A 46661-nucleotide genomic window follows, 5' to 3' on the forward strand; every position below is an offset into this window, starting at 1 on the left:
GGGACCCGACCGAGCGCGGCCAGCTGCCGATCTATGCGGAGCTTCAGGTTCCGCTCGCCGCCGGCACCCACGATGCTCTCCTGGTCGAGATGCTCGACTGCGGCGCCGCCGTAGCGACCTCCTTCGTAGACTGGTTACACGACGAGGGCGCCCTGCTCTAAAGCGGGAACATGCCGACGCGGCCGTGGTATTCGTGGCCGAGTTGGTCGGTGTCGCTGCCGACGAAAAGGCCGCGCGGGGTCACCACGAACGTGCGTACGCCCACGCCGCGGGAGCGGGTCGGGTTCCACGCCAGTGCCCGCCCGGTGATCGGGCTGACCGCGCCGATGCCGGGCCGGGAGACCGCGCCCGGGCCCGGGCCCTTGGCGTCCGAGCCGTACGGGTTGTCCAGGTAGCGCTGGTGCCCGCCCAGGTAGACGGCCGCGCCGGTGACCGCCACGGCGTACAGCGAGTCGCCGCCGGTGTGCTGCACCCAGGTCGGGTTGTGCCGGCCCGGCCCGCCGGTCTCGAAGCGGGCCGCCGAGTCGCAGAGCCGGCTCGGCGAGGAGGCCCGCCCGGTCGCCGCCACCACGAAGTACGACCCGTCCGGGGAGAACTTCACCTGCCGCAGATAGGTGTCGAAACCCTTCATGCACTGCGGCACGTACGCGTCGGTATACCAACTGGTCAGCGCCGCGGTCGGGCCGGAGACGTCGAACATCGCGATCTGCGTGCGGTCGTAGCCGCCGGCTTTGAGCAGCGCCCCGATCGCGACCAGCTTGCTGCCGTCCGGGGAGATGTCGAAATGCTCGACCCGGGTACGGGCGAGGCCGGGGGCGGTCAGCTTGGCGTCGAAGCCGGTGTCCACCGCGCCGGTGACCGCGTTCATCCGGGCCAGCGCGTCCCGGTGCACCCCGTTGATCGCCGAGAAGGTGCCGCCGGCGTACACGAAATTGCCCTTGTTCTCCAGGGCCCGGACATCGCCCCAATTGATATCCGCGTTGAAGGTCGGCACCCGCTGGCCGGTCATCCACACCCGGGCGAGGCCGCGCTCGGGTGTGCCGTCCACGGTCTTGAACGCGCCGCCGAGGTAAACGGTGTCCCCGGCGCCCGCGGCGAGCGCGTAGACCGGGCCGTCCACCGCCGGCGCGAAGGGCTCGACCTCGCCGTTGGTCAGGTTGAACGCGAAGATGTTCTTCCGGGCGTAGGTGTTCCGGCGGGTGCTGTCGGCGACCCGGTTGAACGTCCCGCCGACCACCATCGTGTCGCCGACTACGGCCATGGTCCAGACCGTGCCGTCCAGCACGTGCGGCGTCCAGTCGACCGGGTCGGCCGAGACGATCGTGGCCTGGGCCAGATCGGCATGGGCCGGTTGAGCGCAGGCAACCGCGGCTACGACGATCAAGGCGGCGGCGAGCGGGCGACGGCGCATGCGGGACGCTCCAGGCGGAATGATCGACTAGTTGTCATCCCCCTCAACGAGCCACGCACGGTGTCGGAAACGTGCTACTCCATGCTGTTGACCATGAAATATGCCGCTCGCTCGAGATAGTCCCAGAGCGCCGTGTGGTGCGGCTCGGGCAGCCCCAGCGAGTCGACGGCCTCGCGCATGTGCGTCAGCCAGGCGTCCCGGGCGGCCGGGTCGACCTTGAACGGCGCGTGCCGCATCCGCAGGCGGGGGTGACCGCGGCTCGCCGAGTACGTGTTCGGCCCGCCCCAGTACTGCATCAGGAACAGGGTCAGCCGGTCGGCGGCCGGCCCCAGGTCCTCCTCCGGATACATCGGGCGGAGCAGCGGGTCGGCGGCGACGCCCTGGTAGAACCGGTCGACGAGCCGCCGGAAGGTGGGCTCGCCGCCGATCGCGTCGTAGAGGCTGACCTCGTCGGGAGCGGGTGCGGCGGTCACGACTCCATCCTGCCAGCCCACTCGGCGAGCGTCCGGTGCGGTCAGGGTGCCTCGGGTGTGACGCTCGTCGTGGCCGCGTGGTGCGGGTGGTACGTCGACAGCCTGGTCGCCGCGGTGGTCTCGCCCGGCGTGGTCGCCGCGTGGTGCGGCTGGTACGAGGTGATCGGGGCATGCGCCTCGACCGGCGACCCGGGTGCGGGCACGACCGGCGGCATGGTGGCCGCCGCGTACGCGATCGCCTCGTCGAACTCCTCCTTGGCCGGCCATCGGCTCACCAGCGCGACCAGCATGGCCGTCGAAACGAGGCCACAGATGCCCACCACCAGCGGCAGCCAGTAGCTGTTGGCCAGCAGCCCGGCGACCATCACGCCCGCGAACTGGCTCAACTGCATCCCGGTCTGCACCACGCCGTACGCCCGAGCGCGGTATCCGTGCGGGATCATCAGCACGAACTTGCCGTTCAGGGTCGGCGACAGCCCGCCCAGCGCCATCCCGGAGAGGGACGCCAGCAGCGCGACCGCGATCGGCGGCGGGTTGAGGATCATGGGCACCAGGGAGAGCCCGCACAGCACCGCGAACGGCTGGATCAGCCGGTCTCGCCGATCCGCGCTGACCAGCCGGGTGGTGAGCAGCCCACCGATCACGAAGCCGACCGGCACGGCCGCCATGATCAGACCCTGCTCGAGTCCGCGCGCGGTCGGATCGGTGTTGCCGAGCGCGGCCCAGGCGGCGGCGAGGCCCTCGGGCAGCACCACGATCATCGCGGCGAGGCAGATCAGGAGGAGGACCGAGCGCAGCACCCGCGTGCCGAAGACCAGCCGGAAGCCCTCCGCCGACTCCTGCAGCAGATGTTTGCGCTGCTCCTGGCTGCGGGGCGCCGGGCGGGGCCGGATGCCGAGGGCGATGAAGGTGGCGGAGAGGATGAAGCTGAGCACGTCGACGCCGAGCGCCACCCGGGGGCTGATCGCGGTGGCGATGGTGGCACCGACCAGATAGCCGAAGACCTGGGAGGCCTGGGTGGTGGTCTGGTTGATGGCGATCGCGGTGGGCAACTTCTCCCGGCCGACCAGATGCGGGAGCAGCGCCGAGCGGGCCGACTGGGTGGGCGGGGTGCCGAGGCTGGCCAGGAAGACCAGCACCACCATCACCCAGATCGGCAGGTGCGGCACGAGCAGCAGGGCGACCGGCACGATCCGGAACAGGTCGCAGGCGATCAGCACGCGGCGGTACGGGTATCGCTCGGCGAGCGCGGACAGTAGCGTCCCGCCGATGATCCAGGGGAGGAAGCTGACCGCGAAGGCGGCCGCGGACAGCAGCACCGAGTCGCTCTGCTCATAGACCAGCAGCGTGACGGCGGCCTTGGCCAGGTAGTCGCCGACCCAGTTCACGAGCAGTGACGCGTAGGCCGCGCGGTACTCGGGGAGGGCAAAGACGTCCCGGAAGGTGACGAGGCCGTTGCTTTCCGTAACTGCCTTGGCCGCGTCGGCCGTCCGGGCGGTTTCCTCGGACACCAGTCCTCCATCGATCTCGGCGTTCGCCGGGTCGCGACGATCGGCCGGGCACGCCCGCATGTGAGTCGGCGGGAACGTGATGCCGCATGTGCAGATGCTCTAGCGGATTCTGCCCGATCGTCCGAGTCGATGCTAGGGCGTACGAGCGGAATGTCGGCCTTTCGGTTGAGGTCGACCATCCCCCGTTAGAACTAACCCCAGCTCATTCGGCCCCACCGGGCTCCCGGCCGGTTTCCGAAGGTTGCACAAAAACCGGCGGCACCGCCGGGCGCGGAACCAATCGAGAGGCGGCGATGCGTTCGGAGAGTCCGGCCAGGTCCAGCGCCTCGGTGAGCGCGCGACGCAACTCCCGCTGGACGAGCGGCTGGGCCTCCGCGGTGGTCTTCGCGATGGTCCGGATGACCGCGCCGTCCACGGTCAGCTGGTCGACGCCGATCACGTCCGGCGGCTCGATGAACTCGTTCTGATGCTCGGGCGACGCGGCGACCGTCTCGGCGGCGCCCTTCAGCACGCCGATCGCCTCCTCCGAGTTGATGAAGCCGATCGGGATGTCGATCACCGCGAGGGCCCAGCCCTGGCTCTTGTTCCCAACCCGGACGATCTCGCCGTTGCGGATGTACCAGAGCACCCCACGCATGTCCCGGATCGTGGTGATCCGCAGCCCGACCGTCTCCACGACCCCGATCGCCTCGCCCAGGTCGACCGTGTCGCCGACCCCGTACTGGTCCTCGAGCAGCATGAACAGCCCGGCGATCAGATCCTTGACCAGGCTCTGCGCGCCGAAACCGAGGGCCACGCCGACGATGCCGGCGCTGGCCAGCAGCGGGCCGAGGTTGAAGCCGAGCTCGCCGAAGATCAGCAGCGCGGCCATCGTGAAGACCACGGCCGTGACGAAGCTGCGCAGCACCGAGCCGATCGCCTCGGCCCGCTGGCGCCGGCGCTCCGGAATGTACTGACCCTCCTCGGCCGTCGGCGCGGTCCGCTCCTTCAAGGGCTTGAGCAGGGCCGGCATCGAAGCTCTGGTGGTGCTGTTGGCCAATCGCTTGATCGCCCGGTGCAGCAGCCACCGGATCAGCAGCGCGGCCAGGATGATCCCGAGGATCCGCAGCGGCTTCACGATGATCCAGTAGCTGGAGTTGGCCAGCCACTGGTTGCCCGTCCACTCGAGGACCCGGCTGCACACCACGTCGGTGTTGCAGATCTTGGTCACGTCGATGGTCTTGTACACGTCGGGCGTCGGTGACGGCGTGGGCGAAGGGGCAAGAAGTAGCACGGAGAGCTACCGTACCGGGCGAACCTTGACCCGGCTTTCAGGCGTCACACAGCTCACAGACCTCAGACGTTTACCGTGCCGCCACGGATTACGCTCGCAATTTGGTCATTCATCAGGGACTATTGGCGCACGGACCACGGACACCGAAAGCACCGGGAGCGGTTGGCAGCACCTACCGGAGGGTGATCACGATGCCTGACATACGACCCACAGTTGGCTCATCCGCGTTAGTTCTCAACGCCACGTACGAGCCGCTGTGCGTCGTATCGGTGCGTCGGGCGACCATCCTCGTGCTGACCGCCAAGGCCGAGTGCGTCACCGACGGCGACGGCATCCTGCACAGCGCCCACCAACTCCTCCCGGTTCCCTCGGTGGTGCGCCTGACCCGGTACGTGAAGGTGCCGTACCGCACACACGTCGGCCTCTCCCGCCGCGCGATCTTCGCCCGGGACGGCGGTCGCTGCGCCTACTGCCGCGGGTCGGCCGAAACCATCGACCACGTGTTCCCGCGCAGCCGGGGCGGGCTGCACGCCTGGGAGAACGTGGTGGCCGCCTGCGCCAGGTGCAATCACAGCAAGGGCGACAAGACGCCGGCCGAGCTCGGGTGGCGGTTGCACGCGATACCGCAGGCACCACGTGGAGTGGCCTGGCGGGTGCTCGGGCACCGTACGCCAGACCCTCGTTGGGCAGACTGGCTCGACCTTCCGGCCGCCGCGGCAGAACCTGCCGAGGCGGCCTGATTTTTGCTGCGCTGGCTGGCTCTGGCTGGGCTGGTGGGTGCGGTCGATCGGATGAGTCGCGTGGGGGGACTGTCCCGTGCGGTTGGTTGGTGGTTGCGGTCGATCAGGTGAGTCGCGTGGGGGACTGTCCCGTGCGGCTGAGCTGGCTGGCGTCGCCTCCGGCGCCGCGGGCGATCGCCCCTTTGAGGCTGATGAGGAGAGGCCGGTTTTCGACACCGCAAACCCCGCGGTGCCGAAAACCGGCCTCTCCTCATCAGCGGGGCGATCGCGGGCCGTTGCGTGATACTGGGCACCCTGCAGATCGCGATTGGGTGAGCCGCCCCGCAGCGGGGCGCTACCTGGTGCTGATGAGTGAGGCGAAGACGACGATGTTGTCCTGGTAGCCGGTGCTGCCGCCGATCCAGGTGCCGCCGCAGGTCATCAGGCGCAGGGACGGGCGGCTGTAGTCGCCGTACACCCGGGCGATCGGCAGCTTGCCCTTGTTGAAGTGCTCCACCGAGTTCACCTCGAAGACCGCCACCGAGTTGTCGGCGCGGAGCACCTCCACCTTCTGCCCCGGCTTCAACTGGTCCAGGTGGTAGAAGACCGACGGCCCGGTCCTGGTGTCGGCGTGCCCCACGATCAGCGCGGGCCCGTACTGCCCGGGCGTCGGTCCGCCGTCGAACCAGCCGGCCTCGGCGTGCCGGCGCAGCGGCGGCACCCCGATCGACCCGTCCGCGGCCCGTCCGACGTCGAGGATCGGCGCCTCCACCTTGATCGATGGGATGGTCAGGCGCTCGGGCCGGCTCGGGTCGAGCACCGGGAACGACTTGGGCGGCGGCTCGTCGGCCGACTTGCGCTCGAACATGCTGGGCAGGTCGATGCTGGTGGCCGCCCCGATGCCCATCGCCAGCACGAACAGGCCGAGGAAGAGCAGCGCGAGCACGATCAGCCCGATCGGCCACGACCGCCGGCCGCGGGTGGGGCGCGGCGGCTCCTTGGGCAGGGGCCGGGGATGCGGCGCCCGAAAGGGATGACGACCGGGCGCGGGGGGAGTGGGCGGCAGCGGGCCCGTGATGGTGCCGGGCGGCGGCGCGACGATCTCGGCGGGTTGCTTGCGCACCACCGACTCGGGCATGCGCCGGCCGGTCACCGGCGTCGGTCGGCGAGCCACGGCGGCCTCAGCCGACGCGCCGGCGTCGCAGGGAGATGAGGCCGAGGGCCACGCCCGCCCCGAAGATCACGAGCCCGCTGCCGATCAGCATCGGCGCGTACCGCTCGGGGGCCATGCCGCCTCCGCCGGTGGCCGGGCCCTGCGCCGGCTCCACCTTCGCCACCACATGCAGGGTGGCGGAGGCGCTCTTGTTGTCCGGGCAGTGCAGGTCGATCTTGTAGTCGCCGGGCTTGGCGCCGCCCGGGATCGTCACGGTCGCGGTCAGCAGGCCGAACTCCGGATTCACCGCGACCGTGCCGAACAGGCCCGAGGAGACCGACGCCGGTTTGAGGTTGTCGGTGCAGGAGGCCCGCAGCCCGACCTGGTCGCCGGCCGGGACAGTGCTCGGGTTGACCTCCAGGTAGATCGCCGCGGCGCGGGCCGGCGCGGCGCCGAACAGCAGGACGAACAGGCCCATGACGAGCGCCGCCAGGGCGGCGGGGACAGACCGGCGCATGAGATCCCCCTCCTGCCGCCCGCGGACATCAGGATACGAACGGCGCGTGAGGGTGATTTTCGCATCTCCGCGCCATCTCCGCGTAGATCCCGACGGCGGGATACCGCATCTGCCCTGCCTGCCGTCCCGGACCGGACCGAGGGCCTACTTGACGACCCGACCGTCCGGGGCGTCCCGGTCTCCGCTACCGTGACTGTTGTTCGGATCAACTGAAACATTGCGCCTGGGGGCGTTGAGGTTGTCGATAACAAACACCGTATTGGTCTACGTGGTCATTCCGGCCGCCATCATCACCCTGGTGGTGACGCTCGTCTTCTCGGGCAGCGACCGCACCCGCCGGACCAAGCGCTACCGCCCGGGCCGGCCGTACGACTTCCAGCCGATCTGGTTCCTGTCCTCGCCGGAGCAGGTCAACGGCGTGACCGCGGCCGCCGACGACCACCACCGGCGAGCGATCGCGGCGCCGGTCCTCGAGGACAGCACCGGTCACCGGGTCCTCCCCGGCCCTGTAGGAGGCGCAAGTGACAGCTGGTGAACTGGGACACGCTGCCGAGCACGAGCAGCCGTTGACCACCCTCGACCACCCCGGCGGCGACACCGTCGTGGGGCAGCCCGCCACGGTCGCCGACGGTCCCTTCTCGACCCGTCAGCTGCTCCGGCTCGACGAGGCGCTGCGCTCCGCCGACCAGCAGACCGGCCTGACCTTCAGCGTCTACATCGGCGAACTGGACGCACCGACCCGCGAGTCCGCCGAGAAGCTGCACAAGCAGATCGACGACTCCGACCACGCGATCCTGATCGCGATCTCGCCGAACCAGCGCAAGCTGGAGATCGTCACCGGTAATGAGGCGCGCAAGCGCGTCACCGATCGGGACGCGAAGCTGGCGGGGCTGTCGATGGCGGCCGCGTTCGCCGGGGGTGACCTGGCGGGGGGCATTCTTTCCGGCATCGACCAGTTGGCCTCGCACGCCGGTCGGCGGTAGCTGGCCGGGTCGGTGGGTGCGGTCGGATGAGTCACGTGGGGTGACCGTCCCGTGCGGCCGGTGGGTGCGGTCGGCCGGATGAGTCACGTGGGGTGGCCGTGCCGTGCGGCCGGTGGGTGCGGTCGGGCAGATGAGTCGCGTGGGGGGACTGTCCCGTGCGGCTGAGCTGGCTGGCTCCGCTTCGCTCCGCGGGCGATCGCCCCTTTGAGGCTGATGACGAGAGGCCGCTTTTCGACACCGCAAACCCCGCGGTGGCGAAAAGCGGCCTCTCGTCATCAGCGGGGCGATCGCGGGCCGTTCCCGGTCGAGGGGCGCCCTGCAGATACCGGCGTCATCAGCGGGGCGATCGCGGGCCGTTCCCGGTCGAGGGGCGCCCTGCAGATGCCGGCGTTATCAGCGGGGCGATCGCGGGTCGTACCCGGACCGGGGGCGTCCTGCAGATACCGGTGTTATCGGTGGGGCGGTCGCGGGCCGTGCACGGACGGGTTGGGGGTTTTGGGGGTTTTGGCGGTTGGGGTTGTGGGGGGAGGGTGTTTTGGCATGTGCGAAATCGCGTGGAAATCGGGCGGCAACAACGCGGCGTGAGTAGGCTGGCAACCCGCGGTGATGGAGGTGGTTCGCTTGGTGATGTCGAGTCAGGTGGCCAGCACCCCGCCCCGGTGGAGCGCACCGGACGGCGAGTGGACCGAGCCCGATCTGCACCTGTTCCCGCCCGACGGCCATCGATACGAGATCGTCGACGGCTGCCTGCACGCGGCGCCCCCGCCCCCGGAATCGCATGAGGCCGTGGTCCGCGCCGTCGTGACCACGCTCCGCTCGGCGGCGCCGCCCGGCTGGTGGGTCTGCGCCCGGCTGGGGATCGAGATCGGCGTGAGCAACCTGGTGCCCGACGTCACCGTGTTGCGCCCGCGCTCCTCCGGCGCCGTCTGGAGCGACCCCGACGACGTGGCCCTGGTGGTCGAGGTGGAGACCCCGGCGACCCGCCGCTACGACCGCATCCTCAAGCCCTCGCTGTACGCGGAGGCCGGCATCCACGCGTTCTGGCGGATCGAGCCCGGCCACGCCACGCCGCTGCTGCGCACGTACATCCTCAGCGGCTCGCGCTATCGGTCCGAGCACAGCGTGGAGGGCGCCGAGCCGGTCAAGCTCGCCGCCCCCTATCCGATCCGCGTCGCCCCGGCTGCCTGGATCTAGCCGGCCGTGGCGGCCTGCGACCGCTTGATCTAGCCGGCCGTTGCGGCCTGTTCCGCGGCGGCCGCCACGTCGCGGGACCGCGCCTTCAGGGCCCGCACCACACCGTCGCGGCCTTCGGCGACCAACCGGCGCAGTGAGGCCGGCTGCCCTTCGCGGGCCAGCCAGGCGTCGGTCAGCGCGACCGTGTCCTCGTTGATCTGGTACGTCGGGTAGCCGAGCATCACGAACTCCTGCGCCGGCTCGCTGTCCGACCGGGCCCAGAGGTCGCCCACGACCTCGAAGAACTTCGCCGCGTACGGTGCGGTGAGCTCGACCTGCTTGGAGCTCTGGAAGCCGCTCAGCAGCGATCGGTTGAGCCAGTTCGGCACCCCGGCCTCGCTGGTCAGCTCGGCCCAGACCGCCGCCTTGTTCTCGGCCGTGGGGATCAGCGCGCGGGCGATCGCGGCCTCCCGCTCGCCGCTGGCCGTACGGTCGGTGGCCAGCTCGTCCTCGATCTCCTCCCGGGTGGCCGCGCCGAGCGAGGCCAGCGCCTGCAGCAGCTGCCAGCGCAGCTCGGTGTCGATCACCAGCCCGGCCGGGACGTTCGTGCCGGAGAGCCAGCCGCGCAGCTGGGCCTGCTCGTCGGGGGTGCGCGCGGCGGTGATGAAGGACCGCGCCCAGGACAGCTGCCAGCCGCTGCCCGGCTCGGCGGTGGCCAGCGCGCCCCGGGCCAGCTCGGCCAGTTTCGCCCAGCCGGTCGGCTGCCAGGCCGGGTCGGCGAACTGCGCGACCGCGCTGCCCGCCTGCCGTACCGTCCAGGTGGTGAGGTTGATGTCGGTCTCGCCCTGGATGCCGGAGCAGACCAGCGTCACGTAGTCGCGGGCGGCCAGCTCGGCGTCGCGCAGCATGTCCCACGCCGCGTTCCAGACCAGGGCCCGGGACAGCGACGACTCGAAGCCGGCGATGTGGTTGACCACCGTGGCCATCGAGCGCTCGTCGAGCCGCAGCTTCGTGTACGACAGGTCGTCGTCGTTGAGCAGCAGCACGTCCGCGGCCGGCACGCCGACCAGGGACGGGATCTCGGTGCGCTCGCCGGCGACGTCCAGCTCGAGCAGGTCACGGCGGACCAACCGGTCGCCTCGCAGGTCGTAGAGGCCGACACCGATGCGGTGGGTGCGCAGGGTCGGATAGTCGGCCGGCGCCTCCTGCTTGACCACCACGCTGGTGTACGACCCGTCCGCGCCGATTTCCAAGAGCGGGCGCAGCGTGTTGACCTGCGCGGTCTCCAGCCACTGGGCGGCGAACTTGCGCAGCTCCCGGCCGGACGCCGACTCCAGCTCGGTGAGCAGGTCGTCGAAGGTGGCGTTGCCCCACGCGTGCTTGTCGAAGTACGCGCGCAGGCCGGTGAGGAAGGAGTCCAGGCCCACGTAGGCGACCAGCTGCTTGATCACGCCGGCGCCCTTGGCGTACGTGATGCCGTCGAAGTTGACCTCGACGGCCTCGAGGTCGGGCATCTCGCAGTACACCGGATGGGTGGAGGACAGCTGGTCCTGGCGGTAGCCCCAGCTCTTGCGCACGGACAGGAACGTCGTCCAGGCATCGGTGAACCGGGTGGCCCGCGAGTTGCACCAGTGGCTGGCCCACTCGGCGAACGACTCGTTCAGCCACAGGTCGTTCCACCAGCGCATGGTGACCAGGTCGCCGAACCACATGTGGGCGAGCTCGTGCAGGATCGTGTTCGCCCGCTGCTCGTACTCGAAGTCGGTGACCTGCGACCGGAAGATGTAGTGCGCCTCGGCGTGCGTCACGCAGCCGAAGTTCTCCATCGCGCCGGCGTTGAAGTCGGGGACCCACAGCTGGTCGTACTTCGGCAGCGGGTAGCGCACCCCGAACTGCTCGTGGAAGAAGTCGAAGCCCTGGGTGGTGACCAGGTGCAGCTCGTCGGCGTCCATGTACTGCGCCATCGAGGCGCGGCAGAAGTACCCCATGTCGATGCCGTCGTGCGCGAAGCGGACCTCGTGGTACGGCCCCGCGCAGACCGCCGCGATGTACGTGCTCATCCGCGGCGACGTGCGGAAGTGCACGGTCTTGGCCCCCGCCCCGGCCGGCTCCTCCCGCTCGACCGGCATGTTCGAGACGACCTTCCAGTGCGTCGGCACCGTGACGTGCCAGGTGAACACGCTCTTCAGGTCGGGCTGGTCGAAGCAGGCGAAGACCCGCTGCGCGTCCGCGGTCTCGAACTGGCTGTAGAGGTAGATCTCCTTGTCCACCGGGTCGAGGCTGCGCTGCAGGCCCTGGCCGCTCGCCGAGTAGGCGAAGTCGGCCTCCACGACCAGCTCGTTGTCGGCGGCGAGGCCGGTCAGGGTGAGGCCCTTCTCGGCCGAGAACCCGTCGAGCGCCAGCGGCGTGCCGTTCAGCGTGGCGGAGCGCACCGAGACCGCGGCCGTCTCGATGAACGTCTCGGCGCCCGGCTCGGCGCAGCGGAACGTGACAACCGTGGTGGAGCGGAACGTGCCGTCGCCCGGATTGCCATGCCCGTCGGTCAGGTCCAGCGAGACGTCATATCCGGTCACCTCGAGCAGGCGGGCGCGATCGGCGGCCTCCACCTGGGTCAAGTTTCGAACTCCGGCCACAGCCACTCTCCTTAAGAGCGCACGAGCTATTCGCTGCCAGCCTAAGCGGCCGGGGCGTGGCTTACCTCACCCGGAGTACGTACGCCCGATTTCGCAGGCGAGAAAACGGAATCACACCACCGTCGCCGACTACCGGTCGTTGGATGGGGTAACGGACACCCCCATGAGCGAGCGGAGACGGACAGATGTCCGACAGGGAGACGATCGCCTCATCGACGATCGCGGTGCAGCGCGCCGACTGGGTGGGCCTGACGCCCGAAATGGCCGCTATGGTAGCTCCGCCGGTGATCGTCTCGGCGGCCCCGGTCGCCCGCCCCGTCGACCCCTGGCGGAAAGCGCAGTTAGCCAGGTCACGCGCGAACATGCCGGTGGGCCGGCACCGACGTCCGGCCAGGTAGGTTGCGCCCCATGACGGTCGTGCATCCGATCAGCCGGGCCTGGCTCACCACGGGAGTCACCGGCGCGCAGAACTACGACGAGTTCGCCGACGACGCCGAAATCACCGCCATCATCTCCGCCAACCCGCACAGCGCTCTCGCCGTCGAGATGCCGCACCTCGCGCCGGAGAGCGTGGGCAAGTCCTTCACCGACTCCCTCCCCGACGCGGTGGCCCGGCTCGCGCTGGAGCGTGCCGAGGGCAACTACGTCCCGGCCGAGCACGTCGTCGTGCTCTACCGGATCAGCGCGCCCGGCGAGCCGACCGCGTACGGCCTGTGGAGCACGGTCGATACCGACCAGATCTCCGCGAGCGCCGACGAGGCCGGGCTGGTCATCCGCAACGAGGAAGTCTTCATCGAGAAGGTGCGCGAGCGGGTCGCACTGGCCGGCGCGCTGGGGACGCTGCTGTCGCCCGTGCTCCTGCTGCAGACCGCCAAGGGCGACGAGCTGCACGCGGCCCTCGCCGCCGCCACCGAGTCGGCGGGCGAGCCGGCCGCGACCGACGTCGACCAGTCCGGCCGCACCCACGCCATCTGGCCGGTCGGCCCCGGCCCGCTGCAGGACGAGCTGACCGCGCTGGCCGGCGGCGGCGAGCTGGTGGTCGCCGACGGCAACCACCGCAGCCTGGCCGCGCAGACCGGTCGGCTGCCGCGGTTCCTCGCCGTGATCACCACGCCCGGCTCGGTCGCGATCCAGCCGTACAACCGGCTGGTCGGCGAGCTGCCGCTGCCGGTCGACGAGCTGCTGCGCCGGCTCGACGCGGCCGGCGCCACGGTCACCGAGCTGCCCCGGCCGGCCGGCATCCCGGCCAAGGGCACGGTGGAGCTCTACCTGGGCGGCCGCACCTTCGCGATCGGCCTGCCCGCCGACCCGAACCTGCCGACGGTGGAGAACCTCGACCACGCGCTGGTCGAGCGGGTCCTGCTCGGCGACGTGCTGGGCCTCGACCCGGGCGACAAGCGGATCTCCTACATCGGCGGCGACTACTCGGCGGCCTGGCTGCGCGGCGAGGTCGATGCCGGGCACGCCGAGCTGGCCGTGCTGATCGCCCCGGTCACCGTCGACGACTTCGTCAAGGTCAACCTGGAGCGGCAGAAGCTGCCTCGCAAGAGCACCTGGTTCACCCCCAAGGCGCGCGGCGGCCTCGTCCTGTCCCAGCTCGACTGATGCTCCATCCCCAGGTGACGGCGGCGGCCAGGATCCGCCGCCGGCCACCCGCGGCCATGCCCACCGACGACCCGTACGAGCAGCTGAAGTTCGCCCGGGCGGCGATGGAGGAGGCGGTCGACGAGGAGTGCGGCCCGGCGCTGCCGCTTCCGGTGGTCGTCGACGTCGACGCGGACGGCGTGCCCTGCCGCCTCTACGCGTCGCGGCCGGACGCCCCGCTCTTCGTCTACCTGCACGGCGGCGGCTGGTGCTACGGCAGCATCGAGACCGTCGACCGGGTCTGCCGCCGGATCGCCGACCGGTCCGGCTGCGCGGTGCTCTCGGTGGACTACCGGCTCGCGCCCGAGCATGTGTTTCCCGCCGCGCTCGACGACGTTTCGACCGTCATGTCCTATGTGCGTAAGGCCGAGCTGGGCGTCGATGTCTCCCGTCTGGCGATCGGCGGCGACAGCGCCGGCGCCCAACTGGCCACGATCACCGCGCGTCGGCAGCGGGACGCCGCCACCCCGCTAGACCACCAAATCCTGATTTATCCGGCGCTGGATCCGATGACCGCGGCCGCCTCCTACGACGAGCTGGGCTCCTACGGCCTCGACCGCGCCGCGATGAAGCTCGCCTGGGAGACCTTCATCCCCGACCCGAGGCAGTGCCTCACCCCCGACGCGGCCATCTTCGCCACGCCCGATCTGTCCGGCATGCCGTCCACGCTGATCATCACCGCCGAGTACGACGCCCTCCGCGACGAGGGTGCCGACTACGCCGACGCGTTGCTGACCGCCGGCGTCCCGGTGGTGCACACCCGCTACATGGGCGTCAACCACGGCTTCGCCCGCAAGCTCGCCCTGATCGACGCCGCCCGGGCCGCGACCGACCAGGTCGCGTTCTCGCTGCGCGCCGCTCTGCTGTTCTGAGGCGGCTCGGCGGCACTGCGAGCAAAAAGCCGAAGACCGTCTGAGAGACTGCGACCATGCGTGTCTACCTGGGTTCGGACCACGCCGGTTACGAACTGAAGATGCACCTCGTCAACCACCTGACCAAGCAGGGCCACGACGTCGTGGACGTGGGACCGCACGTCTACGACCCGGAGGACGACTACCCGGCCTTCTGCCTGCACACCGGCGCGAAGGTGGTCGCCGACGAGGGCTCCCTCGGCATCGTCATCGGCGGTTCCGGCAACGGCGAGCAGATCGCCGCCAACAAGATCGACGGCGTCCGGGCCGCCCTGGTCTGGCGTACCGAGATCGCCCAACTGGCCCGCCAGCACAACGACGCCAACGTCATCAGCCTCGGCGCCCGCGAGCACACCCTCGACGAGGCGACATCGTTCGTCGATGCGTTCCTGGCCACCCCGTTCAGCGGCAACCCGCGCCACGTCCGCCGCATCGCCCAGGTCTCCGACTACGAGCGGACGAGAAAGCTCCCCGACCTCCCCGCGTCCTGAGCGGGCTGTGGTTGCGCTTTCCGGGTTACTTACGCGCCCTTTACCGTACGAGTTCGGATAAGTCCCCGGTTTTGCGGATCGGCCGGGTGGTGGGTCACCCCCCGTCACCCGGCTGCCGGGTTGTCCTGCATGGCAGGGCAGCCGCCGCCCGCCTCGTACCCATAATCCGATTTATGTCCCGACACCCGAAATCTCGCCGCGAGGCCCTGACCGCTTGCCTGGGGCGGTTGTCAGCGGTTGCGGGGGAGTTCCTCGCGGGGGACCCAGTTGCGCCGGACGATCGTCAGGTTGCGCTCGGCGTCGGCCAGTTGCTCGTCGGTGGGCCGGGCCGCGTCTCGCGCGCGCAGGGCGGCACCCACGCCCACCTGCGACGATCCCGAGCCGACCAGGCCGCGCAGGCCGCGCTCGGTCTCGCGGTCGTCGCCCGCCCCGCCCGGCCCGCCGCCGTTGCCGCCGCGCCGGGGCTGCGCCGGGCGAAGACCGCGATCGGCCGGCTGCTCACCGACCTCAGCGATCGCCCCGGTCGCTCCCGTGGTCGCCGCCCCGGTCGCTCCCGTGGTCGCCGCCCCGGTCGCTCCCGTGGTCGCCGCCCCGGTCGCTCCCGTGGTCGCCGTGCCGGGCGTCCCCGCTGTTGCCGTGCCGGGCGTCCCGGTGGTCGCCGTGCCGGGCGTCCCCGTGGTCGCCGTGCCGGGCGTCCCGGTGGTCGCCGTGCCGGGCGTCCCCGTGGTCGCCGTGCCGGGCGTCCCCGTGGTCGCCGTGCCGGGCGCTTCCGTGCTCTCCCGCGCGGTGCCCGGGGCGGCCGTCTCGACGGTCGCCCCCGCGGGCGGGGACGACGGGTCGCCGGGCGGCGCCCCCGAAGGTGCGGACGCGGAGGACGACGAGGGACGCAGGCGGCGGCGTCGGCGTTCGGGCTCGGCCATGTCGCCGACGGTACCGCCGTCCGCGGCGCTCAGAACACCTCGATCGGGTTGGGCAGGCGGTGCCAGCCGAACGCCGCGTACGGAATGTTGGCGGTCAGCGGCTGGACCCGGCCGGCGGCCAGCAACGCGCCCAGCGTGGTGCCGCCCAAATACAGCGCGCCCAGCTCGGTGATCGTCAGGGTCAGGTCGGGCGCCTCGCCGGTGCGCACGCAACTCGCCTTGTCCGGGCCGCCGGTGAGGCGCCAGCGGCCGGAGTTCGCCGGGAACAGCGGGTCGGTCACCTCGAGCACCACGTCCACCGGGGTGAGGTACCGCCGGGCCTCCAGCGCGCCCGGCAGGTCGACCACCCGCACCCAGAGGGCCTCCTCGTACCCACGGCCCAGCCGGCGAGGCTCGTCGACGATGAGGTGCAGCGGCTCGTCGACCGCGCCGTCGTAGCGCAGGCTGCGGGCGAGGTCGATGCCGAGCAGGAAGCGCCACAGCGCGGCGTACACGCCCGGGTCGTCGGCGGCCACCTGGGTGACCCGCACCTCGGCGTCCGGGCCGTACGCGTCCCACTTGCCCTTGACCCGCCACAGCGCGTAGCCGGCCGGGCGGCCGTCGGCATCCTCGCAGATCACGCCGTGTCGCATGGTCGCGCCGTCGCGGTTGTCCTTGAGGTCGGCGAGGTGGAACTCCCACCAGTTGCCGGGGCGGCTCGACCAGCCGACCCGGGTCGCGGCGACCCGGGCGTAGATGGCGGCCAGGTCGTCCCGGACCTGTTTCGGGTCGATCAGGCGAAGGCGGAGATCGGCGCCCGGCGCGTCGGGGCGTACCCGCAGCTCCCGGGTCATCGCGTGGATGGACATCACCGAGGCGGCCGGGCCGTAGCCGAAGCGCGGGTAGATCGCCGTCTCGCTGGCCCAGAGCACCGCGATCGGCTCGCGCGCCGCCTCGGCGATCTCGCCGAGCTGGCGGTGCATCATGGTCCGCAACAGCCCGCGCCGCCGGTGGGTGGGCGCCACGCCGACGCCGGTCACATGGGCGGCGGGCACCACGCCGCCGGGAACCGTCAGGTCCCGGGTCAGCGCGTTGGTATGGCCGACGATCGAGCCGGCGTCCTCGGCCACGAGCGAGCGTTCCGGCTCCCAGACGAGCTTGTCGAGCTGCCGGCTTTCCTCGTCCCAGTCGTGATGAAAGACGTACGAGAGCAGATCGGTGATGGCGTCGTGGTCCTCGGCGGTGGCCGGACGCAGACGCACGGATTCGTCCATGAAGTTCTGTGTAACGGAAGCGGCCGGTGAACGCGAACGATTTGCCGGCTCGCTACAGTCGTTGTGGGGGCCGGCAAGAACTACTGAGGGGGAACGATGCCTGAGCAACCGCACCGGTATGAGCGGACGCTCGACATGCCACCGCAGGACCCGTGGGCCGACCAGCCCACGGCGCCGGGGCCGATCGGCCCGCAGACCGGCGCCGCCGACGCCACGGTCGTGGCCGGCGGCGCAGCACCTTCGCCGTTCACGCAGGGCCGCGCCCGGGTCAACCCGCAGGCCCCGCAGCGCCAGTTCGCCGAGCACGAGCCGACCGGCGTCGGCTGGCCGGGCGCCGAGGCGCCGGCCGCCCGCGGCATCAGCTGGAGCTGGCACGAGCTGCGTCGCGGCAGCGAGTGGTCGAACGCGGCCGCGCTCTTCGCCTTCGTCTGCTGGGGCATCTGGGCGCTCTCCGGCGGCGGCTCGCTCGCCACCTCGATCATCCTGCTGGTGGTCACGCTGATCGTCGCGGTCGGCGTCTTCTGCCTGGCTCGCGTGGTCGGCTATTACGTGCTCGAGCGCGCCTTCCACCGGCAGCGCCACTCGGCCCGCGGGTCGCACCTGGTGACCGCGCTGTTCCTGGTCGGCGTCGGCATCACCAACCTGCAGCAGACCGAGTGGGTCATGACCGCGTACCACTGGGTGACCGGACACCTGAGCTGACGCCGGCCGGCTCGGAGACGTGCGCGTGCACGATCCGCCACCCCACGGGCAGCCGCACCCAGGTCTGCGACTGGCGGCCGAGAACGTCGGAGCCGGGATAGCCGAAGAGGGTCGTCACTATGGCGGTGCTCGTCCCGTACCCGCAAATGGTGGTGTCCTCGAGACGACGGCCCGGCGGCAGACCGCCCTGCGCACGCCGCCACCTGGTCTGCTCCTCGATGCCGGCCTGCTGGTCGGCGATGCCGAAGCGGATCGCCCGGTCGGCGAAGAAGCCGAGGACGGCCTCGACGTCGTCGGCCACCAGGGCCCGCTCGTAGGCCGCGAAGGCGGCCGTGACCTCGGCGATCACGTCGGGCCGGTCGAACTCCATGGGCGCTCCGTCCCGGCCCGGCGCAGGGTCGCGCCGGGCCGTCGCAAAGGATTCAGGCCTGAGTCGGCACCGGAACGCCGCCCTCGGGCGCCTCGGTGAACGTGTTGCCGGAGACTTCCTCGCTGAGCAGCTTGAGCTCGTCCTCGTCCGGCGCCCGCGGCACCGGCCGGGTGAGCGCGAACAACACGCAGACCGTGGCGAGGAAGAGATAGCCGAGCGTGACCTGGAAGTTCGCGTTCAGCTCGACCTTCGGGGCGTGGATCAGGCCGACGAAGGTGAGTGCGGCACCGGCGCCCGAGAAGATCGCCGCCTGCCAGAACCGCTTGTCGATGATGAACGCGACGATGGCGCCGAGCACCAGACCGGCCAGGATCGCGCCCTCGCCGAGCGTCTTGAGCCCGCCGTAGACGACACCGGCGCCGGCCAGCGCGTCGTTGCCGACCTGCGCCGCACTCGTCCCGGCGGCGGACAAGACGTTGTCCATCAGGCCGGTGGCCCACTGGGCGATGTTCGGAATCAGCGCCGCCACCACCGCGGCGGCGTGTGCCCGGGGCGTGGCCTGGAATGCCTGTGCGCCGATCAACAGGCCGATGTAGAGCAGGATCGGCACGATCGCCGGGGTGGGGAAGATCGTGCCGAGCAGGCCGAACATCCCGAAGAAGCAGAGCAGCGCGATGACGATGCCGGTCGCCATCGAGTAGCCGGTGCGGCCGCCGGCCGCCTTCCAGCCGGGGTGCCCGACGTAGACGGCGGGCGGGAACGGCGAGCCGAGGCAGGAGCCGATCACCGCGCCGGCGCCATCGGCGAGCAGCACGCTGCGCAGGTTGTACTTGTCGCCGGCCGTCGCGGCGCTCTCCACGTTGGTCATCGCCTCGGTGAAGTTGTAGACGCCGAGCGGGATGGCCGTGGCCAGCAGCGGGGCCATGTCCTTGAGTCCGTCGATCAGCAGGTTGATCTTGAGGTGCGGGAAAGCGAACGCGATGTCCTTGGCGGCCGCGGTCACGTCGGGCACGCTCATGTACCCGCCGATCCAGCCGATCGCGGTGCCGACCAGCAGTGCGGCGAGCCCGATCGGGATGTTGAACGGCAGCTTCACGTCGGTGAGCAGGCCGATCAGCAGCAGGCCGAAGACCGGCAGGGCGATCCACGCGGCCGCCCACATATTGCCGGCCGGGTTCATCGAGATGAACGTGATCGAGATGCCGGCCAGGGTGCCGAGCAGCGCGGCCCGCGGCGCGTACTTCCGGATGTACGGGCCGACGAACGCGCCGATCAGCACGATCACGCCGATGATGAACGCCCAGGCGATGCCCGCCGTCCACGCCGCGATCGGGTCCTTCGTGGACAGGTAGATCGGCAGCATGATCACGAAGATGACGATGAACATGTGCGGGACGCTGGGGCCGTACGGCATCGCGGTGACGTCGGTGCGGTTCTCCTTCGCCGCGAGCCGGCGGGCCAGATAGGTGTAGTAGATGTTGCCGGCGACCAGCGCGATGCCCAGCGCCGGCAGGATGACGCCGAAGACGTCGCCGGCCGGCATCTTGATCACGCCGATGCAGAGGCCGGTGAGGGTGAGGACGTTGACCAGGACGTTGACGCCGAAGCCGAAGAAGGCGTTGGTGTCGCCGCGGACCCAATAGGGCAGCTTGGCGGTTTCTGTGGTCATCTTTACTCCCGGATGGCAGCGATTACTTCGGGGGAATGGGCGACCCAGCCGAAGATGCCGCCCTGCGCGGCGATCATCTGAAGGCCGACCCGCTGGAACTCGGGAAAGTAGGAGCCGACGCAGTCGGCCAGGACGAGGCACTCGTAGCCGCGGTCATTCGCCTCGCGGACGGTGGTGTGGACGCAGACCTCGGTCGTTACGCCGGTTACCACCAGCGACGTGATGCCCGATTTCTCCAATATCTCGGACAGGTCGGTCGCGTAGAAAGCGCCTTTGCCGGGTTTGTCGACGACCTCCTCGCCGGGGAGGGGCTGCAATTCGTCGACGATGTCGTGGCCGTACTCACCGCGGATCAGGATGCGCCCGAAAGCGCCGGGGTCGCCGATTCGCATGCTCGGCGCTCCGCGGTTGAGCTTGGCCGGTGGGCAGTCGGAGAGATCCGGCAAATGCCCTTCGCGGGTGTGGATGATCGGCAGCCCGGCCGCCCGCCACGCTGCCATCAGGTCCGCCAGCGGTTTGATCGTCCGCCGCAGCTGGGACACGTCGTTGCCGAGGCTCTCCCCGAAGCCGCCCGGCATCAGGAAGTCGCGCTGCATGTCGATGACGACCAGCGCCGTGGAGTCGGTGTCGAAGGTGAAGGGCCCGGGTTTGGCGTCGACGGTGGGCATCATGCCTCCGTTGCTGCTATGACGTCGGTGGACGTGGCGACGCAGCCGAAGACCCCGCCCTGCATGGTCACCATGTGCAGCGCCGCTTCGTGGTTGCCGGGATCGGTCGCGCCCGTGCAGTCGCTGAGGATCAGGCACTCGTACCCGCGGTCGTTGGCCTCGCGCATGGTCGTGTGCACGCAGACATCCGTGGTGATGCCGGTCAGGATCAAATGCGTGATTCCGTGGGTACGCAGGACCAGGTCCAGGTTCGTGGCGTAGAAAGCGCCCTTGCCCGGCTTGTCGATCACCACCTCGCCGGCGACCGGCGCGACCTCCGGGACGATCTCCCAGCCCGGCTCGCCGCGGACCAGGATCCGCCCGCACGGTCCGGCACCGCCGATCTCGGCGCCGATCCGGGCCGAGCGCCACCGCTTGTTGGCCGGCAGGTCGGACAGGTCGGTGTCGTGGCCCTCGCGGGTGTGGATCACGAGCATGCCCAGGTCGCGGGCGTGCTCCAGGAGCTTCGCGGTGGCCGGCAGACCGGCCCGGGTCAGCTCGATGTCGTAGCCCATCGAGTCGACGTAGCCGCCCTTGCCACAGAAATCGGTCTGCCAGTCGATGCAGATCAGCGCCGTCCTCGTCACCGGCGCCCGGCCGTCGAACGGCCATGGGTACGGGTCGGCCTGCACCGGCCCGATCGTCGCGGTCAACAGTTCGCTCCTTTCCTCCGGTAGTTCCGCCAGCCGCCGCTGGCGGTGATGTCCGGGGCGCCGGCCGCCGCGTAGGCCTCGCAGAGGAATCCGGTGACCTCGGCGCCGTCGTCGAGCCCGACCCGGCCCAGCCCGAGCGGCGCCCGGATCCCGGCCAGGAAGCCGCCCACCTGCCCGGCGGGCAGCTGCCACAGCTCGACGTCGATGGCTGCCCCGCCCTCGGCCACCCGGACCAGGCCGGGCGCGCCGGACGGCAGGTGGTACAGGCGGTAGTGGGGCGCGGTGCGGGCCGTGCCGACGAGCGTGCCGCCGCGGTCCAGCAGTTCGCCGTTGCGCGGCTCGCCGGAGAGGTGCAGCCCGGCCACGGCGATCGTGATCCGGTCGTCGACCGGGAGGGCGCGGGCGCTCTGCATCAGCGTGTCGTCGCTGAAGGCCGGGCCGAACAGCGTGATCGACGCGGGCCGGCCGTCGGCGGTGAACCCGTTCGGCACGGTCACCGCGGCCATGTCCAGCAGGTTCGCGAACTGCGTGTACCGGCCGAGGGTGAGGTTCCGGCCGATCGGATCCTCGGCGATCTCGGCGCGGGTGTACGTGGTGCCGATCGTCGGCAGCGCGAGCACGTCGACCCGCTCCCAGATCCGATCGGCGGCCGATTTCAGCTCCTGGAGGCGGTGCTGTGCCGCAAAGGCGTCGGCGGCGCTGAACCGGTGTCCGGTCTCCAGCACCCGCCGGGTCACCGGCAGCACCGCCTCGGGGTTCGCCTCGAGGAACCCGCCGAGATCGGCCAGCCGCTCGGCCACCCACGGCCCGCGATACAGCAGCTCGCCGGCCTCCAGCAGCGGCCCGATGTCCACGGTCGCATCCCCGGCGAACCGGGCGAACGCCTTCTCCTGCCCGGCGTCCGCAAAGAAGTCCAAGCTTTCCGGTACGCCGATCCGGGGCTCGGCGATCACCGGTCGGCGACCGTCCCGCGACCAGGGGTCCTCGGGGTGCCGGCCGCGGGCGACCCGCAGGACCCGCTCGGCCAGCGGCAGGTCCGCCGCGAAGATCGAGACACAGTCGAGCGAGCGGCAGGCCGGCACCACGCCGAGCGTGCTGAGCAGACCCCGGGTCGGCTTTACCCCGACGATGCCGTTGAGCGCCGCGGGCACCCGTCCCGAGCCGGCCGTGTCGGTGCCCAGGGCGAACGGCACGACTCCGCCGGCGACCGCGACGGCCGAGCCCGAACTGGAGCCGCCCGAGATCAGGTCGCCGCCGAAGACGCTCTCCGGCGTCCCGTACGGCGAGCGCGTCCCGGTCAGCCCGGTCGCGAACTGGTCGAGGTTGGTCTTGCCGATCACGATCGCGCCGGCGTCCACCAGTCGCTGCACCACCGCGGCGTGCCGCTGCGGCCGGTACGCGAACCCGGGACAGGCGGCGGTCGTCGGCAGTCCGGCCACGTCGATGTTGTCCTTGACCGCGAACGGCACCCCGGCCAGCGGCAACGCGGGGTCGATCTCGTCCGCGCGCCGGTGCAGCTGCGCGGCGGTGAAGGTGCTGATCCAGACACCCTCGCCGCCCAGCTTCGCGGTTACCGCGTCGACGACCTCGTGTGCGTCCACATCGTCGATTGTCGACAGTTTGGTTTCGGCGATGGCTTCGCCATGTAACGCCGCGGTTTCGCTACGTCAGATTTGCTTGGTCAGATAGGTGCGGGTTGCTAGGTCAGATACGTGCGGGTTTGCTTGGTCAGATAGGTGCGGGCGCCGTGCCGGCCCAGCGTGGCCCGGACGGCCTCGGCATCCCCGGTCTCCACCGCCGCGAACAACTGCTCGTGCCGGCGCACGCCGTCCTCGGCGCGGGCGGTCTCGGCCTCGCGGCGCATGTTCACCGCCATGTAGAGCTGGATGCGCACCAGGATCGACTCGTACAGCTCGGTGAGCTGGCGATTGCCGCCCAGCCGGACAACCTCGGTGTGGAAGCGCCGATGCGCGTTCGCGAGCTCGAGCCGGTCGTCGGTCTCGGTCGCCTTGCGCATGACGTCGAGCGCGGCCCGCAGCCCGGTCAGGTCGGGCGTGGCGGGCATCGTCGTGATCGCGTGCCGCTCGAGGACGTCGCGCACCTCGTACAGCTCGCGGACGTCGTCGTCGGAAAGGGTGGCCACCCGGGCCCCGCGCCGGGGGATGTGCTCGACCAGTCCCTGCTGGGCGAGCAGCCGCATGGCCTCGCGCAACGGGGCCCGGCTGATACCCAGGCGGCGGGTCAGCTGCTCCTCGACGAGGCGTTCGCCGGGATCGGTCCGTCCGCTCAGGATGTCGCGCCGCAGCCGGTCGACGGCAAGCTCGACGAGACTGTAGGCCGCCAGCTCTTCGTCGCTCACCCTTGGTAGTGTGCCAGCCCGCGTCAGTCGGTCTCCGAGTCACCCTTCTTGCCACCGCGAACACTCGGCCACACGGCTACCACCACCATGGCGACGCCGATCACGATGAGTAACGTCCAGAACCACGTCATCGGCCGGACATTACCGTTCCGGCCCCCGCGGGACAGGGCCGTGCAAATTCCGACTGCACGGGGGCCGGAACGGCGGGGTCACTCGACGAAGTTCTTGCCGGTCTCGAGGAACGTCTTGAGGTCGCTCAGGATCCAGGCCCAGCCGCCGCCGGCCCCGCTGTCCTCGGTGCCCGCCACCATCGCGGCGGTGGCCGGCGCGCCGACCAGCTCGTGCGTGACGGTCAGCTTGCAGACGCCCGGCTGCATCTTGGCGTCCTCGATCTCGAAGGTGAGCGTGCTGAACGGCTCGCCCGCCGTGGACGGGTCCATCAGCATCCGCCAGGTCTGCACCAGGCGCCGCGGCGGCTCGGACTCCAGCACCTCGCCGTCGAGGATCGTGTCCGGGATCTCGAAACCGCTCGCCTTCGCGAAGGCCTTCATGTCCTCGGTGGCGGTCGCGTGGAACGAGCCGCCCTTCTTCAACTCGTAGTAACTGGGCGCCTGGTACGCGTACCGGTGGTTCCACTCCGGGTCGGTGATCGCGGCCCAGATCCGCTCCGGCGTCGCCTTGATCCAGACCCGGTAGACCTGCGTGGTCAGTGCGGTCGTCGTGGCAGTCGTGTCCGTCATGTCTCTTCCTCCAGCGCGTGCTTGAGATCGACGAGGGTCGTTACCTGGTGCTCGGTGTACTTGTCGATCCATCGGTCATGGATCAGCCGGATCGGCACGGGATTGAGAAAGTGCAGCTTCTCCCGGCCGGAGCGGCGCGTGACGACGAGACCCGCCTCCTCGAGCACCCGCAGGTGCTTGGCGACTCCGAAGCGTGTCATCTCCAACTCGGACTCCAGCTCGCCGAGGGTGCGGCCGTCACGCTCGAAGAGCAGGTCGAGCAGGAAGCGGCGGCTCGGGTCGGCCAGCGCCTTGAACACCCGGTCGTCGTCATCCATGACGCAAAGTTATGTGACCAAAAGGTCACATGTCAAGCCGGACCTCGATTGCCCAGCGTGACCGCGCGCTGATTGCCGGTCAGATTTAAGGGAGGGCTAATAGACGCGCATCGAAGGTGAGCGTTACGTTCGGGGCCGGAATCACAGACGGCACAGCGCCGGGTGGCGGCCCGGCGCTGTGCCCCCAAACCCGCTTCCTCGGCGGCGGGTGAGCATCTCTGTGCTCCCGCCGGCGGTCTGAGCGCCCGGCCGCACGTGGTCTTCCTCAACGAAGTAGCGGCTCGGTAGGTCCCGCGCCCCGCAGAGATTCATTCCGTCTCGTGCCCCGGCCCCCGGCGGTCTTATGCCGGGCATTTCGCCGCGGCTGATCGGTGGCCTTCGTCACAGGCTTTTCGAGATCATTTCCATCTCGAAGTCATCGGAGCGGCGCTGACCACGCGCTTTCGCTGCTACCGGCGAGCCGGATGGGGCAATTCTGTGCCAGATTGCTGTCACTGAGCCGACGGGGCGGCCGCGCCAGTTATGGCTGACATATAATTATTCGTGTCGATGCGGCGCCCATCGGGGGTGGTGCCGCACTACGGGGATCGGTGCCATGTTAAATGCACTGTCTACCAGGGAACGTGAAGTTCTGCTCCATTTCTCCAGCGGGCTGACGTACGCACAGATCGGCCGCAGAATGGGCATTTCACCGAGCACGGTGGATACCTATCTGCGGCGCATCAAGCAAAAGACCGGTTTCACCGTGAGCGCCGAGCTCATCCTGCTCGGCAGTCAGCTGCGTGACGTCTGAGGGGAAACGTCTGAGGGAAACCAGGAATGTGCGGCTGAATACCCCGGGATCAACGACGATTCCGGGGTATTCCGTTTGCCGGTCAGGCGAGCGGGGTATTCCGTTTGCCGGTCAGGTGAGCGAGGTAGCAAACTTGTCGCGAGTCGCGATTGCCGAACGGACGGCGTCGAAGCCGGCGCGGTCGCGAGCGATGGCACGAGCCTGATAGGCCGATTCGACGGTGAACCAGACGCCCACGAGGTTCGTCTCGTCCTTGCACCGGATGTCCGCCAGCGCTGTCTTGATGTCCCGCTCGGTGATCTCGGCGTCCTCCACGGCCGGGTCGTCCATGGCCGCCATCGGGTCGGTGTAGTTGTACCCGGCCCGTGTCATGCATGCCGACCAGGCGCGGAAGACCGCGATCACGCGGCTGTCGCTCTGCGACTCCTTGAACGACCAGGAGTCCAGGTCGTTCCCCTTGGTCAGATCGACGCCGGCCGGGACGGTCGCGGCGATCCGGTCGTCGGCCACACGCATGCAGCCACCCTTCGGCACGGCCCGGCCGCGGACGACCGACTGGCCATTGCCGGTCAGCGCGGTGAGGCCGTCGTTGCCGAGATTCGGTGCGGGTGCCTTGGGCTCCTTCGCCGGGTCCCGGCTGCCGAGCCCGTAGCCCTCCGTCTTCGCGAGCTCGGCGTCCGTTATCCCGTAGCGGCGGTCGGTGGCGCTACGCGGCCCGTACGGCGTCTCGGCCACCGGGCCGGTTTTGTAGGCGATGCCGAAGTCGGCCATGCACTTCTGGATCAGCCGGATCCGGGCGGCGGCGATCCGGACACGCTCGGCCGTGGTGGGCTGGTAGTCCTCGACCGGCAGTCGCAGGTCCACGCTGCGCACGATATGCGGCACGGCGCCGACCGCGGGCTCGGCCGAGGCCGACGGCGGTGCGGATGGTGCGGCGCTGGCCGTGCACGCCGCGGCCGCCGTGGTCGCGAGCAATGCCACAGCGACGGCAATGGTGCGCTTGACTGGCATGACATCCCCGTAGTCTGATCATCTCGAGAAGTGGTGTGACCATCGGTACAATGGCGGAGCCGTGGCTCCGCTCATTACTGGTGAGCGGAACCACGGCGCCATTCGGCGATTCTCGTACGAGTGGGCGAAGGTCAGCAGCTGTAGCTGAAGAATCGCGCCGACGAGATCTTGTTGCGGAACGTCGCGGACGCGTTGCCGGTGTAGCCCGGGTCCAGGCAACCGACGCTGCCGCCCCAGCCGGCGTTGGTGTAAACCCACCAGTAGTAGCTGTCCCGGTTGTCGTACGACGCCGTGTTGTCGTTGGCGTGCACGCTGGTGTTCGGGAAGTTGTCGTTCGAGAAGTCGTCGTCCGACACGAAGAGATCGAAAACGTAGCCGGCCCGATCCGGGTGGTAGTAGAGCCCGAACTCGCCGTTTTCCAGCACACCGTTCTTGCCGGTGGCCTGCGCCGGTGCTGCGACCCCGGCGAGCGCGATGCCGGTCGCCACTGCGACAGCGCCTGCTGCCGCGATTCCCCGCTTCAACACAAGACCCTCCTAGGGGTTTCCTCTGGTGCGGTGACTACGACAGGCTCGCAGCCGAGCCATAGTGGAGAGCAGTCGCGAGAGTTCGTGGCTTGCGGCTGGAATATTGCTGTGCTAAGCGGCTGAAAATGATCGCGAAGGCGCGAGGCGGGTGTCGTGCGGCACCGCGCCTAATTGATCGACGGCTATCCCGAATGTTCTATTCGGTGATCTCCTGGCGGCGGAGCTTCACCTCCACCACCAGCCCTCCGCCCGATCGTGCCGACGCCTGCACGGTCCCGTCGTGTGCCTGGACGATGGCGCGGGCGATGGAGAGCCCCAGGCCGGTACCGCGCCCGGAGCGCACCCGCCCGCCGAGCCGGGTGAACGGATTGAACAGCTCCGGCACCGCGCCCGGCGGCACCACCGGTCCACTGTTGGCGACGACCAGCCGGGCGTGCCCGTCGGCCTCGGCGACCTCCACCTGCACCCAGCCGCCCGGCTCGTTGTGGCGTACGGCGTTCTGCGCCAGGTTCTGCACGAGCCGGTCGAGCAGCACCGCGTCCGCCTCCACCACGACGGCATCGAGGCTGCGCCCGATACTCACCCCGTTGCGGTGAGCCTCCGGGTACACCAGCAGGAGGGCCTCCTCGACCGTCTCGGCGAGGTTGACCGGGGCCGGGGTCAGCACCCGATGCTCCGCCCGGGCGAGCGTGAGCATGCCGTCGACCAGGCGCTCATGCCGGTCGTTCACCGCGAGCAGGTTCTCGCCGAGTTTCAGCAGGTCGGCGGAGGCGTCCGGACGCGCCATCGCCACCTCGATCAGGGTCCGGTTGATCGCGAGCGGAGTCTTGAGCTCGTGCGAGGCGTTGCCCACGAACCGACTCTGCGTCGCGAATGTCTCCTCCAGCCGGTTCAGCATCGCGTCCGTCGCGTCGGCCAGCTCGCCCCATTCGTCACGGCGGCGGCCGAGGCCGACCCGTTCCCCGAGGTTGCCGGCGGCGACGCGGCGCGCGCAGGCGGTGATCACGGCGAGCGGGCGCATGGTGGAACCGGCCACGAACCAGCCCAGCACGAGCGCGCCGGCGACGGCCGCTCCACCGGTCAGCAGGCTCCGCCGGACCACGGCGGCATGCACCGTCTCGTAATACTGCCGCTGGATCCGGTCCTGCTCCGCGATCGTGCGATTCTTGAGCGTCTCGGCCTGCGCCTCGGTCTCCCTGGCCGGCACGGAGACGTCCACCGCGGGCACCTGTTTGCGGATGGCACGGTCGGTGGCCAGCAGAATCATCGTGCCCACCGCGGCACTGGCGAGCAGCGCGACGACGCCGGCGAGAGCGGCGACGCGGGCCCGGACGGCGTACCGGCGCAGCGGCGGCCAGCTCATATCAGCTGGTATCCGACGCCGGGCACCGTCTGCACCACCTGGGGTGGGCCGAGCTTGCGGCGCAACGTCATCACCGTCACCCGCAGCACGTTGGTGAACGGGTCGACGTGCTCGTCCCAGACCTTCTCCAGCAGGAACTCGGCGCTCACCGCCGAGCCGGCGCCCAGCATCAGCTCTTGCAGCACCCCGAATTCCTTGCGGGACAACGAGATGTGCTTTCCATCGCGTTCCACCTGGCGTCGGCCCTGGTCCAGGCGGATGCCGTAGCGTTCCAGCACGGGCGGCGCGGCCGGTCGGGTGCGCCGGCTCAGGGCGCGCACCCGGGCGACGAGTTCGACGAAGGCGAACGGCTTGGCGAGATAGTCGTCGGCACCGAGCGAGAGCCCGGTGACCCGGTCGGTGACCTCACCCGCGGCGGTCAGCATCAGCACCCTCGTATCCCCGTGACCCCGGACCACCTCGGTGCACACCTGGTCGCCGTGTACCAGGGGCAGGTCGCGGTCGAGCACCAGTACGTCGTAGTCGTTGACCGAGATCCGATCGAGCGCCGCCGCGCCGTCGTAGACCACGTCCACCGCCAGCGCCTCCTGCCGCAGGCCCTCCGCGATGGCATCGGCGAGCATCTCCTCGTCCTCGGCGACCAGGACCCGGACCACGGCTACCTCCGTCTACTTCGGCCTGATCCACTCTCGGTCAGGCCGCATAAGGTGAGCGTTAGGACTTCCGTTAATGCTCGCCTTATGCGCGGATCGCTGCAATGTCCCGCATGACTGGACGACGTATGTACGGCCTTGCCGGTCTCCTGGTGGCCGGCCTGGCCCTGGGCGCCTGCGGTAGCTCGGCCGACGAGCCGAGTGTCGCCTCCGTCGGCACGACCGCGAGCCCAACCGCCGCCGACAACCACGCCCAGGCCGCCAAATACCACGACTGCTTGAAGAAGAAGGGCGTCAAGTTCCTCGACGCGGCGGGTCCGGACGGTCAGCCCGAGGTCGACAAGGAGGGCACCGACTACAAGCTGCTGGAGGAGGCGTTCGAGCAGTGCCGGTCGTACGCCCCGGCGGGTGCCGCAGCCACCCGGGGCCCGGCACCGGACATCGAGAAGGCCCGCCAGTACGCGGCCTGCATGCGCCGGCACGGCATCACGAAGTACCCGGACCCCGACCCGGTGACCGGCGACTCCGGGATCAGCGACGCGTTGGGCGCCGAGCTCAAGGGCGACCCCAAGATGCCCGACGCGATGCAGGCCTGCGCGCAGTTGTCACAAACCGGCAACGGTAAGGGCAAGGTCGGCGGATGAGCCGGCGCCGGGGCGTCTGGATAGCCGGGGTGGCCGTCCTGGTCGCCGCCGCGGCCGGCACCGGCTCGACGTACGCCGTCCTGACGGCGAGGGAGCACAACGCCGAACGCCCGGCCGTCGTCGACCCGGCCCCGGGCGTGGCCACGGTGACCCGGATGACGCTGAGCACCGTCGCCACCGTGGCGGGACAGCTCGGCCACGGCACGCCGGAGCCGATCGTCGCCAAGGCGGCCGGCACCCTCACCTGGCTGCCGCCGGTCGGCACCGTGCTCAGGCGCGGTGACCCGGTGTTGCGCGCGGACGAGCGTCCGGTCGTCGTGTTCTACGGCGACCTGCCGATGTATCGGCCGCTCGCCCTGAACAGCAAGGGTGACGACGTCGAGCAGTTCGAGCGCAATCTGGCCGACCTGGGATACGGCGGTTTCACGGTCGACCAGGAGTACAGCGACAGGACCGTCGCGGCGGTCAAACGGTGGCAGCGGGACCTGCAACTCCCGCAGACCGGCTCGGTGGACGTCCAGGCGGTGATCTACGTGGCGGGACCGGTGCGGGTCGCCAAGCAGAGTGTCCGCGTCGGCGCGGCCGCCGCGGGCGAGGTGCTCGACTGCACCCCGGACACGAAGGTGGTCATCGCCCAGGTGCCGGCGGCGCAGGCGGCGTGGGCCGTCCGGGGTGCCAAGGTCAAGGTCGCGTTGCCGAACGGGAAGAAGGTCGACGGCGTCGTCCGCTCGGTGGGGACCGACGCCGAGTCCGAGGGTGACGGCGGCGACGGGAGCGCATCCTCGTCCGGCGGGAACCATGCGACGGTCGCGGCCACCATCACCATCGCGGATCAGGCGGCGATCGGCCGGCTCGACAGCGGGCCGGCGCAGATCACCTACACCGTCAAGGAACGACGGGACGTGCTGACCGTTCCGGTCTCGGCGCTGGTCGCGCCGATCGAGGGCGGCTACGCCGTGGAGCTCATGGACGGCGGCGACCGGTTGGTGCCGGTGACCACGGGCCTGTTCGCGGATGGCCGGGTGGAGATCACCGGCGACGGTGTCACCGAAGGCGCTCAGGTCCGGGTGCCGTCATGACACTTGCCGTGCCGACCTCGGCCGGGCGGACGGTGCACCGATGACCGGCCCACGCGAAGCCGTCTCGCTCCAGCCCGGCGCCGTCCCGAGCGGCGCTGGTGCCACCAGCACCGTCACGCTCCGCGGTGTCTCCAAGAGTTACGGCAAGGTTCCCGCGCTGCTCGACGTGGATCTGACGATCGAGCGGGGTGAGATGGTCGCCGTGCTCGGTCCGTCCGGCTCCGGCAAGTCCACGCTGCTGAACCTGATGGGCACGCTCGACCGGCCGACCTCGGGCACCGTCAGCATCAACGGTCACGACGTCGCCGCCTGCTCGGATCGCGAGCTCTCGGCGCTGCGGTCCATGCACATCGGCTTCGTCTTCCAGCAGTTCCACCTGGCGGCGGGCGTGTCGGCGCTGGACAACGTCGCGGACGGCCTGCTCTACGCCGGCGTTCCCCGGCGTGCGCGGCGCGACCGGGCACGGGCGGCGCTGATCGGCGTCGGCCTCGGCGAGCGGCTGGGGCACCGGCCACACGAGTTGTCCGGCGGCGAGCGCCAGCGCGTGGCCATCGCCCGCGCCACGGTCAGCGAGCCGGCCCTGCTGCTGGCCGACGAGCCGACCGGCAACCTCGACACGCGTTCCGGCGAGCTCGTGCTCGACATCCTCGGCAGGCTGCACCACGGCGGCACGACCGTCGTCCTCATCACGCACGACACGGAAGTCGCGCAGCGGGTGCCGCGCCAGATTCACATCAGAGACGGGAGGGTGGTCCGATGACGGCGTTGCGACCGGCCCGGCTGGCGCCGGCCGACGTGCTGCGGGTGGGCTCGGCCGGGCTGCGCTCCCGCCCGGTCCGGGTGCTGCTCGCCGCGCTCGGCATCGCGGTCGGGGTGGCCGCCCTCGTCGCCGTGCTCGGGGTGTCCGCCTCCGGCCGCGCCGCGCTGGACCGCGACCTGGCTCGGCTGGGCACCAACCTGCTCACGGTCCAGCCCGGGACCACGGCGTTCGGCGGTACGGCCGAGTTGCCCGTCGAGTCGGTGCCGATGGCCGCCCGGATCGCCCCGATGCGCTCGGTGTCGGCGATCGGCCGGGTCGAGGCGGCGGTCTACCGCAACGACCACGTCGAGACCGGCGAGACCGGGGGCATCGCGGTGTTCGCGGCCGACCCCGCCCTCCTCGGCACACTCGGCGGAACGCTGCGCGACGGGCGCTGGTTCGACGCGGCGACCAGCAGGTATCCGGCCGTCGTGCTGGGCGCGGCGGCGGCGCGCAAGCTCGACACGTACCGGATCGGCAACCGGTTGTGGCTCGGCGGCCGGTGGTTCGCCGTCATCGGAGTCCTTCAACCGCTGCCGCTGGCCCCCGAGATCGACAACGCGGCCCTGGTCGGTTGGCAGACCGCCACGACCTACCTGGGCTTCGGCGGTCACCCCGGGCTGCTCTACTGCCGGGCGGTGGACGCCCAGGTCGAAGCGGTTCGCTCGGTCCTGGCCGCGACCGTGAACCCGGAGGCGCCCAACGAAGTGAGCATCTCCCGGCCGTCGGACGCGCTGCAGGCCCGGCGAGCCACCGATCGGGCCCTGGGCGGCCTGCTGCTGGGGCTTGGCGCGGTGGTGCTGATCGTGGGCGGCATCGGCATCGCGAACACTATGGTGATCTCGGTGCTGGAGCGGCGCGCGGAGATCGGTCTGCGCCGCTCGCTGGGTGCCACCCGCGCGCAGGTCTGCCTGCAGTTCATCATCGAGTCGCTGCTGCTGGCCGGGCTGGGCGCGGTCGCCGGGGTGCTGCTCGGAACGGCCGGCGCCGCCGCGTACGCGACCGCCCAGGCGTGGCCGATCTCGGTGCCTGTCGCGGTGTGGTCGGGCGGCGTGCTGGTCGCGCTGCCGGTGGGCATGCTCGCCGGGCTGTATCCCGCCGTCCGGGCCGCCCGCATGACCCCGGTGACCGCGCTGGCCACCCCCTGACCCGAACGCGCGGCGACCCAACCTGGCTGCACTCGGCGCGACCGCCGCCAGGCCATCACACAGCGTGATCGCGGCCACCCGCCGTGCCAGAATCCGCAACACGGTCGGTGGGGGAGCGTCGTCGCTCCGGCGACCGGGACGCCCACGCCGGCCGTCGCGTCGATGGCAAGAACCCTGCGCTCAAGTAGCCCGGTGGCCCGCCGATGGTGTGCACGTGGTCCCTGGGCGTTGGTATGCCGTCGCGGCGGGTGTCCTGGTCGTGACCTTTCTTCTCTGGCCGGGTGGCCTGCGGCATCTCCCGTTTCTGCTGGTGGCGCTGAGTGCGCTGCCGTGCGTGGCGGTGGCCCTGCGGCGGGCCGCGCCGGGCGAGCGACTCTCGTGGTGGCTCATGCTCGCTGCGCTGCTGCTCTACAACGTCGGCAACATCATCTGGACATGGATGGTGATTGTCGAGGGTCGGGTGACCGGTGACGACACCGTCGCCGGGGTCTTCCTGACCGGCGGCGGAGTTCTGGTGCTGTGTGCGGCGCTCGCCGTGGTGGTGCAGCGTGGCCGGCGCGACATCGGCGGGCTGATCGACTCGGTGGTCACCGCCCTGGCCCTGACCGGCCTGTTCTGGGACTCGCTTCTGTTACCCGCGCTGGCCGATCAGCACGTGACGACCAGCCGGGAGATCGTCGTCTTCGTCCATGTCTTCGTCATGGCCGGCACGATGGGTGCGCTGTTGCGTATCTCGTTCGTAGGGCCGGGGGAGAGGGCGCCGGTGCGGCTGCTCACCGGAGCGGTCGGGCTCGGCCTGCTGGGCAGCGTCGTGGGCGCGCTGGCCATCGACCCGTCGACCGGCGCACGCGCGAGCTGGACAGACATGATCTACCTGGCCGCGTACGCGCTGCTGGGGTGTGCCGCGCTGCACCCCGGCGCGGGGGCGGTGGCCGCCCCCGGCGAGCCGCCGGCCGATCGCCTCAGCCGCCGGAGACTCCTCGTACTCGGCCTCATGATCGGCCTCGCGCCGCTGACCGCCGGGATCCGGGGAATCCTCGGGCTGCCGCTCGACGGGTTGATCCTGGCCTTCACCTCGGTCAGCATCGTCCCGCTCGTGATGATCCGCGTCGAGCGGCTGTCCAGCGCCCGGGACGAGGCTGAGCAGGCGCTGGTCCGCCTCGCCACCCGGGACGGCCTGACCGGCCTGCCGAACCGGGCGGCGGGCGTGGAGCACATCGCCGCGGAGTTGCAGCGCGGGCCGGGGGAACTGGCCGTGCTCTTCTGCGATCTGGACGGCTTCAAACCGGTGAACGACCGGCTCGGTCATGCGGCCGGCGACCGATTGCTGGCCGCCGTCGCCGACCGCCTTCGCGGCTGTGTGCGCCAGGGCGACCTGGTCTTCCGCCTCGGTGGCGACGAATTTGTGATCGCCTGCTCGGGTGTGGGCGCGCTGGACGAGATCTGCGCCCGGATCCGCGGCGTGGTGTCGACCCCGTTTCCGATCGCCGGCGAGCAGGTGCGGATCGGGGTCAGCGCCGGCTACGCGGTGGCCCGCGACGGCGACACCGCCGACAACCTGATCAGCCGGGCCGACCTGGCCATGTACGAGGCCAAACGGACCAAGAGGGCCGGCTCGCTCAGCGTGGCCGCGGCCTGACTCGACCTGATACCCGTTCGGCGAGAACAAGCCGGGCGAGACCCCGGAACAACGACGGGTCGGGGAAGCCGATGATCGTCGGCTGGATCGCCACGGGTGGCCCGGCGACCGGGCTCACGCCAACCTTCCCCGGTACGCCTGGCCGGCGCGACATCGCGGAGTCTGGCCGGCCTACTGCCCGGGCCGTGGCTGATCGGCCTGTCGGCGTGCTGAGCCTCGCCTCGACCTGGCAGCTCAGTCACTCGCCGACGGGTCGAGGCACCGGCCGCCCGGCCGCCCCGGGCATCTGACCCGACGCGAGGAGGAGCGTCGGTCAGCCGAACGTGCAGAACCGGGGCCAGGCACTGTCGTGAATCTTGCTCACCGGTCCGGGCGTGGATCACATTGTGGGGACACTGCACCGTCCTCACACCACGTGGGGGCTCGCCCTCGTCGGATGCAGGAGCAGGCATGCGGTCGTTGTCCCGAAAGCTGGCGATTGGCGCGGTATGCGTGGGGGTGGCCGCCGCCGGCGTGACGGCCGGCACGCCCAGCTACGCCGCCGCCACGCCCAGCTTCATCCAGCAGGCAACGGCGCACGGGCTGGGTAGCACCCGCGCCGTCACGCTGCCGTCCAACACGGTCGCCGGCAACCGCCTCATCGTCGAGGTCGGGGTGTGGAACTCGAAGAGCGCCACGATCGGTACGGTCACCGACAACGCCGGCGACACGTTCCTCAAGCTGCTCAGCTACACCGCGGCCGACCACACGGAGATGAGCGTGTGGACCGCCGTCGTGGCGACGGGCGGCACGAAGCCCACCATCACGGCCAAGCCCACGTCGTCGGCCGATGTGGGGGTACTGGCGCTGGAGTACTCGGGCCTGTCCACCGTCACCGACGCGACGGTGCTGGACCAGCAGGCCCACGCCGCCGGTACCACCTCGAGTGCGGGCAGCGTCAGCTCGGGAACCACGGGCGCCGCGAGCGCCGACGGTGAGCTGGCGCTCGGGCTCTACGCCGACTCGGGCTTCGGCGCCTCCCTGACCGCCGGCAGCGGGTTCTCCCAGCGGGCCAACCTGTCACCGACCAGCGACATGGAGCTGCTGGCCGAGGACAAGGTGGTGTCGGTCGGCTCGACCGTCTCGGCCACGGTCGGCACCGGCGCCAACACCACCTGGCTGATGGCGGTGCTCGTGCTGCGCGCCGGCAGCGGCTCCGGCAACCCGCCCACCGCGCCGTCGGCGCCCAGCGGGGTGACCGCCACCGCGGGCGACGGCGTTGCCACGGTCACCTGGAACGCGCCCGCCAACGGCGGCAGCCCGATCACCGGGTACACGGTCACGCCGTACGTGGGAACGACGGCGCAGGCCACCACTACCGTCACCGGCAACCCGCCGGCGACGACCGCGACGGTGTCCGGGCTGACCAACGGCACCGCCTACACGTTCACGGTCACCGCCACCAACGCGGTCGGCAGCGGGCCCGCCTCGGCGGCCTCCAACGCGGTCACCCCCAGCTCCGCACCCGGCGGCTCCTGGTCGAGCCTGCAGACCTGGCCGATCGTCGCGCTGTCCAACACGCTGCTCTACAACGGCAACGTGGTCGCCTGGGACGGCTGGCAGCAGCCGCAGCCGTCGGTCATCTGGAACCCGTCGACGCCGGGCACGTTCACCACCGTCAACGCGCCGACGAGCGTCTTCTGCGACGGCGGGGCCACCCTGCCCGACGGCCGGGTGCTCGTCGTCGGCGGCTACGGCGGCCTCACCACCGGCAAGATCGGCATTGTCGACACGAACATCTTCGACCCGGCCACCAACAGCTGGTCGCGCGTCGCCGACATGCACTTCCCGCGCTGGTACCCGACGGTGACCGAACTGGCCGACGGCCGGTACGTGGCGCTCAGCGGCAACGACACCACGTCGACACACTGGGCCGACACGCCCGAGGTGTACGACCCGTCGACCAACACCTGGACCCTGCTGTCCAACGTGTCCACCCCGCAGATCCACGAGACCGAGTACCCGTTCTCCTACCTGCTGCCCAGCGGGAAGATCTTCGCGATCGGGCCGGACGAGGACAACTCGTTCCTGTTCGACGTCAACGCGCAGACCTGGACCCAGATCGGCGGCATCAGCGGCGTACACAACGGATCCTCGGTGATGTACCGGCCGGGCAAGGTGCTCTACACCGGCGGCGGCGCCGACGTCAACGCGGCGGGGCCGGCGTTCAACACGGCCGCCACCATCGACCTCACCTCGGCCAGCCCGACCTGGACGGCGGCGGCGCCGATGAGCTCGGCCCGCGTTTATCACACGCTGACGATGCTGGCCGATGGCAAGGTGCTCGCGGTCGGCGGCAACACCAACACCGACCAGGGCATCGTCACCTCGGGCGTGCTGTCGACCGAGATCTGGGACCCGGCCACGCAGGCGTGGACGACCGGCGCCTCGATGGCGGCGGCCCGCAACTACCACTCGACCGCGCTGCTCATGCCCGACGGCCGGGTGCTCGTCGCGGGCGGCGGCCACCCGTTCGGGCAGGGTGGCGCGGGTCAGTACTCGGCGCAGTACTACTCCCCGCCGTACCTGTCCAACGGAGCGCGGCCGACGATCACCTCGGCGTCGGCGGGCGCGTCCTACGGCGGCAGCATCACGGTGTCGACCCCCGACGCGGCAAGCATCAGCTCGGTGAACCTCGTCTCGCTGGGCGCCGACACCCACCAGATGGACATGAACCAGCACTTCGTGCCGCTGAGCTTCACCGCCAACGGCTCCACGCTGTCGGTACAGGCGCCGGCCAGTTCGGCGCTCGCGCCGCCCGGCTACTACATGCTGTTCATCGTCAACAACAAGGGCGTGCCGTCGGTCGCCTCGATGGTGCAGATGTCCCAGGCGCCGACCGCGCCCGCCGCGCCGACCGGGGTGAGCGCCACGGCCGGCTCCGGGTTCGCGACGGTGCGGTGGACCGCGCCGCCGAACAGCGGCAGCCCGCTCACCGGGTACACGGTCACGCCGTACGTCGGCACTACCGCGCAGACCCCGATGACGGTGACCGGCAACCCGCCGGCCACGACCGCGACCGTGACCGGGCTGACCAACGGCACCGCGTACACGTTCAAGGTGACGGCGACGAACGAAATCGGGACGTCGCCCGCCTCGGCCGCTTCCAACGCGGTGACGCCGGGCACGGTGGCCACCCCGACGTTCGTGCAGCAGACCGGCGGCCAGGGCACGGGCGGCGCGCTATCGGTCACCTTGCCGGCGAACCTGGGCTCGGGCAACCGGCTCGTCGCCGAGGTCGGCACGTGGAGCGGCGCCGGCGCGACGGCCAGCGGGGTGACCGACTCGGCCGGAGACCTGTTCACCGAAGTGGCCCACTGGAAGGCCAGCGACAACACCGAGCTGAGCGTCTGGACCGCGCCGGTCACCGGCGGGGCAGGGCAGGCACCGGTCATCACCGCCCGCGCGTCCGGCACCGCCGATGTCGGCGTCGTCGCGATGGAGTACAGCGGACTATCTGCTGTGGCCGATGCCAGCGTGGTCGATGTCGCGGCCACCAACTCGGGCACCACGTCGGGTGCCGCGACGGTTCAGTCCGGCGCGACCGCGGCCACCGCGGCCGGCAACGAGCTGGCGATCGGCTTCTACGGCGACTCGGGCTTCAACCATCCGCTCACCGCCGGCAGCGGCTGGACCGTGCGCGGCAACGTCTCACCCAACGGCAACCTGGACCTGCTCACCGAGGACCAGGTCGTCGCGGCCGGCGCCAAGCCCAACGCGGCGGTCGGCGCCGGGGCGAGCACGATCTGGCTGCTCGGCACGCTCGTGTTCAAGCCGGGCACGGCCGGACCGCCGACCGCCCCGGCCGCGCCGAGCGGGGTGACCGCCACCGCCGGCGACGCTTCGGCGACCGTGAGCTGGTCGGCACCGGCCAACGGGGGCAGCGCCATCACGTCCTACACGGTGACGCCCTACATCGGCAGCACCGCGCAGACCCCGGTGACGGTGACGGCGCCGACGGCGACCGTGACCGGGCTGAGCAACGGCACCGCGTACACCTTCAAGGTGTCGGCGACGAACGCGGTCGGTACCTCACCGGACTCCGCCGCCTCCAACCCGGTGACCCCGACGAACGTGACCGCGCCGGCCTTCGTCCAGCAGGCATCGGCCCAGGGCGCCGGCAAGACCAGCCTGGCCGTCACCCTGCCGGCCAACGCGACGACCAACAACCGGCTGGTCGTCGAGGTCGGCGTATGGAGCTCCGGGTCGGCGGCGGTCAGCACGGTCACCGACAGCGCCGGTGACGTCTTCACGAAGCTCACCTCGTTCACCGCGTCCGACCACTCGCAGGTCAGCGTGTGGACCGCCGCGGTGGCGACCGGCGGCACCAAGCCCACCATCACGGCGAAGGTCAGCGCGTCGGCCGACGTCGGGATCGCGGCGGCCGAGTACTCCGGCCTGTCGACCGCCTCGGGCGCCGGGGCCCTCGACCAGCAGGCGACCGGCACCGGCACGACCACCAGCCAGCAGATGGTGAAGTCGGCCGCCACTCCGGCCGTCACCGGCGACGGTGAGCTGGCGATCGGGTTCTACGCCGACTCGGGCTTCGGCAATACGTTGACCGGGGACCCGGGCTACACGACGCGGGTGAACCTGTCCCCGAACGGCAACATGGACATGCTCGTCGAGGACACCGTGGTCGGCACCGGCGGCACCCCGGCGGCCGGCGTGACCACGGGCGCGTCGACGGTCTGGCTGATGGCGACGGTGGTGTTCAAGCATGGCTAGGCTCCCGGCCCGGCTCGCCCCGCTGTTGGCCGAGATCCCGGTCCTCGCGGCGGTCGGGGTGCTCGCGGTGGTGCTGACGCCGGCCGGCACTCCGGTCGACCCCCAGCGTGTGACCGTCCGCGTCGCCTCCTGCGACCTGCAGAACACGGGCTCGGCCAACGTCACCTATACGGTCGTCAACGGCGACCGCGTGGAGCACGCCTACAAGGTGGAGCTCGCGGTGGCCGCGGCCGGCGGCCCGCTCGGCGCCGGTGTCGGCCTGGTCAACCGGGTCGCACCCGGCGCCACGGCGACGGGCCGCGCCCTGATCGTCGTGCGCGCCAACCCCCCGGACGCCGCGTGCACGGTGGGTGCGATCACCCACGACGGCCACGCCGGCCACGGCTCATAGGCCGCCGCGTTCCGGCCCGCCTCCTTCTTGCGTCGATCAAGAGGGCCGTGGCGGCAAATGTCCGGCTTGACCGGAAAAGAGCCACCGGCGCTGGTCGGTCCATCCGCAGAAGTCGCCAATTTTCCGCGGGTAGATCGACCAGTGTCTGCCGGCCGTCCGCCGCCGCCCGGTGGCGGGCCGCTGTGAGCTGGTGCTGAGCGCGATGCATCGCCGACTCGCGTGGTGCGCCGGTGCTGTCCGGGGCCAGATCCGACCCTTGTGTCGATGCTCGTTCCCCGTCAACCGCGGCTCTTGCTAGCTCAAGGTCCGGTTGATCAAGCTGTCTAGCTGCACAGACGTGGAGCGGGCGACGAGAATCGAACTCGCGTAATCAGTTTGGAAGACTGAGGCTCTACCATTGAGCTACGCCCGCGTGGCCCCGGCTGACCGGGTGTCCGGCGCTAGCTTACTGAATGAACTCCCGCCGGCGCGAACCGGCCACGCTACTTGGGTGACTCCAGCGCACGTGCAGGAAAGCGGACCGCATACACTGGCCACGCCACGGGGTGTGGCGCAGCTTGGTAGCGCACTCGCTTTGGGAGCGAGGGGCCGTGGGTTCAAATCCCGCCACCCCGACTGACACCAACTATCCGCAGCAACAAGGAGTACGCCTGTGAAGAGCACCGTCGAGACTCTGAGCCCCACCCGGGTGAAGCTCGCCATCGAGGTGCCGTTCGACGAGCTCAAGCCGAGCCTGCAGAAGGCCTATCGGGAGATCGGCGCGCAGGTGCAGGTGCCGGGCTTCCGTCGGGGCAAGGTTCCGTCGGCCGTGATCGACCAGCGGGTCGGGCGTGGCGCGGTCCTCAACGAGGCCGTCCAGGAGGCGATCCCGCAGCAGATCCTCGCCGCGGTCCGTGAGCACGACGTCAAGACGCTCGGCCGCCCCGAGGTGGAGATCACCGAGTTCGGCGACAACGCGCCGCTGAAGTTCACGGCCGAGGTCGACGTCCGTCCCGAGATCACCGTGCCGGACCTCAGCAAGATCTCCGTCACCGTGCCGGCCGTCGAGATCGGCGACAACGAGATCGACGAGCAGATCGACGGCCTCCGCGAGCGCTTCGCCACGCTGAAGACCGTCGAGCGCCCGGCCGCCGAGAACGACTACGTGCAGCTCGACCTCAACGCCACCGTCGACGGCGAGGAGGTGCCGGGCGGCTCGGCCACCAACATCTCCCACGAGGTCGGCAGCAAGCAGCTGCTGCCGGGCCTGGACGAGGTGCTGGTCGGCCTCAACGCCGGCGACGACGCCACCTTCACCACCCAGCTCGTGGGCGGCGACTTCGCCGGCCGCGACGCCGAGGTCAAGGTGACCGTCCGCAGCGTCAAGGACAAGCAGCTGCCCGAGATCGACGACGAGTTCGCCCAGCTGGCGAGCGAGTTCGACACGCTCGACGAGCTGCGCAACGACCTGCGCGAGCGGCTGACCAAGGTGAAGAAGGTCGAGCAGATCTACGCCGCCCGCGACGAGGCCCTCAAGCAGCTCGTCGAGGCCGCCGAGATCCCCGCCCCCGAGGGCGTCGTCAAGGACGAGGTCGAGGGCCGCAAGCAGGCGATGACCGACCAGCTCGAGCGGATCGGCGCCACCCTGCAGGACTACCTGACCTCGGAGGAGAAGACCGAGGAGCAGATCGACGAGGAGCTGACCGAGGCGGCCCAGGAGGGCGTCCGGATCCAGCTGCTGCTCGACACGATCGCCGACGCCGAGGACGTCCAGGTCTCCGACGACGAGTTCGGCCACGAGATCGTGCACCGTGCGCAGCGCGCCCAGATGCAGCCGCAGCAGTACTACGACCAGCTCGTCCAGTCGGGCGCGGCGGCGGCGGTCTTCGGCGACGTGCGCCGGGGCAAGGCGCTCGCCTCGGTGATGGAGCAGGTCGAGATGAAGGACTCCGAGGGCAACGTCCTCACCCTCGACGACCTGCGCGCGGCCGGTGAGGACGAGCACGAGGGCCACAACCACTGAGTTTCTGGCGTCGCCTCCGGCGCCGCGGGCGATCGCCCCTTCTAGGCTGATGACGAGAGGCCGCTTTTCGACACCGCACACCCCGCGGCGCCGAAAAGCGGCCTCTCGTCATCAGCGGGGCGATCGCGGGCCGTTCCCGGATGAGGGGCGCCCCGCAGGTCTGGGGGCACAGGTCGGTCCCGGAGTGGGCGCCCTGTGGGTATGTGTGGGTATGGGGTGCGGGCGTTCTTGGGGTGGGGGTGGCCTGGGAGGTATAGGGTCCGGTTTTGCGGCCCTGCGCTGTCAGCGAACACCTGCCCGAGCGGGAAGCTGATGGTCTTTCGACCGGTTAGGTTGGTCGTACGACGGACAACCTGCCGGCCGGAACCCTCGGCCGACACAGTCAGCTGTGAAGGGCTGCCATGACCGATCTCCACATCCCCGCGGGCCCCGTGCTGCGCGGCGGCGACACCCTCAGTGGCAACCTCGACGACTCGGTCTTCAACCGCCTGCTGCGCGAGCGCATCATCTTCCTCGGCAGCGAGGTGACCGACGCGGTGGCCAACCGGATCTGCGCGCAGCTGCTGCTGCTTTCCGCCGAGGACCCTGAGCGCGACATCCACCTCTGGATCAACTCCCCGGGTGGCTCGGTCTACTCGGGCATGGCGATCTACGACACCATGCAGTTCATCGACAATGACGTGCAGACCGTCGCGATGGGCATGGCCGCATCGATGGGGCAGTTCCTGCTCTGCGCCGGCGCGCCCGGCAAGCGCTTCGCCCTGCCGCACGCCCGGATCATGATGCACCAGCCGTCCGGCGGCATGGGCGGCACCGCGGCCGACATCGCGATCCAGGCCGAGCAGATGCTCTACACCAAGCGCATGTTCCAGGAGCGGATCGCCTTCCACACCGGGCAGAGCCAGGAGCAGATCGCTGCCGACTTCGACCGTGACCGCTGGTTCACGGCGCAGGAGGCGAAGGAGTATGGCTTCATCGACAAGGTGATCACCGGGGCCACTGAGGTCTCCGAGGGCGCCGGAACGCTGAACTGAGGAGCAGAACAATGACTGACCTGACCATGCCTCCCGGGTTCGCTCCGGTGCACAACCGCTACGTTCTCCCGTCCTTCGTCGAGCGCTCCTCGAACGGGATGATGAAGGAGACAAACCCGTACAACAAGATGTTCGAGGACCGGATCATCTTCCTCGGCGTGCAGGTGGACGACGCGTCGGCCAACGACGTGATGGCCCAGCTGCTGACGCTGGAGAGCTCCGACCCCGACCGCGACATCCTGATGTACATCAACTCCCCGGGTGGCTCGTTCACCGCCATGACGGCGATCTACGACACCATGCAGTACGTCCGGCCGGACATCTCCACGGTCTGCCTGGGCCAGGCCGCCTCGGCCGCCGCGGTCCTGCTGGCCGGCGGCACGGCGGGCAAGCGCATGGCGCTGCCGCACTCCCGGGTGCTGATCCACCAGCCGGCCACCGAAGGCGGCTACGGCCAGGGGTCGGACATCGAGATCCAGGCGCGTGAGATTCTCCGCATGCGTACCCAGCTCGAGGAGATGATCTCTCGCCACTCCGGCCAGCCGGTCGAGAAGGTCCGCAAGGACATCGACCGTGACAAGATTATGACAGCCGACGAGGCCAAGGAGTACGGCCTGGTCGACGTCGTCCTGGCCACCCGCAAGAAGAGCCTGCAGTCCGTCGGCGCCGGTAGCTGACGGGCAGACCGCCCCGCGGTCCGCGCAAGGGTGGCGGCGGGGCGGTTTGATGGGCTGTCAGGGCCGGCCGGTGCACGCTAAACTGGCCGACCCCTGACACGCCCGTTTTGGGGGGTCGGAGAACAGCCCCTTTGCGGGTAACGTCGAGCATGCAGCCTCAGTTACGCGGTTCGGCAGACGATGAGATGGCAACGGGGCGATTCGCCCTCGACCAGGTGTCGGCGCGAGCCGGCCGATGAGCTCAAGGAGAACGTAGGTGGCACGGATCGGCGACGGTGGCGACCTACTGAAGTGCTCCTTCTGTGGGAAGTCCCAGAAGCAGGTCAAAAAGCTCATCGCGGGCCCCGGGGTGTACATCTGCGACGAGTGCATCGACCTCTGCAACGAGATCATCGAAGAGGAGCTGGCCGAGACCGGCGAGGTGAAGTGGGAAGAGCTTCCCAAGCCGATGGAGATCTGCGCCTTCCTCGACAACTACGTGGTCGGACAGGAACAGGCCAAGAAGGCCCTGTCGGTAGCGGTCTACAACCACTACAAGCGGATCCAGGCCGAGTCGAGCGGCGCCCCCGGCGGCGGTAGCGACGTCGAGGTGGCCAAGTCCAACATCATGCTCATCGGCCCCACCGGCTGCGGTAAGACCCACCTGGCGCAGACCCTGGCCCGGATGTTGAACGTGCCGTTCGCGATCGCGGACGCCACGGCGCTCACCGAGGCCGGCTACGTCGGCGAGGATGTGGAAAACATCCTCCTCAAGCTGATCCAGGCGGCCGACTACGACGTCAAGCGCGCCGAGCAGGGCATCATCTACATCGACGAGGTCGACAAGATCGCTCGGAAGAGCGAAAACCCGTCGATCACTCGCGACGTCTCCGGCGAGGGCGTCCAGCAGGCCCTGCTGAAGATCCTCGAGGGCACGGTGGCGAACGTGCCGCCCCAGGGCGGCCGGAAGCACCCGCACCAGGAGTTCATCCAGATCGACACGACGAACGTGCTGTTCATCGTGGGCGGCGCCTTCGCGGGTCTCGACCGGATCATCGAGTCCCGGGTCGGGCACGGCGGCGTCGGCTTCGGCGCGCACCTTCGCTCGATCTCGGAGCGCAACACCGACGACATCTTCAGCAAGGTCATGCCGGAAGACATGCTGAAGTTCGGCCTGATCCCCGAGTTCATCGGCCGCCTCCCGGTCATCACCACGGTGCGCAACCTCGACCGCGAGGCGCTCATCAAGATCCTGACCGAGCCGCGGAACGCGTACGTGAAGCAGTACCAGCGGCTCTTCGAGCTCGATGGCGTCGAGCTCGAGTTCGACTACGGCGCCCTCGAGGCGATCGCCGACCAGGCGATGCTCCGCGGCACCGGCGCCCGCGGCCTGCGAGCGATCATGGAAGAGGTCCTGCTCTCCGTGATGTACGAGGTGCCCAGCAACCCCGACGCCGCCCGCGTGGTGATCACCGGCGAGGTCGTGCTGGAGAACGTGAACCCCACCATCGTCCCCCGCGAGTTCGTCGGCCGTCGCCGCCGCGCGGAGCGCGAGGAAAAGTCCGCCTGATCGTCTGCTCGTCCTGCGCCGCGTTGGGCCCCGCGCTCAACGCGGCGTCTTGCTGTGCGCGGCAGGTCGTCCCACCCAGCGCGGCGCTGTGTCGTGCGGCTGGTCGTTCCGCTCAGCCCGGACCTTCGGCGCGCGGCCGGCAATCTTGGCTCAGCGTGGCGCGTTAGTGCGCGGCGGGCAGTCCCACTCTGCGTGGCGTTCGCCGTACGCGGCAAGCCGCCCTCGCAGCGCGGCGTTGTGTGCCGCGGCAGGCTGCCCTGGTGCGGCGGTGCGGCGGTGCGGCGGTGCGGCGGTGCGGCGGTGCGGGGGTGCGGGGGTGCGGGGGTGCCGCGGTGCGGGGGTGCGGCGGTGCGGCGTTCGCCGTACGCGCCGGGGTCGCCCTGTGCGGCGTTGTGTCGTGGGCGGTGGGCCGCCCCTGCCCTGTGCGGGGCTTTGGGGCGCGGTGGGTCGTTCCGCGGCGATGGGCCAGGGCATTGCGGGGTGGCCGGTCGTAGGCTTTGGGCATGCGCGTAGCGGTGTGCCAGCTGAACTCGCGGGAGCGGCGGGACGAGAACCTTGCGGTGGCCCGGGGACTGCTCGAACGAGCGGCCGCGGCCGGCGCCGACCTGGCGGTGCTGCCGGAGTATGTCGACTACCTCGGGCCGGGCCGGGACGCGCCCAAGCCCGAGGGCGTTGATGGGGAGTTCGCCGAGTTCTTTGCCGGGGCGGCGAGGGAGCTCGGCATCTGGGTGCATGCCGGATCCTTCCACGAGGCCGGCCCGGACGAGGCGCACACGTACAACACTTCGCTGGTGTTCTCGCCCGAGGGCGAGCTGACCGCCACCTACCGAAAGATCCACCTGTACGACGTGGAGATTGCCGGCCGCGTCTCATACCAGGAGTCGCGGACGGTCGCCCCGGGCGAGAAAACCGTCGTGGCCGACGTCGCCGGCGTCCCCACCGGCCTGTCGATCTGCTACGACCTCAGGTTTCCGGAGCTCTATCGTCGACTGGCCATCGACGGCGCACGCATCCTGGTGGTGCCGGCCGCGTTCATGATGCACACCGGACGCGACCACTGGGAGGTGCTGCTCCGGGCGCGCGCGATCGAGAACCAGTGCTATGTGGTCGCGGCGGGCCAGATCGGCGACCACGAGCCCGGCCGCACCTGCTTCGGTCGCAGCATGGTCATCGACCCGTGGGGCACGGTCCTGGCCCAGGCCCCCGACACGGTCGGCGTGACGACGGCGGATGTGGACCTGGACCGCATCGAGCACATCCGCACCGAACTTCCGAGCCTCGCCAACCGCCGGCTCTAGCGGAATAGGCCCCTGGTAACCGGCGTCACAAAAGTTGCACTAAGTAACCGATCACTGCCAGACCGATGACGGCGCCGCCGCTCAACAGGAGGGCGCCGCCCATGCGGGAGGGGCCGCGGCGGACCATGCGGACGGCCGCGACCACCAGCGCGACCAGCACAAGCATGCCGATGACCAACTGGCCGGCCGGAAGCAGAAGCTCGGTGATCGCGTCTGCGGCCAGCACGCGGGAGGGACCCATCCGCCCACTCTTTCATGGTCATGGGCGCCTCTGGGGCTCCCGTGGTCACGGGGTCGATTTGCATTCGCCTCCGGTGATCACGTAATTTTCTTTCTGCCCGCGGGAAACCCGGACGGAACGGCACGAAAGTGACGGGCCAAGGGGGTCGGTGGGTCGGCTGAGGCAGGCGCTAAGCTTGCTGACGCGCCGGGCGATGGTGGCACAGAGATCCACGGAAACGGGGATTTGCGCCAACGAGGTTGACCGGGTAGAGTTACAAGGCCCGCAGGGAGCCGGGCGGACTGATCACCTTAGAGTGATCGTCGGCCGGTCCTACTGGGCCACCTCCACGACAGACCCGCTCTAGGGCGGGCCGTGTTCTGCGAGGAAACACTTGGGCGATGTTAGCAAGATCTCGGATCTTGTCACGACGAAGTCGACCAGGTAACTTTGAGCGGTTGCCCCGAGGGCGGTTTGCTTCGGGT

44 protein-coding genes and 2 tRNA genes (1 of these 46 cut by a window edge) are annotated in these 46661 nt (G+C 70.3%); 23 read left to right on the forward strand and 23 right to left on the reverse strand.

Translation table 11 applies throughout. The features are described from left to right. Window positions 1-161, forward strand: the final stretch of a protein-coding gene (locus tag ODJ79_RS04680) for a YbjN domain-containing protein (protein WP_263022056.1). It extends 421 nt beyond the left edge of the window; 161 of the gene's 582 nt are visible here — the last part of the coding sequence; the start codon falls outside the window, past its left edge; it ends in the stop codon at window positions 159-161. Here ODJ79_RS04680 and ODJ79_RS04685 read toward each other — a convergent pair. The 4 genes from ODJ79_RS04685 to ODJ79_RS04700 form a co-directional block, all read right to left on the reverse strand. Continuing rightward, a complete protein-coding gene (locus tag ODJ79_RS04685; protein ID WP_263022057.1) occupies window positions 158-1411 on the reverse strand; it encodes a PKD domain containing protein in 1254 nt (417 codons plus the stop codon). The two genes, ODJ79_RS04680 and ODJ79_RS04685, sit on opposite strands and share 4 nt — an antisense overlap. A 74-nt stretch (window positions 1412-1485) precedes the next feature. Then, window positions 1486-1884, reverse strand: a complete 399-nt coding sequence (locus tag ODJ79_RS04690) for a globin (protein WP_263022058.1) — start codon at window positions 1882-1884, stop codon at window positions 1486-1488. 41 nt (window positions 1885-1925) lie between these two features. Beyond that, window positions 1926-3395: an MFS transporter gene (locus ODJ79_RS04695; protein ID WP_263022059.1), complete on the reverse strand. Its 1470-nt coding sequence runs from the start codon at window positions 3393-3395 to the stop codon at window positions 1926-1928. A gap of 202 nt (window positions 3396-3597) precedes the next feature. After that, a complete protein-coding gene (locus tag ODJ79_RS04700) occupies window positions 3598-4668 on the reverse strand; it encodes a mechanosensitive ion channel family protein (RefSeq protein ID WP_411267258.1) in 1071 nt (356 codons plus the stop codon). 191 nt (window positions 4669-4859) lie between these two features. Between ODJ79_RS04700 and ODJ79_RS04705 the strand changes: the two genes are divergently transcribed. Then, on the forward strand, window positions 4860-5408 hold the full coding sequence (locus ODJ79_RS04705) for an HNH endonuclease (protein WP_263022060.1): 549 nt from the start codon (window positions 4860-4862) through the stop codon (window positions 5406-5408). Between the two features lie 334 nt (window positions 5409-5742). On the opposite strand, the gene ODJ79_RS04710 is transcribed toward ODJ79_RS04705, so the two are convergent. Together ODJ79_RS04710 and ODJ79_RS04715 are read right to left on the reverse strand one after the other, a co-directional pair. Further along, window positions 5743-6561, reverse strand: a complete 819-nt coding sequence (locus tag ODJ79_RS04710) for a class F sortase (RefSeq protein ID WP_263022061.1) — start codon at window positions 6559-6561, stop codon at window positions 5743-5745. Between the two features lie 7 nt (window positions 6562-6568). After that, the gene (locus ODJ79_RS04715; RefSeq protein ID WP_263022062.1) at window positions 6569-7057 is read right to left on the reverse strand and encodes a hypothetical protein; all 489 of its coding nucleotides are present in this window, start codon (window positions 7055-7057) and stop codon (window positions 6569-6571) included. A gap of 268 nt (window positions 7058-7325) precedes the next feature. On the opposite strand from ODJ79_RS04715, the gene ODJ79_RS04720 reads away from it, so the two are divergent. The 3 genes from ODJ79_RS04720 to ODJ79_RS04730 all read left to right on the forward strand — a co-directional run bounded on the left by ODJ79_RS04720 (window position 7326) and on the right by ODJ79_RS04730 (window position 9234). After that, window positions 7326-7592, forward strand: a complete 267-nt coding sequence (locus ODJ79_RS04720) for a hypothetical protein (RefSeq protein WP_263022104.1) — start codon at window positions 7326-7328, stop codon at window positions 7590-7592. Window positions 7593-7623: 31 nt separating this feature from the next. Beyond that, the gene (locus ODJ79_RS04725) at window positions 7624-8040 is read left to right on the forward strand and encodes a DUF5130 family protein (RefSeq protein WP_411267261.1); all 417 of its coding nucleotides are present in this window, start codon (window positions 7624-7626) and stop codon (window positions 8038-8040) included. A 627-nt stretch (window positions 8041-8667) separates the two neighbouring features. After that, window positions 8668-9234 (forward strand): Uma2 family endonuclease, encoded by a 567-nt coding sequence (locus tag ODJ79_RS04730; RefSeq protein WP_263022106.1) that lies wholly within the window; start codon window positions 8668-8670, stop codon window positions 9232-9234. A 29-nt stretch (window positions 9235-9263) separates the two neighbouring features. On the opposite strand, the gene pepN is transcribed toward ODJ79_RS04730, so the two are convergent. Beyond that, window positions 9264-11846, reverse strand: coding sequence for an aminopeptidase N (pepN, locus tag ODJ79_RS04735; protein ID WP_263022063.1), 2583 nt, complete (start codon window positions 11844-11846; stop codon window positions 9264-9266). 408 nt (window positions 11847-12254) lie between these two features. Between pepN and ODJ79_RS04740 the strand changes: the two genes are divergently transcribed. From ODJ79_RS04740 to ODJ79_RS04750, 3 genes are read left to right on the forward strand one after another with little or no spacing between them, the layout of a single operon-like run. Then, the gene (locus ODJ79_RS04740; protein WP_263022064.1) at window positions 12255-13451 is read left to right on the forward strand and encodes a DUF1015 family protein; all 1197 of its coding nucleotides are present in this window, start codon (window positions 12255-12257) and stop codon (window positions 13449-13451) included. Further along, window positions 13451-14362 carry an alpha/beta hydrolase gene (locus ODJ79_RS04745; protein ID WP_263022065.1) on the forward strand — a complete coding sequence of 304 codons (912 nt, stop codon included), beginning with the start codon at window positions 13451-13453 and terminating at the stop codon, window positions 14360-14362. Before ODJ79_RS04740 ends, ODJ79_RS04745 begins: the two co-directional genes overlap by 1 nt. 56 nt (window positions 14363-14418) lie before the next feature. Next, window positions 14419-14892 carry a ribose-5-phosphate isomerase gene (locus ODJ79_RS04750; protein ID WP_263022066.1) on the forward strand — a complete coding sequence of 158 codons (474 nt, stop codon included), beginning with the start codon at window positions 14419-14421 and terminating at the stop codon, window positions 14890-14892. Between the two features lie 230 nt (window positions 14893-15122). Here the strand turns inward: ODJ79_RS04750 and ODJ79_RS46980 are convergent, their stop codons facing one another. Continuing rightward, a complete protein-coding gene (locus tag ODJ79_RS46980) occupies window positions 15123-15407 on the reverse strand; it encodes a hypothetical protein (RefSeq protein WP_317620634.1) in 285 nt (94 codons plus the stop codon). A 434-nt stretch (window positions 15408-15841) separates the two neighbouring features. Further along, entirely contained in the window at window positions 15842-17065 is a 1224-nt protein-coding gene (locus ODJ79_RS04760) for a GNAT family N-acetyltransferase (protein ID WP_263022068.1), read from the reverse strand. 96 nt (window positions 17066-17161) lie between these two features. Here ODJ79_RS04760 and ODJ79_RS04765 point away from each other — a divergent pair, with 96 nt between their 5' ends. Beyond that, window positions 17162-17767: a DNA-directed RNA polymerase II gene (locus ODJ79_RS04765; protein ID WP_263022069.1), complete on the forward strand. Its 606-nt coding sequence runs from the start codon at window positions 17162-17164 to the stop codon at window positions 17765-17767. Here ODJ79_RS04765 and ODJ79_RS04770 read toward each other — a convergent pair. From ODJ79_RS04770 to ODJ79_RS04805, 8 genes are all read right to left on the reverse strand, one after another. After that, entirely contained in the window at window positions 17727-18137 is a 411-nt protein-coding gene (locus ODJ79_RS04770) for a nuclear transport factor 2 family protein (RefSeq protein ID WP_263022070.1), read from the reverse strand. The genes ODJ79_RS04765 and ODJ79_RS04770 overlap by 41 nt on opposite strands. Window positions 18138-18189: 52 nt before the next feature. Continuing rightward, the gene (locus ODJ79_RS04775) at window positions 18190-19806 is read right to left on the reverse strand and encodes a regulator (RefSeq protein ID WP_263022071.1); all 1617 of its coding nucleotides are present in this window, start codon (window positions 19804-19806) and stop codon (window positions 18190-18192) included. A 2-nt stretch (window positions 19807-19808) separates the two neighbouring features. Continuing rightward, a complete protein-coding gene (locus ODJ79_RS04780) occupies window positions 19809-20474 on the reverse strand; it encodes a cysteine hydrolase family protein (protein ID WP_263022072.1) in 666 nt (221 codons plus the stop codon). After that, window positions 20474-21166 carry a cysteine hydrolase family protein gene (locus ODJ79_RS04785; RefSeq protein ID WP_263022073.1) on the reverse strand — a complete coding sequence of 231 codons (693 nt, stop codon included), beginning with the start codon at window positions 21164-21166 and terminating at the stop codon, window positions 20474-20476. Before ODJ79_RS04785 ends, ODJ79_RS04780 begins: the two co-directional genes overlap by 1 nt. Beyond that, entirely contained in the window at window positions 21163-22767 is a 1605-nt protein-coding gene (gene atzF / locus ODJ79_RS04790; RefSeq protein WP_263022074.1) for an allophanate hydrolase, read from the reverse strand. The genes ODJ79_RS04785 and atzF overlap by 4 nt, the downstream gene beginning before the upstream one ends. A gap of 98 nt (window positions 22768-22865) precedes the next feature. After that, complete coding sequence (locus ODJ79_RS04795; RefSeq protein ID WP_263022075.1) at window positions 22866-23525, reverse strand: GntR family transcriptional regulator; 660 nt, start codon at window positions 23523-23525, stop codon at window positions 22866-22868. A gap of 209 nt (window positions 23526-23734) precedes the next feature. Continuing rightward, on the reverse strand, window positions 23735-24265 hold the full coding sequence (locus tag ODJ79_RS04800; RefSeq protein WP_263022076.1) for an SRPBCC domain-containing protein: 531 nt from the start codon (window positions 24263-24265) through the stop codon (window positions 23735-23737). Further along, window positions 24262-24582: an ArsR/SmtB family transcription factor gene (locus ODJ79_RS04805; protein ID WP_263022077.1), complete on the reverse strand. Its 321-nt coding sequence runs from the start codon at window positions 24580-24582 to the stop codon at window positions 24262-24264. The genes ODJ79_RS04800 and ODJ79_RS04805 overlap by 4 nt, the downstream gene beginning before the upstream one ends. Before the next feature lie 595 nt (window positions 24583-25177). On the opposite strand from ODJ79_RS04805, the gene ODJ79_RS04810 reads away from it, so the two are divergent. Continuing rightward, a complete protein-coding gene (locus ODJ79_RS04810) occupies window positions 25178-25375 on the forward strand; it encodes a response regulator transcription factor (RefSeq protein WP_263022078.1) in 198 nt (65 codons plus the stop codon). A 111-nt stretch (window positions 25376-25486) separates the two neighbouring features. Here ODJ79_RS04810 and ODJ79_RS04815 read toward each other — a convergent pair whose 3' ends face one another. The 4 genes from ODJ79_RS04815 to ODJ79_RS04830 form a co-directional block, all read right to left on the reverse strand. Next, window positions 25487-26386 carry a hypothetical protein gene (locus ODJ79_RS04815; RefSeq protein ID WP_263022079.1) on the reverse strand — a complete coding sequence of 300 codons (900 nt, stop codon included), beginning with the start codon at window positions 26384-26386 and terminating at the stop codon, window positions 25487-25489. Window positions 26387-26517: 131 nt separating this feature from the next. Further along, entirely contained in the window at window positions 26518-26874 is a 357-nt protein-coding gene (locus ODJ79_RS04820) for a hypothetical protein (RefSeq protein WP_263022080.1), read from the reverse strand. Window positions 26875-27109: 235 nt separating this feature from the next. Further along, complete coding sequence (locus tag ODJ79_RS04825; protein WP_263022081.1) at window positions 27110-28276, reverse strand: sensor histidine kinase; 1167 nt, start codon at window positions 28274-28276, stop codon at window positions 27110-27112. After that, complete coding sequence (locus tag ODJ79_RS04830) at window positions 28273-28932, reverse strand: response regulator transcription factor (RefSeq protein WP_263022082.1); 660 nt, start codon at window positions 28930-28932, stop codon at window positions 28273-28275. Before ODJ79_RS04830 ends, ODJ79_RS04825 begins: the two co-directional genes overlap by 4 nt. Before the next feature lie 110 nt (window positions 28933-29042). On the opposite strand from ODJ79_RS04830, the gene ODJ79_RS04835 reads away from it, so the two are divergent. The 7 genes from ODJ79_RS04835 to ODJ79_RS04865 all read left to right on the forward strand — a co-directional run bounded on the left by ODJ79_RS04835 (window position 29043) and on the right by ODJ79_RS04865 (window position 39396). Continuing rightward, entirely contained in the window at window positions 29043-29573 is a 531-nt protein-coding gene (locus ODJ79_RS04835; protein WP_263022083.1) for a hypothetical protein, read from the forward strand. Next, window positions 29570-30652 carry a peptidoglycan-binding domain-containing protein gene (locus ODJ79_RS04840; protein ID WP_263022084.1) on the forward strand — a complete coding sequence of 361 codons (1083 nt, stop codon included), beginning with the start codon at window positions 29570-29572 and terminating at the stop codon, window positions 30650-30652. The genes ODJ79_RS04835 and ODJ79_RS04840 overlap by 4 nt, the downstream gene beginning before the upstream one ends. Before the next feature lie 40 nt (window positions 30653-30692). Then, window positions 30693-31412 (forward strand): ABC transporter ATP-binding protein, encoded by a 720-nt coding sequence (locus ODJ79_RS04845; protein WP_263022085.1) that lies wholly within the window; start codon window positions 30693-30695, stop codon window positions 31410-31412. Beyond that, entirely contained in the window at window positions 31409-32599 is a 1191-nt protein-coding gene (locus tag ODJ79_RS04850; protein WP_263022086.1) for an ABC transporter permease, read from the forward strand. The genes ODJ79_RS04845 and ODJ79_RS04850 overlap by 4 nt, the downstream gene beginning before the upstream one ends. Window positions 32600-32813: 214 nt before the next feature. Further along, window positions 32814-34238, forward strand: coding sequence for a GGDEF domain-containing protein (locus ODJ79_RS04855; RefSeq protein WP_263022087.1), 1425 nt, complete (start codon window positions 32814-32816; stop codon window positions 34236-34238). A gap of 450 nt (window positions 34239-34688) precedes the next feature. Beyond that, window positions 34689-39005 carry a fibronectin type III domain-containing protein gene (locus tag ODJ79_RS04860; RefSeq protein ID WP_263022088.1) on the forward strand — a complete coding sequence of 1439 codons (4317 nt, stop codon included), beginning with the start codon at window positions 34689-34691 and terminating at the stop codon, window positions 39003-39005. Beyond that, a complete protein-coding gene (locus ODJ79_RS04865) occupies window positions 38998-39396 on the forward strand; it encodes a hypothetical protein (RefSeq protein WP_263022089.1) in 399 nt (132 codons plus the stop codon). Before ODJ79_RS04860 ends, ODJ79_RS04865 begins: the two co-directional genes overlap by 8 nt. Before the next feature lie 338 nt (window positions 39397-39734). Here ODJ79_RS04865 and ODJ79_RS04870 read toward each other — a convergent pair. After that, a tRNA-Gly gene (locus ODJ79_RS04870) sits at window positions 39735-39808 on the reverse strand. Between the two features lie 129 nt (window positions 39809-39937). Between ODJ79_RS04870 and ODJ79_RS04875 the strand changes: the two genes are divergently transcribed. From ODJ79_RS04875 to ODJ79_RS04900, 6 genes are all read left to right on the forward strand, one after another. Beyond that, window positions 39938-40011, forward strand: a tRNA-Pro gene (locus tag ODJ79_RS04875). A gap of 37 nt (window positions 40012-40048) precedes the next feature. Then, entirely contained in the window at window positions 40049-41398 is a 1350-nt protein-coding gene (gene tig / locus ODJ79_RS04880; RefSeq protein ID WP_263022090.1) for a trigger factor, read from the forward strand. A gap of 401 nt (window positions 41399-41799) precedes the next feature. Continuing rightward, window positions 41800-42432: an ATP-dependent Clp protease proteolytic subunit gene (locus ODJ79_RS04885; protein ID WP_263022091.1), complete on the forward strand. Its 633-nt coding sequence runs from the start codon at window positions 41800-41802 to the stop codon at window positions 42430-42432. A gap of 11 nt (window positions 42433-42443) precedes the next feature. Beyond that, on the forward strand, window positions 42444-43109 hold the full coding sequence (locus tag ODJ79_RS04890; RefSeq protein WP_263022092.1) for an ATP-dependent Clp protease proteolytic subunit: 666 nt from the start codon (window positions 42444-42446) through the stop codon (window positions 43107-43109). A 256-nt stretch (window positions 43110-43365) separates the two neighbouring features. Continuing rightward, entirely contained in the window at window positions 43366-44658 is a 1293-nt protein-coding gene (clpX, locus tag ODJ79_RS04895; RefSeq protein ID WP_263022093.1) for an ATP-dependent Clp protease ATP-binding subunit ClpX, read from the forward strand. A gap of 503 nt (window positions 44659-45161) precedes the next feature. Next, the gene (locus ODJ79_RS04900) at window positions 45162-45956 is read left to right on the forward strand and encodes a carbon-nitrogen hydrolase family protein (RefSeq protein WP_263022094.1); all 795 of its coding nucleotides are present in this window, start codon (window positions 45162-45164) and stop codon (window positions 45954-45956) included. Window positions 45957-45981: 25 nt separating this feature from the next. On the opposite strand, the gene ODJ79_RS04905 is transcribed toward ODJ79_RS04900, so the two are convergent. After that, complete coding sequence (locus ODJ79_RS04905) at window positions 45982-46197, reverse strand: hypothetical protein (RefSeq protein WP_263022095.1); 216 nt, start codon at window positions 46195-46197, stop codon at window positions 45982-45984. Window positions 46198-46661 lie beyond the last annotated feature (464 nt).

Source organism: Actinoplanes sp. KI2, from assembly GCF_025630775.1.
In the GTDB taxonomy this organism is placed as follows: domain Bacteria; phylum Actinomycetota; class Actinomycetes; order Mycobacteriales; family Micromonosporaceae; genus Actinoplanes.

Coding starts and splice junctions, on each gene's coding strand:
- ODJ79_RS04685 (WP_263022057.1), bottom strand. CDS start 1,411: ATGCGCCGTCGCCCGCTCGCCGCCGCCTTGATCGTCGTAGCCGCGGTT.
- ODJ79_RS04705 (WP_263022060.1), top strand. CDS start 4,860: ATGCCTGACATACGACCCACAGTTGGCTCATCCGCGTTAGTTCTCAAC.
- ODJ79_RS04715 (WP_263022062.1), bottom strand. CDS start 7,057: ATGCGCCGGTCTGTCCCCGCCGCCCTGGCGGCGCTCGTCATGGGCCTG.
- ODJ79_RS04730 (WP_263022106.1), top strand. CDS start 8,668: ATGTCGAGTCAGGTGGCCAGCACCCCGCCCCGGTGGAGCGCACCGGAC.
- ODJ79_RS04740 (WP_263022064.1), top strand. CDS start 12,255: ATGACGGTCGTGCATCCGATCAGCCGGGCCTGGCTCACCACGGGAGTC.
- ODJ79_RS04745 (WP_263022065.1), top strand. CDS start 13,451: ATGCTCCATCCCCAGGTGACGGCGGCGGCCAGGATCCGCCGCCGGCCA.
- ODJ79_RS04750 (WP_263022066.1), top strand. CDS start 14,419: ATGCGTGTCTACCTGGGTTCGGACCACGCCGGTTACGAACTGAAGATG.
- ODJ79_RS04760 (WP_263022068.1), bottom strand. CDS start 17,065: ATGGACGAATCCGTGCGTCTGCGTCCGGCCACCGCCGAGGACCACGAC.
- ODJ79_RS04765 (WP_263022069.1), top strand. CDS start 17,162: ATGCCTGAGCAACCGCACCGGTATGAGCGGACGCTCGACATGCCACCG.
- ODJ79_RS04770 (WP_263022070.1), bottom strand. CDS start 18,137: ATGGAGTTCGACCGGCCCGACGTGATCGCCGAGGTCACGGCCGCCTTC.
- ODJ79_RS04775 (WP_263022071.1), bottom strand. CDS start 19,806: ATGACCACAGAAACCGCCAAGCTGCCCTATTGGGTCCGCGGCGACACC.
- ODJ79_RS04780 (WP_263022072.1), bottom strand. CDS start 20,474: ATGCCCACCGTCGACGCCAAACCCGGGCCCTTCACCTTCGACACCGAC.
- ODJ79_RS04800 (WP_263022076.1), bottom strand. CDS start 24,265: ATGACGGACACGACTGCCACGACGACCGCACTGACCACGCAGGTCTAC.
- ODJ79_RS04805 (WP_263022077.1), bottom strand. CDS start 24,582: ATGGATGACGACGACCGGGTGTTCAAGGCGCTGGCCGACCCGAGCCGC.
- ODJ79_RS04810 (WP_263022078.1), top strand. CDS start 25,178: ATGTTAAATGCACTGTCTACCAGGGAACGTGAAGTTCTGCTCCATTTC.
- ODJ79_RS04815 (WP_263022079.1), bottom strand. CDS start 26,386: ATGCCAGTCAAGCGCACCATTGCCGTCGCTGTGGCATTGCTCGCGACC.
- ODJ79_RS04825 (WP_263022081.1), bottom strand. CDS start 28,276: ATGAGCTGGCCGCCGCTGCGCCGGTACGCCGTCCGGGCCCGCGTCGCC.
- ODJ79_RS04835 (WP_263022083.1), top strand. CDS start 29,043: ATGACTGGACGACGTATGTACGGCCTTGCCGGTCTCCTGGTGGCCGGC.
- ODJ79_RS04840 (WP_263022084.1), top strand. CDS start 29,570: ATGAGCCGGCGCCGGGGCGTCTGGATAGCCGGGGTGGCCGTCCTGGTC.
- ODJ79_RS04845 (WP_263022085.1), top strand. CDS start 30,693: ATGACCGGCCCACGCGAAGCCGTCTCGCTCCAGCCCGGCGCCGTCCCG.
- ODJ79_RS04850 (WP_263022086.1), top strand. CDS start 31,409: ATGACGGCGTTGCGACCGGCCCGGCTGGCGCCGGCCGACGTGCTGCGG.
- ODJ79_RS04860 (WP_263022088.1), top strand. CDS start 34,689: ATGCGGTCGTTGTCCCGAAAGCTGGCGATTGGCGCGGTATGCGTGGGG.
- ODJ79_RS04865 (WP_263022089.1), top strand. CDS start 38,998: ATGGCTAGGCTCCCGGCCCGGCTCGCCCCGCTGTTGGCCGAGATCCCG.
- ODJ79_RS04885 (WP_263022091.1), top strand. CDS start 41,800: ATGACCGATCTCCACATCCCCGCGGGCCCCGTGCTGCGCGGCGGCGAC.
- ODJ79_RS04890 (WP_263022092.1), top strand. CDS start 42,444: ATGACTGACCTGACCATGCCTCCCGGGTTCGCTCCGGTGCACAACCGC.
- ODJ79_RS04900 (WP_263022094.1), top strand. CDS start 45,162: ATGCGCGTAGCGGTGTGCCAGCTGAACTCGCGGGAGCGGCGGGACGAG.
- ODJ79_RS04905 (WP_263022095.1), bottom strand. CDS start 46,197: ATGGGTCCCTCCCGCGTGCTGGCCGCAGACGCGATCACCGAGCTTCTG.